Annotated in this window: 56 protein-coding genes, 1 rRNA gene and 1 riboswitch (1 of these 58 running past the window's edge); of the genes, 11 read left to right on the forward strand and 46 right to left on the reverse strand. The window is 49.2% G+C overall.

Going from position 1 to position 57,671, the window contains the following annotated elements; genetic code table 11:
- From F456_RS0116835 to yyaC, 20 genes are all read right to left on the reverse strand, one after another.
- A 16S ribosomal RNA gene (locus F456_RS0116835) occupies positions 1-137 on the reverse strand; the annotation flags it as partial.
- 523 nt (positions 138-660) lie between these two features.
- On the reverse strand, positions 661-1,530 hold the full coding sequence (locus F456_RS0116840) for a nucleotidyltransferase-like protein (protein WP_018978223.1): 870 nt from the start codon (positions 1,528-1,530) through the stop codon (positions 661-663).
- Between the two features lie 154 nt (positions 1,531-1,684).
- Positions 1,685-3,397, reverse strand: a complete 1,713-nt coding sequence (locus tag F456_RS0116845) for a glycosyl hydrolase family 18 protein (protein WP_018978224.1) — start codon at positions 3,395-3,397, stop codon at positions 1,685-1,687.
- Between the two features lie 100 nt (positions 3,398-3,497).
- The gene (gene perR, locus F456_RS0116850; protein ID WP_018978225.1) at positions 3,498-3,923 is read right to left on the reverse strand and encodes a peroxide-responsive transcriptional repressor PerR; all 426 of its coding nucleotides are present in this window, start codon (positions 3,921-3,923) and stop codon (positions 3,498-3,500) included.
- A gap of 89 nt (positions 3,924-4,012) precedes the next feature.
- Positions 4,013-5,278, reverse strand: coding sequence for a DUF4097 family beta strand repeat-containing protein (locus F456_RS22895; RefSeq protein ID WP_018978226.1), 1,266 nt, complete (start codon positions 5,276-5,278; stop codon positions 4,013-4,015).
- Complete coding sequence (locus tag F456_RS22900) at positions 5,268-5,855, reverse strand: hypothetical protein (RefSeq protein WP_018978227.1); 588 nt, start codon at positions 5,853-5,855, stop codon at positions 5,268-5,270. Before F456_RS22900 ends, F456_RS22895 begins: the two co-directional genes overlap by 11 nt.
- Positions 5,856-5,938: 83 nt before the next feature.
- Complete coding sequence (locus F456_RS0116865; RefSeq protein ID WP_018978228.1) at positions 5,939-6,652, reverse strand: MgtC/SapB family protein; 714 nt, start codon at positions 6,650-6,652, stop codon at positions 5,939-5,941.
- Between the two features lie 36 nt (positions 6,653-6,688).
- The gene (locus F456_RS0116870) at positions 6,689-7,165 is read right to left on the reverse strand and encodes a GNAT family N-acetyltransferase (protein ID WP_018978229.1); all 477 of its coding nucleotides are present in this window, start codon (positions 7,163-7,165) and stop codon (positions 6,689-6,691) included.
- Positions 7,166-7,331: 166 nt separating this feature from the next.
- Positions 7,332-8,768 (reverse strand): Asp-tRNA(Asn)/Glu-tRNA(Gln) amidotransferase subunit GatB, encoded by a 1,437-nt coding sequence (gene gatB, locus F456_RS0116875; protein ID WP_018978230.1) that lies wholly within the window; start codon positions 8,766-8,768, stop codon positions 7,332-7,334.
- A 32-nt stretch (positions 8,769-8,800) separates the two neighbouring features.
- Positions 8,801-10,258, reverse strand: a complete 1,458-nt coding sequence (gene gatA, locus F456_RS0116880; RefSeq protein WP_018978231.1) for an Asp-tRNA(Asn)/Glu-tRNA(Gln) amidotransferase subunit GatA — start codon at positions 10,256-10,258, stop codon at positions 8,801-8,803.
- 44 nt (positions 10,259-10,302) lie between these two features.
- On the reverse strand, positions 10,303-10,590 hold the full coding sequence (gene gatC, locus F456_RS0116885) for an Asp-tRNA(Asn)/Glu-tRNA(Gln) amidotransferase subunit GatC (RefSeq protein ID WP_018978232.1): 288 nt from the start codon (positions 10,588-10,590) through the stop codon (positions 10,303-10,305).
- Positions 10,591-10,777: 187 nt separating this feature from the next.
- Complete coding sequence (locus tag F456_RS0116890) at positions 10,778-11,167, reverse strand: hypothetical protein (protein ID WP_018978233.1); 390 nt, start codon at positions 11,165-11,167, stop codon at positions 10,778-10,780.
- A 229-nt stretch (positions 11,168-11,396) separates the two neighbouring features.
- Positions 11,397-11,654 (reverse strand): hypothetical protein, encoded by a 258-nt coding sequence (locus tag F456_RS0116895; RefSeq protein WP_018978234.1) that lies wholly within the window; start codon positions 11,652-11,654, stop codon positions 11,397-11,399.
- A gap of 384 nt (positions 11,655-12,038) precedes the next feature.
- Positions 12,039-12,671: an MBL fold metallo-hydrolase gene (locus F456_RS0116900; RefSeq protein WP_018978235.1), complete on the reverse strand. Its 633-nt coding sequence runs from the start codon at positions 12,669-12,671 to the stop codon at positions 12,039-12,041.
- 1 nt (position 12,672) lies between these two features.
- The gene (locus tag F456_RS0116905; RefSeq protein WP_018978236.1) at positions 12,673-13,242 is read right to left on the reverse strand and encodes a thioredoxin family protein; all 570 of its coding nucleotides are present in this window, start codon (positions 13,240-13,242) and stop codon (positions 12,673-12,675) included.
- Between the two features lie 52 nt (positions 13,243-13,294).
- Complete coding sequence (uptA, locus tag F456_RS0116910) at positions 13,295-13,909, reverse strand: undecaprenyl phosphate transporter UptA (RefSeq protein ID WP_018978237.1); 615 nt, start codon at positions 13,907-13,909, stop codon at positions 13,295-13,297.
- 45 nt (positions 13,910-13,954) lie between these two features.
- Entirely contained in the window at positions 13,955-15,133 is a 1,179-nt protein-coding gene (locus tag F456_RS0116915; RefSeq protein WP_018978238.1) for a class I SAM-dependent methyltransferase, read from the reverse strand.
- A gap of 38 nt (positions 15,134-15,171) precedes the next feature.
- Positions 15,172-15,828 (reverse strand): DUF6483 family protein, encoded by a 657-nt coding sequence (locus tag F456_RS0116920; RefSeq protein ID WP_018978239.1) that lies wholly within the window; start codon positions 15,826-15,828, stop codon positions 15,172-15,174.
- Between the two features lie 28 nt (positions 15,829-15,856).
- Positions 15,857-16,642: an alpha/beta fold hydrolase gene (locus tag F456_RS0116925; RefSeq protein WP_018978240.1), complete on the reverse strand. Its 786-nt coding sequence runs from the start codon at positions 16,640-16,642 to the stop codon at positions 15,857-15,859.
- Between the two features lie 35 nt (positions 16,643-16,677).
- A complete protein-coding gene (gene yyaC, locus F456_RS0116930; protein WP_018978241.1) occupies positions 16,678-17,232 on the reverse strand; it encodes a spore protease YyaC in 555 nt (184 codons plus the stop codon).
- Positions 17,233-17,493: 261 nt separating this feature from the next.
- Here yyaC and F456_RS0116935 point away from each other — a divergent pair, with 261 nt between their 5' ends.
- The 4 genes from F456_RS0116935 (at position 17,494) to F456_RS22910 (ending at position 19,513) form a co-directional block, all read left to right on the forward strand.
- Positions 17,494-17,718 (forward strand): DUF1128 domain-containing protein, encoded by a 225-nt coding sequence (locus tag F456_RS0116935; RefSeq protein ID WP_018978242.1) that lies wholly within the window; start codon positions 17,494-17,496, stop codon positions 17,716-17,718.
- Positions 17,719-17,984: 266 nt separating this feature from the next.
- Positions 17,985-18,242, forward strand: a complete 258-nt coding sequence (locus F456_RS0116940; RefSeq protein WP_018978243.1) for a GlsB/YeaQ/YmgE family stress response membrane protein — start codon at positions 17,985-17,987, stop codon at positions 18,240-18,242.
- Between the two features lie 88 nt (positions 18,243-18,330).
- Positions 18,331-18,981, forward strand: coding sequence for a YtxH domain-containing protein (locus F456_RS22905; protein ID WP_018978244.1), 651 nt, complete (start codon positions 18,331-18,333; stop codon positions 18,979-18,981).
- Between the two features lie 97 nt (positions 18,982-19,078).
- On the forward strand, positions 19,079-19,513 hold the full coding sequence (locus F456_RS22910) for a DUF5665 domain-containing protein (protein ID WP_018978245.1): 435 nt from the start codon (positions 19,079-19,081) through the stop codon (positions 19,511-19,513).
- A 193-nt stretch (positions 19,514-19,706) separates the two neighbouring features.
- Here the strand turns inward: F456_RS22910 and F456_RS0116955 are convergent, their stop codons facing one another.
- From F456_RS0116955 to F456_RS0116995, 9 genes are all read right to left on the reverse strand, one after another.
- On the reverse strand, positions 19,707-20,483 hold the full coding sequence (locus tag F456_RS0116955) for a sigma-70 family RNA polymerase sigma factor (protein ID WP_018978246.1): 777 nt from the start codon (positions 20,481-20,483) through the stop codon (positions 19,707-19,709).
- Entirely contained in the window at positions 20,480-20,929 is a 450-nt protein-coding gene (gene rsbW / locus F456_RS0116960) for an anti-sigma B factor RsbW (RefSeq protein WP_018978247.1), read from the reverse strand. Before rsbW ends, F456_RS0116955 begins: the two co-directional genes overlap by 4 nt.
- 18 nt (positions 20,930-20,947) lie before the next feature.
- Positions 20,948-21,286, reverse strand: coding sequence for an STAS domain-containing protein (locus F456_RS0116965; protein WP_018978248.1), 339 nt, complete (start codon positions 21,284-21,286; stop codon positions 20,948-20,950).
- A 116-nt stretch (positions 21,287-21,402) separates the two neighbouring features.
- Entirely contained in the window at positions 21,403-23,064 is a 1,662-nt protein-coding gene (locus F456_RS0116970) for a response regulator (protein WP_018978249.1), read from the reverse strand.
- An 18-nt stretch (positions 23,065-23,082) separates the two neighbouring features.
- Entirely contained in the window at positions 23,083-23,952 is an 870-nt protein-coding gene (locus F456_RS0116975; protein WP_018978250.1) for a CheR family methyltransferase, read from the reverse strand.
- A gap of 63 nt (positions 23,953-24,015) precedes the next feature.
- The gene (locus tag F456_RS0116980) at positions 24,016-27,693 is read right to left on the reverse strand and encodes a response regulator (RefSeq protein ID WP_018978251.1); all 3,678 of its coding nucleotides are present in this window, start codon (positions 27,691-27,693) and stop codon (positions 24,016-24,018) included.
- Positions 27,694-28,860, reverse strand: coding sequence for a SpoIIE family protein phosphatase (locus tag F456_RS0116985; RefSeq protein WP_018978252.1), 1,167 nt, complete (start codon positions 28,858-28,860; stop codon positions 27,694-27,696).
- 574 nt (positions 28,861-29,434) lie between these two features.
- Positions 29,435-29,983, reverse strand: coding sequence for a hypothetical protein (locus F456_RS0116990; RefSeq protein WP_018978253.1), 549 nt, complete (start codon positions 29,981-29,983; stop codon positions 29,435-29,437).
- A gap of 155 nt (positions 29,984-30,138) precedes the next feature.
- Positions 30,139-30,657 (reverse strand): DUF948 domain-containing protein, encoded by a 519-nt coding sequence (locus tag F456_RS0116995; protein ID WP_018978254.1) that lies wholly within the window; start codon positions 30,655-30,657, stop codon positions 30,139-30,141.
- Between the two features lie 330 nt (positions 30,658-30,987).
- Between F456_RS0116995 and F456_RS24065 the strand changes: the two genes are divergently transcribed.
- The 3 genes from F456_RS24065 (at position 30,988) to F456_RS0117010 (ending at position 32,634) form a co-directional block, all read left to right on the forward strand.
- Positions 30,988-31,155, forward strand: a complete 168-nt coding sequence (locus F456_RS24065) for a DUF1328 domain-containing protein (RefSeq protein WP_018978255.1) — start codon at positions 30,988-30,990, stop codon at positions 31,153-31,155.
- Positions 31,156-31,469: 314 nt separating this feature from the next.
- A complete protein-coding gene (locus F456_RS24400; RefSeq protein ID WP_018978256.1) occupies positions 31,470-32,240 on the forward strand; it encodes a hypothetical protein in 771 nt (256 codons plus the stop codon).
- Positions 32,241-32,451: 211 nt separating this feature from the next.
- Entirely contained in the window at positions 32,452-32,634 is a 183-nt protein-coding gene (locus tag F456_RS0117010; protein ID WP_018978257.1) for a hypothetical protein, read from the forward strand.
- A 161-nt stretch (positions 32,635-32,795) separates the two neighbouring features.
- Here the strand turns inward: F456_RS0117010 and F456_RS0117015 are convergent, their stop codons facing one another.
- Positions 32,796-34,421, reverse strand: coding sequence for an ABC-F family ATP-binding cassette domain-containing protein (locus tag F456_RS0117015; protein WP_018978258.1), 1,626 nt, complete (start codon positions 34,419-34,421; stop codon positions 32,796-32,798).
- A 205-nt stretch (positions 34,422-34,626) separates the two neighbouring features.
- Positions 34,627-35,733, reverse strand: a complete 1,107-nt coding sequence (locus F456_RS0117020; RefSeq protein WP_018978259.1) for an MBL fold metallo-hydrolase — start codon at positions 35,731-35,733, stop codon at positions 34,627-34,629.
- A 160-nt stretch (positions 35,734-35,893) separates the two neighbouring features.
- Here F456_RS0117020 and F456_RS0117025 point away from each other — a divergent pair, with 160 nt between their 5' ends.
- Both F456_RS0117025 and F456_RS0117030 read left to right on the forward strand, forming a co-directional pair.
- A complete protein-coding gene (locus tag F456_RS0117025; protein ID WP_018978260.1) occupies positions 35,894-37,042 on the forward strand; it encodes a virulence factor in 1,149 nt (382 codons plus the stop codon).
- Positions 37,043-37,196: 154 nt separating this feature from the next.
- Positions 37,197-37,384: riboswitch (Lysine riboswitch) on the forward strand.
- A gap of 116 nt (positions 37,385-37,500) precedes the next feature.
- The gene (locus F456_RS0117030; RefSeq protein ID WP_018978261.1) at positions 37,501-38,958 is read left to right on the forward strand and encodes an amino acid permease; all 1,458 of its coding nucleotides are present in this window, start codon (positions 37,501-37,503) and stop codon (positions 38,956-38,958) included.
- Positions 38,959-39,123: 165 nt separating this feature from the next.
- Here F456_RS0117030 and F456_RS0117035 read toward each other — a convergent pair whose 3' ends face one another.
- The 3 genes from F456_RS0117035 to xylA all read right to left on the reverse strand — a co-directional run bounded on the left by F456_RS0117035 (position 39,124) and on the right by xylA (position 43,685).
- The gene (locus F456_RS0117035) at positions 39,124-40,236 is read right to left on the reverse strand and encodes a transglutaminase domain-containing protein (RefSeq protein ID WP_018978262.1); all 1,113 of its coding nucleotides are present in this window, start codon (positions 40,234-40,236) and stop codon (positions 39,124-39,126) included.
- A 280-nt stretch (positions 40,237-40,516) separates the two neighbouring features.
- Positions 40,517-42,025, reverse strand: coding sequence for a xylulokinase (gene xylB, locus F456_RS0117040; RefSeq protein WP_018978263.1), 1,509 nt, complete (start codon positions 42,023-42,025; stop codon positions 40,517-40,519).
- A gap of 346 nt (positions 42,026-42,371) precedes the next feature.
- A complete protein-coding gene (gene xylA / locus F456_RS0117045; protein ID WP_018978264.1) occupies positions 42,372-43,685 on the reverse strand; it encodes a xylose isomerase in 1,314 nt (437 codons plus the stop codon).
- 239 nt (positions 43,686-43,924) lie between these two features.
- Here xylA and F456_RS0117050 point away from each other — a divergent pair, with 239 nt between their 5' ends.
- Positions 43,925-45,154, forward strand: a complete 1,230-nt coding sequence (locus F456_RS0117050) for an ROK family transcriptional regulator (protein ID WP_018978265.1) — start codon at positions 43,925-43,927, stop codon at positions 45,152-45,154.
- Between the two features lie 114 nt (positions 45,155-45,268).
- Here the strand turns inward: F456_RS0117050 and F456_RS0117055 are convergent, their stop codons facing one another.
- The 9 genes from F456_RS0117055 to F456_RS0117095 all read right to left on the reverse strand — a co-directional run bounded on the left by F456_RS0117055 (position 45,269) and on the right by F456_RS0117095 (position 53,517).
- Positions 45,269-45,499: a glutaredoxin family protein gene (locus F456_RS0117055; RefSeq protein ID WP_018978266.1), complete on the reverse strand. Its 231-nt coding sequence runs from the start codon at positions 45,497-45,499 to the stop codon at positions 45,269-45,271.
- Positions 45,500-45,585: 86 nt separating this feature from the next.
- Positions 45,586-46,539 (reverse strand): thioredoxin-disulfide reductase, encoded by a 954-nt coding sequence (trxB, locus tag F456_RS0117060; protein ID WP_018978267.1) that lies wholly within the window; start codon positions 46,537-46,539, stop codon positions 45,586-45,588.
- A gap of 402 nt (positions 46,540-46,941) precedes the next feature.
- A complete protein-coding gene (locus tag F456_RS0117065) occupies positions 46,942-47,769 on the reverse strand; it encodes an SDR family NAD(P)-dependent oxidoreductase (protein WP_018978268.1) in 828 nt (275 codons plus the stop codon).
- A gap of 78 nt (positions 47,770-47,847) precedes the next feature.
- Complete coding sequence (locus F456_RS0117070) at positions 47,848-48,708, reverse strand: sugar phosphate isomerase/epimerase family protein (protein ID WP_018978269.1); 861 nt, start codon at positions 48,706-48,708, stop codon at positions 47,848-47,850.
- A 156-nt stretch (positions 48,709-48,864) separates the two neighbouring features.
- Positions 48,865-49,617 (reverse strand): 2-dehydro-3-deoxy-D-gluconate 5-dehydrogenase KduD, encoded by a 753-nt coding sequence (gene kduD / locus F456_RS0117075; RefSeq protein ID WP_018978270.1) that lies wholly within the window; start codon positions 49,615-49,617, stop codon positions 48,865-48,867.
- A 43-nt stretch (positions 49,618-49,660) separates the two neighbouring features.
- Positions 49,661-50,440: a DeoR/GlpR family DNA-binding transcription regulator gene (locus F456_RS0117080; RefSeq protein ID WP_018978271.1), complete on the reverse strand. Its 780-nt coding sequence runs from the start codon at positions 50,438-50,440 to the stop codon at positions 49,661-49,663.
- Between the two features lie 40 nt (positions 50,441-50,480).
- Complete coding sequence (gene kduI, locus F456_RS0117085) at positions 50,481-51,314, reverse strand: 5-dehydro-4-deoxy-D-glucuronate isomerase (RefSeq protein WP_018978272.1); 834 nt, start codon at positions 51,312-51,314, stop codon at positions 50,481-50,483.
- Positions 51,315-51,526: 212 nt separating this feature from the next.
- Positions 51,527-52,582 (reverse strand): SGNH/GDSL hydrolase family protein, encoded by a 1,056-nt coding sequence (locus tag F456_RS0117090; RefSeq protein ID WP_018978273.1) that lies wholly within the window; start codon positions 52,580-52,582, stop codon positions 51,527-51,529.
- Positions 52,583-52,587: 5 nt separating this feature from the next.
- The gene (locus F456_RS0117095; protein WP_018978274.1) at positions 52,588-53,517 is read right to left on the reverse strand and encodes an ArsR/SmtB family transcription factor; all 930 of its coding nucleotides are present in this window, start codon (positions 53,515-53,517) and stop codon (positions 52,588-52,590) included.
- A 184-nt stretch (positions 53,518-53,701) separates the two neighbouring features.
- On the opposite strand from F456_RS0117095, the gene F456_RS0117100 reads away from it, so the two are divergent.
- Positions 53,702-55,195, forward strand: coding sequence for a glycoside hydrolase family 43 protein (locus tag F456_RS0117100; RefSeq protein WP_018978275.1), 1,494 nt, complete (start codon positions 53,702-53,704; stop codon positions 55,193-55,195).
- A 194-nt stretch (positions 55,196-55,389) separates the two neighbouring features.
- Here F456_RS0117100 and cyoD read toward each other — a convergent pair whose 3' ends face one another.
- The 3 genes in view from cyoD to F456_RS0117115 are tightly spaced (at most 1 nt apart) and all read right to left on the reverse strand, a layout consistent with a single transcriptional unit that may run on beyond the window.
- A complete protein-coding gene (gene cyoD, locus F456_RS0117105) occupies positions 55,390-55,734 on the reverse strand; it encodes a cytochrome o ubiquinol oxidase subunit IV (RefSeq protein WP_018978276.1) in 345 nt (114 codons plus the stop codon).
- 1 nt (position 55,735) lies between these two features.
- Complete coding sequence (locus F456_RS0117110) at positions 55,736-56,353, reverse strand: cytochrome (ubi)quinol oxidase subunit III (RefSeq protein WP_018978277.1); 618 nt, start codon at positions 56,351-56,353, stop codon at positions 55,736-55,738.
- On the reverse strand, positions 56,353-57,671 hold the 3' portion of the coding sequence (locus tag F456_RS0117115) for a cbb3-type cytochrome c oxidase subunit I (RefSeq protein WP_018978278.1). 655 nt of this gene lie beyond the right edge of the window; 1,319 of the gene's 1,974 nt are visible here — the last part of the coding sequence; its start codon lies beyond the right edge, outside the window — the gene reads right to left on this strand; its stop codon occupies positions 56,353-56,355. Before F456_RS0117115 ends, F456_RS0117110 begins: the two co-directional genes overlap by 1 nt.

Genomic DNA, 57,671 nt, shown 5'->3' on the forward strand with positions numbered 1-57,671 from the left:
GGCAGGTTGCCTACGTGTTACTCACCCGTCCGCCGCTAAGTATCAGAGAAGCAAGCTTCTCATCAACTCCGCTCGACTTGCATGTATTAGGCATGCCGCCAGCGTTCGTCCTGAGCCAGGATCAAACTCTCCATTAAGTTGCGAATACTTTCGCAACCGCGACTTCATTGCCTGACCCCTTCGGGCAAGAGCAATGAACCAAGCGATTACTTGATCTTCGCTATTAAAGAAAGCACCATGTGCTCGTTAAAACGTGGCGGGAATTTTCATTCCCTATATTCACTCGAACCGTGCAAGATCAAAGGCAAAACCTTATCGCTTGTCGCGATTCCTCAAATCACTATGCCCGGCTGGGTTAAGTGATTCTCGTTACTCACTGTTCAGTTTTCAAAGAACAAACTGTGTTGCGCTTGTTTCTTTCGTGCGTCTCTGCATCTCAGCGGCGACTTTTATATCCTATCACAGTTCCAAGCAGTTCGTCAAGCACTTTTTTTAAAAAGTTTTTTTGAACTTCGATGTGATTGGGTTGTACTTTGATTCTTCACAGCGACTTAGCACTGCTGCCTTTCGAAGGCCGAGATTTAATATATCATATACCTTTTCAAAGCGTCAACCCTTTTTTCTATTTTTGTGTTTCCGCTTTTCTACTCCGGCCTTTCTTCAATTCACACTGTAACGGATTTCCTCATTCCTAATATTGTTTTTCCCTTCGCGAGGCCACTGTAGAATCAAATTGCGGTATACAAGCTTACGTACAACCATTGGAAGTTCCCTTTTAACATATTGAAGATCTGGATGCTGCATAAGCTCTTCAATTGTCCAAGGTGCCTTCCGACTGCGCAGTACACGTATAAGAAGTTCTGAACAATCTGCCATTTTGGACATTACGGAAAATTCACATGCCAGCAGTACCAACTCTACCCTCTCTTTCAGTGTTTCCTTGCTGAAGGCTAACTGCTCATAAAATTTATATACTTGAGCGCTATAAGCTCGAACTTGATTCCAAATTGTCTTTTCTGGATATACCGACTGTTGAACAAGTTCGATGCAAGCCCAATGGTGCAGAGCTTTGAGTGTACTGTAATAAGCGTCCATCTCATGTCCTTCCGTTAAATGACGCTTGGCTTCTACATAGTTGTGCAAAAAACGTGCAAATTCAAAAAACAATCGCTGTTCCTGCAGCGGCTGCTCAAATTGTTCGACCTGTTGTCTTAACTGCAATATTTGTCCTTTCACGTCATGGATCACTTCCCCCTGCAAAAAGTAATGAACCAGCGAACGATTTTCTCCCGTGACGATCCAGCGTTTTAATTCCTCTGCCTGCAGGCTGAGAAGCTGATAGTGTACACCGTTCTCCATTTGATGATGAATCTGCATTTCTTCCTCAAGCGTCTCAAAAATCAAAAACACCAATACGTCAAAGTCTTGAAGCAGGGCGCCGTGAAACTTGCCTCCGGGTCTATGGCAGGCGACGGCGCCGAGAGGAATAGGTTCATTGTGAGCCCTTCCTCCAAAAATAAATGAATTCAATCTCGTCTCCCCCTCGCGCATAAACTGCCCGGCAATCCAATTAAGAAATAAGCGCGCCTTAGCGCGCTTGCCGTTACTTCTTATTCTACGCGGAGCTTTCCACTTCCTTCTTTATTTTATAGAGGAAGATGGAAGAGAAAATAGATTGAATTCCTTATTTTTCTCCAATTGTACGAAGCACTTCCCAAGCTTTGGCAGAAGCAAAGCTCCGCGCCCAACTCCCTACGCCGGCTAGGTCATACCGTTTTGCCAATTCGATACGCCGTTCCAGCGAGTCACTGTCCTCCAGCCAGATCCGTTTGAGCGCTCCCTCTTCTTCATATTGAATGTAATTCTGTCCGATGTCTTCAAGAAACTCCTTCTCAGCTCCGCTTTCGGCTGCAAGACGCTGAGAACTTTCCATGCCTACCGCCGCAGAAGAAACTTTCATCTTCCCCTCTTCTTCTGCTTCCGTCCATACTCGCGTATATAACGGAATGCCAAGCACTAACTTGGATGCTGGGACATCATCTTCCTCAAGAATGCGTGTCACGGACTTTTCTACCCAAGGCAGCGATGCAACCGAACCTGCATTGGGACTGCTGGCCCAATGTTCGTCGTATGCCATCACAATCATAAAATCTACCGTCTCACCCAGAGCGCGCCGATCCAGAAAAACCGACCACATTTCGCTGTTGGACTTTGGAGTCACATCGATCGATACCGTAAGCCCGGCCGCCCTTGCACCTACCGTAAACTCGCGCACAAATTCGACGAACGGCTCTTTGTCTTCGGTGTATACATTTTCAAAGTCGAGATTGATCCCATCGAGCTTGTATTCCTTCGCGTAATCCAATACTTGTCGGATCGCTCGAGCCCGTGTCTCATAGTCACTCAACATTTCACGTGTAAGATTGGCGTCAAAATCATTGCTGAACAACCCCCATACCTGCTTCCCACGATTGTGAGCACGCCCTACATAGGCCGAATCTGCTTTACTGACGACATTTCCTTCACTATCCTTCAATGCAAACCAGGTTGGACTGACGACGTTGACACCCTGCATTTCTTCAATCACATCCGGGTTTGGGCGCTGTTCATATACAGCCTCCCACGCCAGATTGATCTTTTTGTCTGCCCATTCCTGTGATGCTGCTGTCCGTACCTCTTTTACCGCAGGAAGGCTTCTTTCTTCACTCAGCTTCACTTCATCCTTCCGGATATAACCGGAGTATCCCTCATTGGTCTGTGCATACAGCCAACCATCTTCTTCTTTCCAAACCCGAAGCTCCGTTCCATCCTCCAGCTTTGCGGTAATCGGAGCTTTGGTCGTCATGCCGCTTCGGAGCTTGGGCGAACTAAAAATCCCTCCGTCCACAGCCGAAGCTGTACGGAATGTGTCACCTGCTTTGAACACCATAACGCCCTCTTCCGCTCCTACTTCCTCGATCTGAATACCATACATATGCTTAAGAGCTTCTACCGGCACATACAAAATTTCGTTTTCCTCTTCGACAGCGGATTCGAGTACATGATCCGCCCCGTTCAATACAGCCGTTTCACTGCCTATTGTCATAACTAATATCTGGTTTGCCGTCGTCAGAATCGCCGTTTCTCCATCCGGATCGCCGTAAGCATAATCATTGATCTGCTCCTTAACCAGCGGAAGCGGAAGCTTCAGCGAATCGCCGCTGCCGACAGCCGTATAACCGCTCCATTGACCCTGTACAAAAATAGGCTTGTGCTTCCCCACCCACTCCGGGTCTTCGTAAAAAAAATTCGGTAAAAGCTTCCAGGCTCCCCATGCGGCTCCCGCAATAACAACGCCCAGTAAAAGAATGCTGCCCATTCTTCTTTTTTTGCGGCCGCGCATTTTTCTGCTTTGCATCACTCTACAACAGCTGCCCTTCTGCATGCCTGCAAGAATACGCCATAAAAAAAAGCGTGGGAGCCTAATTCGGCTCCACACGCTTTATTGTAAGCAAATGTTAATGCTCGCTGCAACTCTTGCATACCCCATAAACTTCCAGACGGTGCCCTTTTACCGAAAATCCCGTCGACTTTGCCGCAGCATGCTCGACTTCCTCTAAATAAGAATAATGGAAATCTTCGATTTTGCCGCATTTCTCACAGATAATATGATAGTGGTCACTGATGTTCGCATCGAACCGGCTGGAATTGTCTCCATAAGTCAGCTCGTGGATCATCCCGGCTTCAATCAACATCTTGAGATTATTATATACGGTAGCTACACTCATGCTGGGAAATTGAGGACACAATGCGCGGTAAATCTCATCCGCAGTCGGATGACCCATGTTTTCCATGAGGTAGGTCAAAATGGCATGTCTCTGGGGAGTGATGCGCACACCGTTGATTTTCAGCTGTTCTAGAGCATGTTGTACGCGTGACGTCATCTCATTCTCCTCCTTGCCGTTATTCCTCGTGTTATTCTCCATTGTAAGGTTTTTGAATATTTCTTGTCAACGTATGAACTTTTGCCGTTTCATTCATCAATCCGAAAAACATTTAAATCTCCGTTGCCGTCTGCCTTCACGGTAAAGGTACCCTCACCGTAGGTGCCGCTCAGCGTACGATCTTGAATACCAAACGGCAGCTCGCTGTTTATATTTCCGTATCCGTTCGATCCTTCCATCCGGTAATCTCCGGAAGACGGAAGGGTGAGATCGATCCGCCCAACTGCGCTGTATACGGACCAATCACCGCGTACGACACGGGAGCTGACGGAAATGTTGCCGTTGAGCGTTTGTGCGGATAAACCGAAGTTAACGCCACCAATATCAATGCTTCCGTTACGAGTATCGACTGCAATATCGCCGATCGTTCCGTTCGCTATAATGCTGCCGAGCATGGTTGTGAATTTGACGGAACCCGCTACATTCGAACTCTCGATATCCCCCTGCTGGGTGTCGGCTTGTATACTGCCGGTAACGGTAGACACCCGTACGCCGCCTCTTAAGGTAGATGCCGTAATATTCCCGCTTACATTGGTAAAATTGAGATTGCCGCCTCCAGTTTGTACGGAAATCGAACGCAAAGCCTGAACCCCATCCAGAGTTACCGATCCTCCGTTCGTTCGAATGTTCATATCGAAGCTTCGCTCAGGCGGGAGAAGGATCTCCAGATCGATCCGAGGCTGCCGACGACCAGATGTACCGTAAGGCTGAGCCTCGGTGGTAATAGCCAATGTCTTGCCTTCTTCGATTTTGATTCCTGTTTTTTCGGCGATTCCTTTTGCCTCTTCCGCTTCAACTCGGTCGACCCAGACGGTGCTGTGGACCCGGATACGATCGGAAAATCCTCGGCGTATCACAATATCCCCGTTGATTCCTTCAACAGACAGCTCGTTCATCTCCAGCGCTGCGGCAATATCGACAGAAGGCTTGGCAAATTTATTGCCTTCCGCTTCACTAAATTCGATAGCGGAACTGGTCAGATCAAGACTGACCCGGTTCCATAAGTGCAGATAGTGATTTTGCTGGGTAACGATAAAAACGGAAGCGCTAAGCAGCAGAGCAACCAGCATACCCGAGATGTCAATACCAAATCGTCGATTTCCACCTCGTCTATGTCTGAACAGCAGCAGCATGACGACATATTCAATTCCCCAAAAGATAAAGACGGCCGGCCACCAGCGAAGCAGCTGCAGCATATCTTCGCGCCCGCGAAACTGGTCGTTCAGCAGCAGCAAACCGACAACGATAAGCAGTAGGGAGGCTGTCCAGCGACCGATACGAATTTTAGGATTCATGACGATTCCCCCGTTCCGCAGTCGATTCCAGCTGAGACGAAGTCGGTCGATAAGGTTGAAGTGCAGCTTTGCGTACATTTGCCGCTTGAATCCCCGCTAGAACAGCGCCCAGCAAAATAAGTCCAACGGCCGAAACCTCTCGGCCATACTGCTCGATCAATTGTCGAAACCAAGAAGGACGACTGTGCAGCAGCAGAAGAAGCGTCCCCTCGCCAATCAGGACCAAAGCAAACTTCATACTTTTCCGCCAATTGTAAACTTCGCTGTCCAGTACCTGTCTTCGTTCATTAACCTGATCCGTTTCCTGCAGCACATCATATACACTGTAGAAATAAATGATCGGAATTGTCAGGCCAAGCAGGATAAGCAGCGGCACATTTATCCTCATGCCCGTCGACGAAAAGTAAAGCAAAGATTCGGCTACGAGCAGAATAATTAGCATAAACGATATGCCTTTCTGAATGAGTCCCAGGTAAACATGTCCGGTCCCTGGGATGACAGCAGAGAGCAGACAGGCGATCGCTTTACGCTTTTTTTTCCTTTGTTGTCTTGTCCTTGTCTTGACGGTCTTAGCCATGATCCGGGCCTCCTTTCCTCCGGCCAGCGGTAAGCACGTCCTAAGACGTAGTACCGCTCGGTTGCTGTCCTCTACCCTATGCTCTACTCAATCGCCACGGAATAGACGCCGTCCATTCTCAGCAGTTGATGTGTCATTTCGGCCGGATCCATTCTTTTATCCGAAGTGAGGTGCATCGTAATTTCGGCAGCTGAAGAAGTTTCACCCGATTCGGACAGCGGATAGCCGCTCTTCACGTGAACTTCCAACTTGCGGATGCGTATTTCACGCTCTTTCATAAAATCGGACACTTTCTCCAGCAGTCCGCTGCCTGTTCGGCCCCGCACAGTGACGACATGGGTATGATGGCCTCGGATATAACGCTGTTCAACGCTATTAAGCACAAGAAGCGTCAAGAAAACGATCAGCGTGGTCAGAATTGCGGCAAAATAAAAACCTGCGCCTACGGCGAGTCCGATAGCGGCTACTACCCACAGCGAGGCGGCAGTCGTCAATCCGGTAATCGCCTTGCCGGTAAACAGAATCGTCCCTGCACCCAGAAAACCGATTCCCGAGATGACAGCTGTCGCCAAACGAGCCGGATCAACACGTACACTGGGTTCCTGCACAAATGCCGCAAATCCATACATGGACAGCAGCATAATCAGTGCGGAACCAAGAGAAACCAGAATATGAGTGCGGAGACCTGCCGCATGACTCGAACGTTCCCGTTCCCAGCCGATCAAGCCGCCCAACAGCACTGCACAGAGCAGCCGCAGTAAAATATACGTGTTGTCGATAACCCAGGGATTTGTCATTTGCATCCTTGCTCCTTCAGTTCGAAAATTACATAATCAGCCGGTTTCTCCCGTCTTTCTTTCTCTCTTCATGGTCATTAATTCAACACCAGGCGCAATATACTCGCTTTTGAACGGAACAAATCCAAAACGCTCGTATAAGCGCCTCGCAGGCTCGTTCTTCAAACCGGTCGATACAATGTATATCGGAAATTCCGGGTAGTTCGCAAATACATACTCAATCAACCGGCTCGCAATCCCTTGACGAAAAAAGTCCGGATGCACCATCATTCTCGTCAGCGTGAGCTCTCCCGGCCGCTCTTCCTCGACTGCGACGGCCCCGACAAGTTTACCGGACTGGACGGTATAACCGTAAAAAACATCGCGGCTTCGCTTAAGGGTATCGACCGTATCGGCCAATGGCGGAATCTCGTCGAAGCCGATCAACTTCGCCTCCAACCGATATGCCGTCGTCTGCAGCCTCAATAGTTCTTCCATTTTGAGTTCGTCCTGCGTATCGAGTTTACCAATCATCGCAATCCTCCTCGCTTCTTCTTGTTTTATTAACCGATTTTTCTTTGCTGCTTTGACTGCGAGGGGGATTGCGGTCAATAGAAACTTTACACATAAAATTAGCCGTGTTTAAAAAAAGAGGGCGCGTTCGCAAGCGAACGCGCCCTCTCGAAAGCTTCTCGGCTGATCAGCCTTTCAGCAGTTCCATGAGCAGCTTGTTGACCAATCCGGGATTGGCTTTGCCCTTGCTCTGCTTCATTACCTGACCAACCAGGAAACCAATTGCTTTATCCTTGCCGGCGCGGTAATCTTCGACAGACTGAGGATTGGCCGCGACCACCTCAACGACAATGGCTTTGATCGCGCCTTCGTCGCTGATCTGAACAAGTCCTTGCTCTTCAACAATCTGCTGCGGATTCTTGCCGCTCTGCAGCATTTCCTTGAAGACCGTCTTGGCGATCTTGCTGTTGACTGTTCCCTTGCCAATCAGACCAACCAATTCGCCGAGACCCTGTCCAGTAAGCGGAACCGCACCCAGCTCCAGACCGCTGGTATTTAAATAGCCCATCAGCTCTCCCATAATCCAGTTGGAGACGGACTTTGCATCTTCTGTATATTTCAGACTTTCCTCGAATAAATCCGCCAGCGGCTTCGAAGAGGTGATAACCTGCGCATCATAGGCAGGCAGTCCATAATCAGCACTGTACCGCGCACGCCGCGCATCCGGAAGTTCCGGGATCGTTAGGCGGATCTTTTCCTTCCAATCTGTTCCGATCTCAACGGCTACCAGGTCAGGGTCCGGGAAATAACGATAATCGTGCGCTTCTTCCTTGCCGCGCATAGAGAAAGTTTGTCCCTTGCCTTCATCCCAGCGGCGAGTCTCCTGAACGACCGTTCCGCCTTCATCCAGAATTTCAGCTTGGCGGATTTCTTCGTATTCCAGACCGCGCTGTACGCCGCGGAAGGAGTTCATATTTTTCAATTCAGCGCGGATGCCGAATTCCTTTTGTCCCTGCGGACGAATACTGATGTTGGCATCGCAGCGAAGCGAACCTTCTTCCATCTTCACGTCGGATACTTCACAGTACTGCATAATGGCCCGCATCTTCTCAAGGTAAGCGCGAGCTTCTTCGGGTGAGGAAATCTCCGGCTCGGAGACGATCTCAATGAGCGGTGTGCCTACACGGTTAAAATCGACCAGAGAGCCAAATGCCCCGGTATGGGTCAGCTTCCCTGCGTCTTCTTCCAGATGAAGACGAGTAATTCCGATTCGCTTTGTACGTCCATCCACTTCAATATCGATCCATCCGTGCTCGCCGATCGGACGGGCTGCCTGCGAGATTTGATACGCCTTCGGCGAATCGGGATAGAAGTAGTTTTTGCGATCAAAATGGCTGACGTCCGCAATTTCACAGTTCAGCGCCATCGCTGCCTTGATCGCATACTCGACCGCTTGACGATTGAGTACCGGCAGAACACCAGGGTGTCCGAGGCAGACCGGGCAGGTATGTGTATTGGGCGGCGCTCCAAATTCGGTGGAGCAGCCGCAGAAGATCTTGGACTTTGTGTGCAGCTCAACGTGCACCTCGAGTCCGATGACCGTTTCGTATTGTACGGTGGACATGAAAGGCAGTTCCTCCTTCTTATGCGCGGAAATTAAATCTGAGGGCGGCGCTTGTGATGATCCGTATGCTGCTCGAACGCATGCGAAACGCGCAGTACGGTCTGTTCGTCAAACGGCTTACCAATAATCTGCAAACCGACCGGCATTCCGTCTTCGAATCCGCAGGGAATACTGATTGCCGGAACACCAGCAAGACTGACAGGAATCGTCAGAATATCATTTAAGTACATCGTCAGTGGATCATCCGTCTGCGAGCCGATTGCAAATGCTGTCGTTGGCGCCGTTGGACCGACAATAACGTCGAATTTCTCGAATACATTGTCGAAGTCACGTTTGATCAGCGTACGGACTTTTTGAGCCTTCAAGTAGTAAGCGTCATAATAGCCCGAGCTGAGCGCGTAGGTACCCAGCATGATCCGGCGCTTCACCTCGTCGCCAAAACCTTCGCTTCTCGACTTAAGATATAGATCAAGCAGGTTGTCCGGGTTGTCGGCACGTGCGCCGTAACGCACACCGTCGAAACGTGCCAGGTTAGATGACGCTTCAGAAGAGGAAAGCAAGTAGTAAGCCGCCAGTGCATATTCCGTATGCGGCAGCGATACTTCCTCCCAGGTAGCGCCAAGTGCTTCAAGCTGTCGAATCGCAGTCATTACGGATTCTTTGACTTTCGGATCGACGCCTTCGCCCATGTACTCTTTCGGTACGGCAATACGCAGACCTTTGATGTCTCCTGTAAGTGCGGAAACATAATCTGGAATTTCGACATTTGCCGAAGTCGAATCACGATCGTCATGACCGGCAATTGCCTGCAGCACATAAGCAGAGTCTTCCACGGTACGTGTTACCGGACCGATCTGATCGAGCGAAGAAGCGAACGCCACCAGACCGAAGCGGGAGACAAGTCCGTAAGTTGGCTTCAACCCGACTACTCCGCAGTAAGAAGCAGGCTGTCGGATTGAACCTCCGGTATCGGAACCCAGAGTGAAATAAACTTCTCCCGCAGCAACTGCAGCAGCAGATCCGCCGCTGGAGCCGCCCGGAACGCGATCCAAATTCCAAGGATTGCGTACCGGATAGAAGCTGGAATTTTCATTTGAACCGCCCATGGCGAACTCGTCCATATTCAGTTTGCCAATCGTTACGCTATCAGCTTCACGGAGTTTCTTCACTACCGTTGCGTCGTATACGGGATCGAAGCCGCGCAGGAATTGACTGGCGCAGGTTGTGCGCAGCCCTTCTGTCACAATATTATCTTTGATCCCGGCCGGTAGACCAAATAAGAGACCGCGCTCTTCGCCAGCAGCCAACTTTTGATCAAGTTTAGCAGCCGAAGCCAGAGCACCTTCTTCATCCACCGTTAAAAATGCTTTTACCTTTTCTTCGCGTTCCCCGACTTTTTGCAGGGAATCCTTGACCAAATCGGTCACGGACAGCTCTCCGGCATGCAGCCGGTTGTGAATCTCCCGAAGTCCCAAATCGAACAATGTCACTATCGCACCTCCGCGTTGATCATTAACTCTTCACATACTTCCGGTCAGTCCAAAACCGCCGGTACCCGGAACTGGCCGTCTTCGTCTTCGGGTGCATTATGCAAAACCCGTTCGATCGGCAAACTTTCATGCACTTTATCTTCGCGCATCACGCTGTGCAGCGGCAGTACATGCGTGGTAGGCTCTACGCCTTCCGTATCCAGCTCGTTCAGCTTTTCGGCATACTGCAAAATAGCGCTAAGCTGTTCGGCGAACATTTCTTTTTCGTCGTCTTTTACGTTCAGCCGTGCCAGCTTGGCCACATGCTCGACCTGTTCCACCGTAATTTTCATGACATACTCTCCTGTCGTTTAAAGGATTAAAGTACCGAAACTCCTCAACGTCCCCATTATAGGTTAGCAACCCGCAAAAATCCAGAGGATCGCGAAGTTCCTGTAACGTGTCTCCTGCGTCATTGCAACTGCCTGACGCTTCATATACCGCAGTTCTAATAAAGAAAAAAGCCGGCGTATGCCGGCTTCAGATCCATGCCCGTAAATTGATTTTCTTAATGAACTCGGCTTGCGACATCGGCTCGGAAACCGTCTCTGCTTCCGATTCCGATTCAGACGTCTCTTCTTCGCCGTTCATAACTTGATAGAACAGCTTCTCATTGTGTGTCGCCAGCGCATAATCGATCAGCGCGGCTCGCTCGACCTGTTCGGCCTCGAAGCGCAGCACATTTTCCTCCGGCTCAACATCTTTTTCCGTTACGAAAAAGTTGCGATTGGCCTGTGGGACTCGAACGATATAATCGAAAGCATTATCCGGATTACGATCGTAAGCAATCAAATACCCATACTCCCCCACAGGGAGGTTCTGCTCGAACACATCCGCGACGATCACAATTTTCTCTCCCAGATGAAGCATTGTTTCTCCCCCTCGGTCGTTATCTATAAAGCCCGGCCCGCCCGGACACTATCGGCTTCATGGTTCCACTTTTCATGAAAATGAATGTAATTACAAATGCTTAGCTTATATCGTACTAAAAAAAGGTTTTGCTGTCCACGCTATTGATTCCCCTTACGCAGGTTTTGTAAAAAAAATGAGATAAAGCCACCTGACAAGCACCTACAGCGTTCTTGGAATCGCCTTTTGACTAAATTCGCGGATCTCTGCCGCTGCGTATTCGGCTCAAGCGTTCATGCCAAGGCTGCTGAATTCGGTCTTCCCTCAGCTTGGTCGATTCCCAAGAACATACGAAAATCGCTTTTCTCCTGCTTTCATAAGAAGACACTTCTTCATGAACCTCTTGCTGCTTGATTTCGATTTTAACGTCCTTATTTAGTTCCAACCGCTGCTGCATAAGTTTCAGTTGTCCATTGTTCTTTTTATCAAAAGGTTCCATTCCGTCCAATTTTCTATCTCCTCCTTGAATGTTTGAATAAATGTACGAGTAACTTTCACTTGAATATGTAAGGGGTTATTCAATTGCCATCCTAGTCAATAGTCTCTTCAAAAGAACAAAAAAGCACACAAACCGAGAATAGTTCCTCAGCTTGCGTGCTTCGCAGGCATTATGCACCGTATATCAATTATTCAGGCGCGTATTCAATTTCGCTTTTCGATACACGAGAATCCTCATACTTCTATATCCGATTGCAGGCATACTGGTCCGGTTCTTTATAAAGTTTCACTTGAATACAGGCTCTTGAAAATAAGTTTGCGACAGCTGTATCTTACTATCCGAATCGAATATTGTCCAGCCGCTTGGCATCTGCATTCTATATTCCGGAAAACTCTATAATCCGGGAACGAATGGATTGTTCGCTTTCTCGTGGCCGATTTTGGTACGCGGACCATGACCGGGATATACAACCGTTTCATCCGGCAGCTTGTACAGCTTCATCCGAATGGAATCCACCAAGTCTCCCTGACGCCCTCCATACAGATCGGTACGTCCTACTCCTTCGCGGAACAGTACATCCCCTGCGAACAAATCCTTGCCGCATAGGAAGCTTACGCTGCCTGGAGAATGACCAGGTGTATGCAGTACTTTGAATTCATTTCCGATCAGGCTTAGTGTCTGGCCCTCGGCTAGGGCGAATTCCGCTGGTGACGCGGTAATCGGTCCGCCCAGTTCGGTCCACTTGGCCGAACCGTTATGCTTGGGCTCAGTCAGCCAGTCCGCTTCCAGATCGTGCAAATACACCGGACATCCTTTTAGACGACGCAGTTCTTCTACGCCCCCTATGTGATCGAAATGTGCGTGGGTCAGCAGAATGGCTTCAATATGCAGATGCTCAACCCGGCGGAGCAGCGCAGCAGGGTTCATTCCGGGATCGATAACGACCGCTTTCAAATCATCTTCGCCCCGAAGCAGATAAGCATTGGTCTGCAGCGGACCAAGATTGAATGTCTCAACTCTCAGCATCTTACACCCCCGACAGAAGCGTACGCAGTTCGTGCACGATCACTTCATGGATCGACGTGCCTTCGCCGTAACGCTCCATCATTTGTTCGCGAACGACCTTCATATTGTCGGCATAATCGGGTGCCTCGCGGTCCGGATTTTCTGTCTTAAACTTACGCATCAGTTCCTGTACCTTCTCGGGACGCGGTCCCCATTGAAGCAGTGGTTCGCCTTCCGCATCTGCAAAAATAACGATAGGTACGGAACGGCCGCCCATAGTCAGATATTCATCCATTAAGTCAAAATTTTCTTCCAAAATCATCACGTCGACCGGGATTTCTGCCGCTTCCAATACCCGAAATACGACAGGGACGTTGCGCACGACATCGCCGCACCAGTCGGCAGCCAGAATCACAGCTCTCAGATCTTCACGCGAACGCAATCCTTCAAAAAACAACCGATCCTCTTCCTTCTTCCAGGTAAAGTCTCGATAACCGGTCTCGAACGTTTCTTTATTTTTCTGCATGGAATCGATGAACCCCTGCGGACTCAATCCGGTTCCAAAACGAGATCTTAAATTGGATTTGCTCATTGTGTCTCCTCTTTTCTCAGTAAGTGAAGCAGCCGGTATCCGTAGGACCCGATTAAGCTCTGCTTTTTTTGCGACGTGTCAGCACTGTCTTCACAACCAGATAAACGATCAGAAGACCCGCGGCAGTCAGAACGATCGGTATAATGTAAGGTGCTGCCACCTCGTCGATCCGCTCCCATTGACTGCCCAATTGATAGCCGAGGGAAATGAACAGAATCGACCATGGAATAACAGCGAGTGTCGTCAGCCAGGTAAAGCGCCACGTCGACATCTTGGCCAGACCCGCCGGAATCGATATTGCATGGCGGACGACGGGAATAAATCGGCCGCTGAAGATGATACCTGTTCCGTATTTATTAAACCATTTCTCGGCGTGATCAATATGCGATTCCTTGATGAAAATGTATTTGCCGAACTTGTTCAATACCGGACGGCCGCCGTAACGACTGATCCAGTAGATGAAAAGCTGGGCGAACACGCCGCCGATTGTACCGAACAAAACAGCTCCCCAGAAGTTGATGTCTCCCAAGTAAACCAAATATCCGCCGTACGCCAACACAATCTCGCTGGGAATTACTTCAACCATTAAACCGATCATGATTCCGAAGTAACCCAATCCTTGAATCCATTGAAACAACTGCGATACGACATCCGAAATAAAGCCCACTGTTTCCCCTCTTTCCTATACCTGTTTTATTTTATTGAAGCGCAGTTAAACCTGTGAAGAAGACGGAAGACGATCGCGAAGCGCATTTTCCAAATAGGGCGAAGCGCCCAAGAAATTGCGGAACGCTTCATATTCCTGCCATAAAGCCTTCGTATCCTGACCATTTGACTTGACCGCACGAATCAGAATGTTTTTTGGCGTATGCTCCATATCGATAAATTCGAGCAGCTGCGTTTTATAACCGACAATATCAAGCAGCTTGGCACGGATTGCATCGGTAGCCAGTGCGGAAAAACGCTCCTTCAAAATACCGTGCGAAAGCAGCGGCTCCAGTACGTCATTTTGCACCTGCGAGAACATTTCATGCTGACAGCACGGAACGGATAAAATCGCCGAAGCCCCCCAACGCACCGCTTTCTCTAATGCAGCGTCAGTCGCCGTGTCGCAGGCATGAAGAGTAATGACCATATCGACGGCACTGAATTCGTCATAGTCCGCGATATCCCCAATCCGGAAGTGCAGGCCTTTGTAATCCAGCGTACGAGCGAGCGATTCGCAATGTTCGATCACATCTGCCTTAAGATCAAGACCCACGACGTTCAGCTCAAATCCTTCTTGAACAGCTAAATAATGATACAACGCAAACGTCAAATACGACTTACCGCAGCCAAAATCAACGATCGTCAGCTTTCTCTCTTTCGGCAGCGCAGGCAAAATGTCACGTACCATCTCGAGGAAACGGTTGATCTGGCGGAACTTATCGTATTTGGCTGCGAGCACGCGTCCTTTGTCATTCATAACGCCAAGCTCCACCAAGAACGAGATCGGCTCGCCTTCTTCCAAGACATAGGTTTTCTTACGGTTATGCGAGAGATCCGGCCCTTGTTTCTTGGTTGGCGGCTTCTTTAAGATGGCTGTTTTCCCTTTTTTGCTGACCAGCACCTGATAGTCCGCTTCTAGTGTACAGAACAACCCTTGGCGCATATCGTCTTCCAGCAGCTTCGCAATTTGTGCCTGTGCTTCTTTCGGACTCAGATTGTCATGCGTAACTTTTTTTTCATAATAATAAGCAAGCTGATAATGCAGCTCATTCCTCAACATGACCGGTTTCACAGCGACTTTGCCGTAAATTTCGCTGTCTTTGCGCCGGGGCTGGCTGATGGTCGCCGTAATCAGTTGGTCTTCCTTCATTACGGCATCCAACAGTTCATTAATATTTTGCATAAGGTGGATCTCATCCTCTCGAAGTTGTCCTCTGGGTGTCATTCGTCCTGAAGCGCCTCAATGCCTTCTTCAAGATCCAATCGACTTAAGCCTCCGCTCCGCAGCTGCTCGTCATCGAGGGCTGCTAGTCGGGCATAAAACATACGGCCTTCTTCAAGCGCATTCTCGTCGTCTATCGGACTGGCATTCAGCATTCGAAACATCGCGTCTTCCGCTTGTATGTATCGTCCTTCGCGTTCTTCATACAGCATAACCAATTTCTCCGCTTCGGCGGGCAGTCGATAACGTTCGAGCTGTGCAGTCAATTCACTAATTCGCTGTGGATAATCGACCAGCTCGCGGCTGCCGCCGTTAAGCGCTGCATACAGATATAAATGAAGCGCCTTGATCCGGACTGATGCGGCTTCCTGTTCCTCGCCCATGTTCTCGCGTATTTCTCCGTTCTCCTGCAGCATGCGTGCAACAAGCTGAAGACTTTCTGCATCGACACCTCCACGCTGCTGAAATAACAGGATCAGTTCTTCAGGCGGCAGGGAGCGCAGCATCCGCTCGCTCATCCGGAAGTTTCTCTTAAGAAGGCCGTCAAGCTTCTCAAGCGCCTGTTCATTTTTATGCTCTCTGCGTAGGCCCATCATGGAACCTACGGCCTCAGTCATTTCCTCGATCATACGCATCAAGTAATCTTTTCTCAGCAATGGAATCCCGCCTTTACTGTCGGTACATTTACAGCCTTTCAACGAAAGAAGCAATATGACGGGCCAGTTCCTGCGGTGCTTCGAATAAACTCATGTGACCCGCACCTTCAATCACATGTTTCACGGTATGGGCGTTTTCCGCTGCAAATGCTTTTTGCGGCGGTGCAATTCCGTCTTCGTCGCCGGCAATCAGCAGTACGGGCAGTTCCAGTTCCCGGATAATATGGCTTCGATCCGGACGTTCGCGCATAGCTAGAGCTGCACCGGCAGCACCTTCAGGTTTTGTGGCAAAACCGATTCCCATAACCCGCTCCAGTTCCGGTTTCATCCATTTTGCATTATCCGGCGCAAACCAATTCGGTGCTGACTGCTCTACAAACGGACGGACCCCTTCGCGCATTACCCGCTCAGCCACCGCCGTTCGCTTCTCTTTACCCGCTTCATCGTCGGGCAGAGGCATCGAGTGAACAAGTCCCAACGCCAGCAGCCGCTCAGGATAACGCTCCGCAAAAGACAAAGCCGTATATCCGCCCATTGAATGCCCTAATATTACCGCACGCTCGATACCAAGCGAATCCAACAGCTGCAGCACATTATCGGCCAGCTGTTCGATCGTATAAGGTCCCGACGGTGCTTCGGATTCGCCATGACCGAGCAAATCCGGAACAATGCAGCGGAAGTGTCCTTCCAGCAGAGGCACAACCCGCTCCCAATAATCGGCACTGCCCACAAAACCATGCAGCAGCAGCAATGCCGGTCCTTCTCCTCGGTCCACATAACGAATCGGCAGGCCTTCCTGACTTCGTCTCTCCATATCTCAGCTTTCCTCCCTTATCTGTTGTCGGTATTTTATACCACTCCGCCTGGCGCTTGCATTCCAAATGCTTCTTCCACGGCGGAAATTGTTCGATCGGTCAACTGCAGGACAAGCTGCAGCGATGCGGTCTGAAGCGATTGATAAGGCTTAGGTCCATGAACATTGACCACTGCCGCTACACTATAATCGCCAACCGGGGCAAAATCACTTTTCATGGAACCAGCAGGGGTCAATGGTGCACGCCGTGCAAGAATTTTTCCTACTGAACCGGGTTTCCCCAAGCAAGCGTCGAACGCTACTATGGTCAACTTTTTGGGAATAGAGGAGACAATATGCTCCAGATTGGCAGCATCGCACGGCTCTTCCAATGTACCTGCAACATTTGGAAATCCCAACGCCTTCAGTCGACTGCCGACCAGCGGCCCAAATGCATCTCCACTGGAACGATCCGTTCCAATACATAGAAAAAACAGTTCTTCCAGACGAAAATGCAGTGCCATCTCGGCAAAAAGTGCTTCGAGGCTGGCAAAGCGATCTTCACGCCTGCCGTCATCCATCTTCGCCCATATTGATTCGCTGATACTCAATGTGTGCCTTCACCTCTCCAATCCGGCTGGACCTGCGCCAGCTTCCATCAAAGGATTACTTTTTGCATATACGCATTAGTCTTCTCGATTTTATCGTACTTATAGGGTATTCTGCAAAAAAAGGTGAGCCTGGAACCGGATCGTGATACAATAAAGACACGTGAGCCGTCGAACACCGCTCTTCGGGTCAAGCATTGGACTTGGCAGAAAGGCTGTACGTTTGCGGACGGAACTTGTTTGCCGGAAGGAGAGTACTTACACATGGATTTGTCTAACAAAACCCAAGAAAATGTCGAGCTTATGATTGAAGCAATCAAAAACAAGCTTCGAATGGCTTCCGGAGCAGCAATGCAGTCTTCCTCATTCTCAGTCGACCAATACGACGACATTCTTGATATCTATCATCTTGTGATGAGCAAGCCTACCCTTAGCATTTCTGAAGTCGAAGCGGTTGCTTCGGAGTTTGGACGTTTGCGCCGGAAGTAAGCTTGAAATTGTCGTATATTCTGGTTGGGACTTACACACCGTAGAAAAAGCATTTTCTTTACCAATTCCGGCTTTCTGTGCTCTTTACTGAGCCAAAGGCCGGTTTTTTGTTTTGCAAACTGCGAATCGCAGGGCTGCTCTTCATCTACAGCTGTCCTTCTTGTCTGTTTCAGCAGGAAAGGGGGCGTTTATATAGCAATTAAGAGTGGTTGCGCAGCCTACTGGGCCATTGCGTACTCGGAAAGCCTGGAATGGAGGTGAGCCGGATGTGGGGGCTGGTTATCAGTCTGATTATGGCGATCGTCATCGGATTTATCGGAGACGCATTGGCTGACAATATGATGCCGGGTGGGATCATAGGAGCCGCGATCGCCGGTCTTGCCGGTGCTTGGATCGGTAACCTGCTGTTTGGAAATTTTGGCCCGAACATTTCAGGATTCGCCATTATTCCGGCCGTATTAGGAACTGCAATCTTCGTCTTGATTCTTGGACTCATTGCCAGACTGTTTAGACGTACAGCCTAGAGGTTCAACTCATCCGACAGATGGAATGATCAATACAAATCGGTCTATGGCCGTACGGTACATGACTATACTTAAGGAGTGATTTCTCATGAACGAAGCAGAAAGAGAATATCCGGCACAAAGCAGTACAACTTTCACTAAAGGCCTGTTGATTGGCGGACTGATCGGTGCGGCGGCAGCTCTGCTGTTTGCTCCTAAACCGGGACGCGATCTTCGCAGCGACCTTTCCGACAAAGTTGGAGTCGCGACAGACAAGACTAAAGGCGTTGCCAGCACAATTGGTGTGAAAGCCAAAGACACGGCTTTCGTTGTAAGCGATAAAGCCAAATCCGCTGCAAGCGTAGTTGGCGGCAAAGCGACAACTTTGGCACAAGCCGTATCCGAAAAAACATCGAATGTTGTTCAATCGGTACGTAAAAACAGCGAAGATGTTACCGAGTCTGTTAAAGATTCTTCTTCGGACGTAGGAGAAACGGTTAAAAAAGCTTCGGCAGATGTTGCAACCGAAGCTGCTAAAGCGGACAAAGAATTGATGCAGGAAACAGCCGATAAGGCTAAAGAAACCGGAGCTGAAGTTAAAGATTCCAACAATTCCGATTCCAGCAATTCTAACTCCAATAACTCTAATTCTAACTCTAATAACTCCAATTCCGGAAACTCCGCTTCCAAGTCGGGTGCTCCTTCCAACTCCGGTTCAAATTCCGGCGCGCTGAACAATAACAGCAAGAGCACACTGTAAGGTATTGCTAAATTCTGAGCCGGCTTTTAAGCCGGCTTTTTTATTGGCAAACGACGATCCTATTTTTTGATTACCTTATAGAAAGTGGGGAAGCATCATGGCAAACACAGAAACACGTCCGAATCAGGAGGACCCCTTTGCAAACGGCACAATCGAACAAAATGAAAAGACTCAAGATGGAAGCGTAAGGCCTCAAGATTTAGCCAAAGACCATCCTTTTGAGCTGCGACATGAAGTAACAAGATTAAACAAACAGTTGGAAGACATTTCAGTTGCTCTGCGAAAAGGCGACTTTAAAGATTTGATCGAAAATTACACCAACTGGAAAAGAAGACTCATCACCAATTTCACTGCAGGAATGGCCCGCGGTCTGGGACTTACCGTCGGTACAGTTGCCGTTATTGCCCTGTTGACCTGGATCGCTTCAATTATGGCCAGCCTTGGTGTTCCTTATGTAAGTGGTTTTTTCGATTACATGGGCAGCTTGATCCAAGAAGGTCGTAACAACGGAACCAGCGGAAGCGGAGCCTGATCCTCGAAAGCCAAAACCGCCAAGTTTCCAGAAAATTTCGGTTTCCGGAGACTCGGCGGTTTTAGTTTTTTGTCTACACAAGCAACAAAGCAGAGAAAAAATCATATAGGTCCATAATAAAAAGGCCAGGTGCTCCTCTGATTGCAGAGACGGCCCAGCCTTTTTTGCAAAATCGTAAAATTAGGATCCTGATTCATAAAGAAGAAGAAGAATTGGACATAATCTGTTTAAGCTTCTCGGTAGCCCGTTTCTGAATTCGAGACACGCTCATCTGAGAAACACCCAGCTTCTGCGCAATCGCTCGCTGCGACTGTCCTTCCTGGAAAGCAAGGAGCAGCACCTTTTGCTCCTGCTCCTTCAACTGACTGAGTGCCTGCTGAAGGTCCATTCGCCGCTCGACAGTATCATAGTCGTTAACATCCGAGCTAATGAGTTCTCCGAGCGTTGCGGCGCTCTCTTCTTGAGAAAGCGGAGAATCGAGAGATACATAATGGTAGCATTCCCGTCCAGCCAATACTTCAACTGTTTCTTCTACGCTCAAATCCAGATATTGGGCAATTTCTTTAACGTCGGGCGAGCGCTCCAGACGAACAGTAAGCTCGTCGATCGCCTGTTGGACCAACGCTCCTTTTTCCTTAATTCGTCTTGGCACCTGTATGTACCATGATTTGTCGCGTAAAAAGTTTTTCATGTGCCCAATCATACTTTTCATCGCATAAGGCTCAAAAGGAATACCTAATTGGATGTCGTACTGCTGAAGCAGACGAATTAATGCCATTTGACCAACCTGATACAAGTCTTCGTAAAGATCGGGCCGGTTTCTGGCAATTTTGCCTGCGGCCATCTTGACCATCGGCTCGTACTTTTTGATAAGCACCGTGGCGATTTCGTTATCCTTGGTCTGTTGATACTCCCAGATCAAGGATACCGCTTCCGACATGGATTCAGGCGGGGTCACTTTATCATTCATACTTTCTCCTCACTCCTGGTGAGACGCTTGGTCAATACGACCTGCGTTCCTTTTCCGCTCTCGCTGGCGACGCGTACGTCATCCATCAGAGCCTGCATTAGATAGAAACCCAGACCGCCGATTTCTACATCATGCAGTTCTTTGTTGTGCAGGGTTGGAGCGTCAGATGCCTCTTGCGACAGGGCGAAGCTTACGCCTTCATCCTTAACGGTAATCGTAAGTTCTTCTCCGTTGACGCCGAAGACAACTTCCACCAATCCTCCTTCCTGTCCATATGCATATAGAACCGAGTTATTGCAAGCTTCAGATACGGCAACCTTCATATCCTCGATGTCCTCATAAGAAAAGCCCATCTTGGACGCGATTCCGTATAGGTTAAGCCGTACAATATCCACGTAGTCGGCAGTAGCCGGTAAGTTGAGAGTAACGGTTTGATCTGCTTTCATGCGTTGTTCGATCCTTTCCTATTGGGAATTCTCTTGGGGTTCAAAAAATTTAGCAATACCTGTCATGTCGAACAGCTTTTGAATTTGTGTCGGCACTTCTTCTACACTGAACGAAGCGTTCATCGAATGCCGTGCTTTCAAAATGGACAGTAGAATCCCAATTCCTGTGCTGTCGATATACTTCAATTCTTTCAAATTGATTGCCAAGTCGACATCAGAATCCCCTACAAGTGGCTCCATAACGAGGCGGAAGTCCGGTGCTACGGATAAATCAAGTTCTCCGCTCAGGTAGACGATGCTTCTGCCTTCTTCCGAAACCGTTCTAGCATTAAACTTGTCATTCTTATTTGTGGTCATAGACATTCTCCCTAAAAAAATGTTTTCTAAACTTATTAAACTTAAACCAAGCGATTGAAACGAAAGCTTGTCGATCACTTCGTACAGTCCATCATATTCTTGAAAAGAAAATCGGTTTAACGCACTGCCTTTTTGGTCGGATAATCACTGTAAGCAGACATATGGCGGGCGAGCACCTGCTTAACTCCAGCCATTTTGACCGGTTTGCTGATGTAATCGTCCATGCCTGCTTCTCTGCAGCGAGACTGAATATCGTTCATAACATTCGCTGTCATTGCCACAATTACCGGTCCGCTTTCACGAGAAAGCCGCGCCCGGATTCTTCTCGTCGCCTCTAAACCGTCCATAACCGGCATCTGCAGGTCCATAAACACATAATCGTACGAACGCTCGTTCAACATACGCAGTGCCTGTTCTCCGTCCTCCGCAGCATCGGCTGTGATGTCCATTTTCTGCAGCATGCTGACCATAAGCTTACGGTTAACCGGATGGTCATCCACAATCAGAACCGCTGTTGTCTGCATGCCTACATCTTCTCGCACAGATGTTAGAGACTCACCCCGAAACGGATTCGGCTCTTCTGGCCGGAAACAGCCGACTTGAATCGTAAAGACAAAGGTTGCTCCCCCTTCGTCCATCGCTTCGACGCGAATATCTCCGCCCATCATTTCGACGAGTGTTTTGCAAATTGCCAAGCCCAGACCCGTACCGCCATATTTTCTGGTCATGGAAGAATCGAGTTGAGAGAACGGTTGGAACAGCCGATTAATCTTCTCGGGTGAAATACCAATTCCGGTGTCTTTGACGGCAAATTCCAGCGTCATCCTGCCATCTTCTTCTCCGCGGCTCGAAACGACCAGATAAATGCCGCCGCGGTCGGTAAACTTAACGGCATTCGCTACCAGATTGATCAGTACCTGCCGCAGTCGAGCCATATCGCCGTACAGCAGTTCCGGCACCGAATCCTCTGTAAAGTATACCATTTCCAGATTCTTGCGTGTCGTTTCCATTGTAAATAGATTAAAAACTTCACCGATACAAGTTTTCAGTTCGAACGGATGCTCTTCCAGTTCCATTTTTCCGGATTCCATTTTGGTAAAGTCCAAGATGTCGTTGATCACGGTGACGAGCGCATCCGCACTGCCGCGAATAATCTCTGTATATTCCTTTTGTTCAGGCTTGAGTTCCGTTTCCATCAGCAGATCGATCATGCCGATAACTCCATTCATCGGCGTGCGAATTTCGTGGCTCATCATGGCCAAGAATTCCGTTTTCGCTTTAGCCGCGATCTCGGCAGCCTCTTTGGCCTTGATCAACTCCTCGTTGATCTTCTCCAGTTCCTGCGTTTTCTGATGCAGCAAAGCGGTCTGATCCTTCAAGCGCTTGTTAGCGAGATACATACTAACGAACCCTTCGATTTTGGACTTCAAAATCTGTGGGATAAATGGTTTCACCATATAGTCAATCGCGCCTGCCGAATAGCCCGCAAATAAATGCTCGGACTCTTTGCTGTTGGCAGAGATAAAGATAATGGGGATGTCTTTGGTCTTTTCTCTGGCCTTGACGAGCTTTGCGGTTTCTATTCCATCCATGCCGGGCATTTGGACATCAAGCACAATAACCGCAAATTCGTCTTTTAGAAGGCAGCGCAGTGCTTCTTCGCCCGAAGTCGCTTTTACAAGCGTATAACGCTCGCTGCCCAGAACGGCTTCCAACGCGAGCAAGTTCTCTGGACGATCGTCGACCAACAGGATATGAATCGGCTCTTGAACCACCATGGAATCCTCCTACACATTCTATTTAATCTTTCGGTAAATCTTCTCAACCCGATCTAGCGGCTCATAGCAATCACTGAAACGAGTGAAGTGGATGGACTCTTTGGAGCCGAGAACCAAAATACCAAAACGGCTTAGGCTCTCATAAAATAGTCCATGGACCTGATCCCGAAGTGTGTCATTGAAGTAAATCATAACGTTCCGGCAAAAAATAACATTGAATTCGTTGAAGGAGCGGTCTGTCGCCAAATTATGTTCAGCAAAAATGATATTTTTGCGCAAATAAGGCTGGAACATGACCGAATTATATTTGGCGGTATAGTAGTCGGAAAACGACTGCGTTCCTCCTGCATCCAAATAGTTCTTCGTATACAGCTTCATTTTCTCGATACCGTAAATGCCTTCTTTGGCCTGCTGAAGAGAGCGGTCGTTCATATCGGTTGCGTAAATACGCGCCTTATCATACAACCCTTCTTCATGCAGCAGAATAGCCATCGAGTATACTTCTTCCCCTGTAGAACAACCGGCATGCCAGATTCGAATATAGGGGTAGGTCCGCAGAATGGGTACAACTTCCCTGCGGAACGTTTTAAACAGTTCAGGATCACGAAACATTTCCGTAACCGGGATCGATAGGCTTTGCACCATACGTTCAAAGCAGGAACGGTCGTGCAGCACTTTGTCCTGCAATTGTGAAATTGTACTGAGATTTTCGGCATGAGCGTGATGCCAGATCCGCCGTACTAACGACGGCCTAGCATAATTCCGAAAATCGTATCCGTACATTCGATGCACGCCTTCAAGCAGAAGATCGCATTCGATCGTCTCAAGCTCTATGGCATCCGGTGTATTTTCCGATGAAGATTCTTCTTGAAACCTGTTGAATGTCATAAATTCAGCCCCGATTACATAAAAAATCGTCTTTAATCTTTGTTTATTACCCAAACTTTTGGTTTACGAATACAACCAGACACGCATTAACGAAAGAAGCTGTTCGGTTTGAATCGGTTTTTTGACATAATCCGATGCTCCGGCTTCAATACACTTGCTTCGATCTTCCTTCATTGCCTTTGCCGTCAGTGCGATGATTGGGATTCGCTCGAATTTCGGCATCTGCCGAATACGGCGCATCGCTTCGTATCCGTCCATCTCCGGCATCATCATATCCATTAGAATCAGATCAAATTCGCCTTGTTCTTCCAATGTCTCGATTGCTTCACGACCATTCTCAGCGAATGTGACATCCATCCGGTAGCTTTCAAGTACACTTGAAAGTGCGAATACGTTGCGAACGTCATCGTCAACGAGCAAAATTTTCTTGCCCTCGAACAGCGTTTCTTTATTATGAAGCTTCTGGAGGATCTGACGCTTGTCTTCCGGCAAATCCGCTTCGACCCGGTGCAGGAACAACGTTGTTTCGTCGAGCAGCCGCTCCGGCGACTTGACGTCTTTGACGATAATCGACTCGGCGTACTGACGAAGTTTCGTTTCCTCTTTGGAATCCAGATCTTTGCCTGTGTAGATAATGATCGGAAGATCCCGTAGACGTTCATCTTCGCGAATACGATCAAGCATTTCAAAACCGGTCATATCCGACAGCATCAGATCGAGCACCATGCAATCATACCGATGCCGCTGCAATTCTTCAAGCGCCTGTGCCCCAGTGCCGACCGCCTTAATCGCGACATCGTCGTGACCGATCAGCTCAATGATTGCACCTCGCTGTGTTTCGTCGTCTTCTACAATCAATAGATGCTTCAGACCTTTGTCCGCGTAGGAACCGATATAAGAGAAAGCTCTTTCCAGCCCCTCTTTGTTCGCAGGCTTCTTCAGATAAGCAATAGCTCCCATCATTAATCCCTGCTTAACGTCATCGACAACCGATACAACATGTACCGGAATGTGACGGGTTTCCGAGCTGCTCTTCAACTCGCTCAGAATCGTCCAACCGTCGATAACCGGCAGCTGGATATCCAGGATAATGGCATCAGGCATTTGGCTGCGCGCTGTCTCAAGACCCGTATCACCTTGAACCTCTACAATTGCCTTGTATCCGTAGCTTCTTGCCATATCACGCAAAATAACAGCAAATTTCGGATCATCCTCAATAATCAATAAAACTTTATCTTGAGCGCCAAGACTGTCACGATCGTCTTCGATTTGCGCCTGCTGCATTTTCGGCGGCAGCGCCTCAACCGCTGCAGGTTCTCTCCGGCGGAAAGACTCTCGTTCTTCGACGGAAGGATGAGCGGCGGAAGCTTCATGTTGTCCTACTTCTTCGCCTGGTGCGTAAGTCGTCAGCTTTGGAATGTAGAGAGTGAAGCGGCTTCCTTGACCCTCTTCACTTTCGAGCTCAATTCCGCCGCCAAGGAGCTTGGCCAGCTCGCGGCTGATCGACAATCCGAGCCCCGTTCCTCCATATTTCCGGCTGGTCGTACCGTCAACTTGCTGGAAGGCTTCAAAGATGATGTCCGTTTTATCGGAAGGAATACCGATTCCTGTATCGATAACGGAGAACTCGATGAACTTCCTCTTCTTCTCCAGATAATCCGGAAGCTGTTCAGGCTTCGCTTCGCGGACTCGGAAAGTAACGGAACCTTCGGAAGTAAACTTAAACGCATTGGACAATAAGTTGCGTAGAACCTGCTTAAGCCGATGACCGTCGGTCAATAAAGAATTTGGCAGATCCTTTGCATCCGCCTCAATATGAAGGTCAATTTCTTTCTTCTCTGCAACGGCAGCAAAGTTGTTGGATACGAACATTGTAATCTCTTCAAACGGCACCGGCTCGCGATTGAGTTCCATTTTGCCGGCATCGACTTTGGACAAATCAAGGATCTCATCAATCATCTTCAGCAGATCTGCGCCGGACATGTAAATCGTTTGGGCGTACTCTACTTGTTTCGGTGCCAGATTGCCATCCTTGTTCTCTGCCAGCAGCTGCGACAAAATCAGCAGGCTGTTGAGCGGCGTCCGCAGTTCATGCGACATGTTGGCCAAAAATTCCGACTTGTACTTGCTCGATACAGCAAGCTGCATCGTCTGCCGTTCCAGCTGAACCCGCGCCAGTTCGACTTCGCGATTCTTCTCTTCGGTCTCATGCACTTGTTCTTCCAACGCTCTTGTTTTGGCAATAAGTTCGGTATTAAAGTGCTCCAATTCTTCCTGCTGCCGCTGCAGCAGCTCTTCCGAACGCTTAAGCGCTTCAGTCTGCGATTCGAGATTTTCATTCGAGCGCTTGAGCTCTTCCTGCTGAGTCTGCAGTTCTTCAGATTGACACTGCAGCTCTTCGGTAAGCGCCTGCGATTCGCGAAGCAGTTCTTCAACCCGAAGCCGTCCCTTGATATTATTCAGGATCACTCCCAAGTTAGACAGCAATTGATTCAGAAGCTGCCGCTGCAGTTCACTGAACGGCGTCAGCGAGGCGATCTCGAATACTCCGATCAATTCGTCTTCGGCCATAACTGGGCAAATCATAATTTGAGTCGATGGACTGTCACCGAGCGCTGAACGAATCTCGATATACTGCTGCGAAACGTCTTCAAGCACAATCTCACGGCGGTCTGCCGCACTTTGCCCCAGCAGTCCTTCTCCGATACGGAAAGACGTTTTCGCTGTCGGCTCATTGGCAAACGCGTAGGAGCCGTACAAATGCAGTTCATTCGCATTTGTCACGTCGGTTAAATACAAGGCTCCATATTCTGCGCCCAGAACCGGGGTGAACTCGCTGACAAAGGTTTGTGACACTTTTTCCAGCGACATAATGCCTCTAAGCACATCGGTAATGCGCGCCATATTAGAATTAATCCATGACTGATTATTTTGCGCTTCCGTATATTCGCGTTCTAAAGCCTGCTTATCTTCGATATCTTCAGCCATCTTTTGAAAAACAAGCGCCACATTGCCAATTTCGTCTTTGGACTTGACCTTGATCCGCCGGATCGCCTTCAACTTCCCTTTGCCGAAGCTTGCAATCATCATCGATACGGTGTTCAGACCTCGCGTTACAGTTGGTATAACCCACATCATGATCCCAAGCCCGGTTATCAAGCCGACAACGAGAAACGCCGTAGTAATTTGTGTGGAGCGCTGATAAGCTTCTTTGACGTTTGCGACTTCTTTTTCAACTTGAAGATCTTGAAAATTCGCCAATTCGTTCAGTGCAACCAATGCCGACCGCTGTACTTCGACACCTGTCGTATCCCGATAATCCTGGGCCTCCTCCAACTCTCCGTTCTCGATCAGCCGCATTAGCGTGGTCTCATAGGTTGAAAAGTTTTGCCAACCGGTCCCAACATTCTGAACATAACGTTGTTCTTCCGCCGAACCCTGCTCTTCCGTAATCAAGTTCCAATAACTTTGCGCAAGCCCTCTGGAATTTTCAATGGACAAACGACTTTCGGATAGAGCGGAAGCTTGACCGCCCAGCAGCTGATTGGACAGCTCTGTAGCAATATTATTGACTTCGCCTCTCATTCCGCTGCTGTAACGAACCTTCATATAGCGATCTTCATAAACGCGGTCGATCTGGTCGTTCATATAGCTCATTCGATCGTAGCTCGCCAGCGACAGCGACAGCATAATGATCAGCAGCGCTGAAAAGCCTACGACCAGCTTAGTCTTTATCTTCATCTACTCAGCCGCTCCCTCTTTCAAAGAAATCCAGACCAGACACTTATCGTCGTCCTGTTCGGCATTGGCTTCGCCCTCGAAGAACACTTCCTCCATTCGCACTTTGTTAAAACCGTGCTCTCCCTGAAGATGACTGATCAGGAAACTCAGCTGTTCCTCTTGTTCGCCGTCCACCGCTTCCAGCAGGCCGTCGGTGTAGAGCACCAAGTGGCTGTCTCCGTCATAAGAGATCGTTTGCGGTTCGGCATCGATCCGGTCGAAAAGACCTACAGGATGAGAAGAACGCTGCAGACGGGCTACTTCATTGCTGCCGCGGAAAAGGAGCGCCGGAGGATGCCCTGCGTTGACGTAATCGATTCGCTTGAATCGTGTATCAACTACCATATAAATAGCCGTAAAATAGTATTGAATCAGCTGGTTTTCAATATGCAGTTGATTAAAACGACGGTTCAATTCCTGAATGACTTTTTCCGGTTCTACATAAGTCACTACCGTATCTTTGAGCACCGAAGCAATAAACATGCAGAATAGCGACGAAGAGATGCCATGTCCCATCATATCCAGCAAGATGATACCATAACGTCCATCACCGAGCGGATACCAGGCATACAAGTCACCGGCCAACTCAAATGAAGGTTTATACAAGGCATCAATCTCGATATGTCGATCATTGACAGGTAGACTCAATACCGCATTTTGCACCAAGGCTGCCAGCTTCAATTCATCCTGAATTCGCTGATCTCGTTCCTTGTGCCAGTCCTTCTCCTGCTTGAGCCGAAGCGCCAAACGAATCCGGGCCATCAGTTCAACTTTATTAATCGGTTTCGTTACATAGTCTCCAGCACCTGCATCGAGCGCTTCTGCCAGCTTTTTGGAGTCGCCCACAGCTGTAACCATAATAATAGGAATATCGCGTAAATGTTCGTAAGTCTGCACGATCCGGCATGCTTCAATTCCATCCATTTCCGGCATCATCATATCCAGCAGAATCAAATCAATGTCGGAATTTTTGGATTTGACCTGAGAATCCAGATTGGCAATACCCAGAATGGAAAACATTTCTCGGGCGGAAGAAGCGATCTCGATATTCCGATAATCTTCTTTTTTCAAAATCTCTCGAATGATAATGACATTGGTAGGATTGTCGTCGACAACTAAAATCTTCATAATCCTCTCCCTCTTGTGTGAAAACACGTGTAATACTGCTTCTGCCGTTCCCGATTCTTGTATTGTACAAAGAGTCTCGCTCTTGTATTTCGAAGATGGTTCGGCCAGCACTTACTCCTATCTTTCGCTATCAAATACCTCTATCTTTAAATATTTCTATCTTTGTCGTCAAGGACCTTTTATCCCTTATAAAAACTGTTTATCAACATCTTGTAAAAGATTCCATAAACATAGATAAGGAATGGGACACAGGGTTCCCATTCCTTATCTATACTTCGAATCCGCTAAACCGCGGCCAACATGTATAATCGATAACTAACTATTGAAAATTCGGCACTAAAGCAGCAATCAGAAAATTTCTCCGGCTCGAACTGTTTTTCATAATTAATCGACTCTTTTATAAGAATCTTAATGTTTGCAATAAGTTTTTAAAATTCACTTTCAACCAGCAAAGGTTTATTTTGAACCTAAAACGTTATTTACCCTGCCAGAAAGGGAATGAAACAAAAAAATAAAAATAAAATCAAAAATAAATTTAAAATTATAAAATTCTTTGAAATTAATTTGTATTGAATTAGACGGAAGTACTGTCGAACAATTCAACACTTCTCACTTTACCGCTGGACGAATCAACAAAGATCTTAAGCGCTTGGCCCTGATGTTCATATCCGAAACCATCATCAGCCGTAAAATCAGGCTCGCCAAGTCGTGCGCGAATCTCTCTGATTTCCATTGGCAGTTCATGGCCATTCAAATTGAATACTCCCGCTTCTGCAGGAACGGATACGTAATAAATCCAATCCTCGTATGCTCCAACACTTAGACCATCATAACGATGCTCTTCTCCAGCCATATAAGCGGGAACGCGTTCAAAGGGTTCGCCATACAGCTTGTTTGCATCTTCGATACGACTCTGGAGAGTAAGTCCGTTCAACGTTTCAAAGCCTGATTTTGCCGGATAAATAGGTGTTTGAACTTGTTCCGGCAGCGTCTGTGCATAAGCAGCGTGATAAATAGAGGATGCACCCATTACATGGGGTACGGTCGCGGCATAGGAAGGTGAATAATCCTGATTTGAAAGAGAAGATAGCATTCCTGTTAGCAGCATCATGATTGTAAGCATCGTTCTCATCCTTTCGTATTGCTCAGGGAATTGCTTAAACAGCTCCGCCTATGCCTGCAAACCGCTTACCCTACATAGTAGTAAACCGAATAATAACCCGATTCAAAACTATGTATCTTCAATTCGAAGTTGTAATAATCGAAGCAGTCATCTAATTAGCGGCGGAACTTTTGCCAAAGTGAAGCACCTGTGTCAACCCATTTTACGATTTTCTGTACGCCGCCGTTTTGACCGTTTCCGTTACCATATGTGGCATTGTAAGTACGTACGGTCTTACTCTCGCCTGACGCGGGCAGTAGCGCTGCGTCTCCGCCTTCACGCTTCTCTTGTTCTTTCTTCTCTTTATGATGTTTGGCTTTCTCAATCATCCGGTGCGAGTACTGCTGAGTCACCAGCGTCACTTCATTAAGAAGTTGTCCCAGGTTCTTTACCGATTCCATAACAGGATCAAGCTGCTTCAACTTATGGTTGGCATCCAATGTAATATCGTTGGTATGCCGCACAACCTGTTTAACTTCGTAAGTCAGCTCATCCATCGTTTTTTGAACTTCTTTCAACGTTTCCGCCGTGTTTTCCAGCGTCTTGGTACCGGCCTGCAGTGTTTTGATCAAAAATACGACAAGCACTGCAAAAGCTACAGCCACGATAAGTAAAGCCCATTGCCACAATTCCACATTCAAAACCTCTCTTTCTTCACATCCGTTTTTTTTGTTCGTTCGTGCGTTTTTTGTTCGTTCTTGCGCATTGTCTCCTGCGTTACTTCATAGTTACCCTGAGCTTTTTGACACGAAACAAAGCGAAAGTCAGTCCTATCCCAACCAAAACCGCTTTGTTTCAAGGCGAAAGTGCCCGGTTAATGTGTCTCAGCGAGACGCTTAGGTAAGAGGCCGGGGCCCATATACAACTTTGCCCTATCGGTCATATGTTTCTACTTAATTACTTTTGTTTTGCTGTACATGCTTTGCATTACACTGATATCGAATATTGAAAGGAGGGTGAAGCTCATGCTGAAATGGTCTATGATTCTGCTTGTCATTGCAATCGTGCTCGGTATTTTCGGTTTCGTCGGAATTATTGAAGCTGCTGCTGCAATCTTCAAGGTGCTGTTCTGGGTCTTCCTGGCCCTGTTCGTTATTTCTCTGTTCTTAGGCAGAGGACGATCAACTCGTTAGATAAGCTTTTCCCTTTAATCAGGGATCTTTGAACCGCTTCCCGGTCGGGAAGCGGTTTTTTATTTTCCTCCTTTATCTTTTATACTCTCCGAAATATTTCAGCCAATTGCATCCTTATGTAAAAATAAAATTCCCCGACGTACCTAATAATAATATCAACTTCACTCTTTGGGCAAAAAGTTTATTCTGCGCAGATCAAGTTACGATTCCGTAATTTTTTTTCGCAGAAATGGTTCAATTGGCCGCTATCTAGTTTATTCATATAACAGTAAGGAGCAATCAAGCTCCTAAATTACAGAGGAGGAACTCTTATTATGAAAAAATTGGTAACCCTTACAGCTTCGGCTTTGCTCATGGGCAGCATTGCAACAGGAGCTTCGGCAGCAGAAACAACTACAGGAACAGTGACTGACACTACTTACACTTCCCCTACAACAGGAACAGTTTCGACGAAGTTCGTAGGAAACAACAACGGTTTCAGCTTCACTAACCCTACTGCTTGGAACGAACGCGTAAGCAGCCAAGAATTCACAGGAAGCGCACTGTCCGAAATGGGCGAAAGCGGAGTATACCTCGTTAACTTTACATACACTCCAACCGATACAAATGCCACTCCGGTAACTTTCGCTTCGATCCGCGGCTATGATAGCGCTGTCTGGAACAGCATCGCCAACAAAGAAACACTGGGTACTCCGCTCAACACAACAGGCAGCACGATCTATGTTCTGTCTAAAGCAGCTAGCAACCCGTTCACTTCCAGTGAAGATATGAACGCGTTCAACACACTGCTGCAAAGCTTGGACAGCGGATCGCTGCAAAACTTCACAGTTAACCCAATGACAGGAACCCTTCCAGGTGCTCCAATCGTTACGGGTGACGATCCAGACAAAGTTTCCACTAACCCAACTCCTACGATTCAACTGACAAGCATGACGCCGTTCTACAAAGCTCCAGGCGGCGCAATGATGGGTTACCTCGCACCGCAAAAGCTCGATACAACGGGCAACGGTACGACAACTCCTGCAAATGGTCAGTGGATCGAAATCTACACTTGGATGGGTATGGCTTGGATCGTAGTCGAGTAATCGACTCTTTCTTCCATCCTTCACATCAAAAACACCGGCAGCCGCCGGTGTTTTTTTGCATTCCCAAACAGCAGCCGTACATCATCATTCTTCTGGAAATTTGCCGCTTGTCCCGCCGCTTGAAAGCGGCTAATATAAAGAGGAAACCCGCAGCGGGCAGGCAGCTCGTTCAGGAGCACCGGTTAAGCTGCGCAGCGAGGAGGAATTCCGTATGACCGAAGAAAAAGGAACTCGCAAAGTCGATTTGGCCGAAGCGATCCGCAACAAGCTTGAACAAAAAAAGCAGCAGGCCGGTTCAAACAAAAACAGTTTCCAAGGCAATCAGACTAAAAAGCTGACGACCCAAAACAACAAAAAGCCGAATAATCAGCGCCGCCGTACCGGAGGATCTTAAATTTCTATTTGTATGGCTGTCGATGCAAAAGCCCCTTTCCAAGCCTATGGCTCGGAAAGGGGCTTTTTCTAATCGAAGGTGGAAAGTGCTTCTGTTCAGAAACGCCGAGCTGCACAGGCAGCTCGGCGTTTCTCTTTCTATACTTCTATACTTCTATACCTTTAAACTTGGACCGTATACATCCGCTGACGCAGTTCCTTGACTTCATCGCTTTCAAGGTACTCATCGTAAGTCATTACACGGTCGATTACGCCGTTAGGTGTAATTTCGACAATACGGTTGGCGATCGTCTGGATAAACTGATGGTCATGGGAAACAAACAGCAGTGTACCGTCGAAGTCGATCAGGCCGTTATTGAGGGCCGTAATGGATTCGAGATCCAAGTGGTTGGTCGGCTCGTCCATGATCAGAACATTTGCACCATTCAGCATCATTTTAGCCAACATGCAGCGAACTTTTTCGCCACCCGACAATACGCTCGCCTTTTTCAAGCCTTCTTCGCCTGCAAACAGCATCCGGCCAAGGAATCCGCGCAGGAATGTTTCATCCTGTTCGTTGGAATACTGGCGCAGCCATTCCACCAGCGTCAGATCTACGCCATCAAAGTAAGCGGAGTTGTCTTTTGGGAAATACGCCTGGGTTGTCGTAACGCCCCATGTGTATTCGCCTCCGTCCGCCTCTACTTCACCCATTACGATATCGAATAGCGTCGATTTCGGTGTGCCGTAAGGGCCGACAAATGCAATCTTATCGCCTTTGTTGACAACCAGGTTAAGATTGTCGAGGATCTTCTCGCCTTCAATCGACTTGCTCAGGTTCTCAACCGTCAGCAGCTGCTTGCCCGCTTCACGTTCAGGCTTAAAGTTGATAAATGGATATTTACGGTTGGAAGGACGAATGTCGTCCAGCGAAATTTTTTCGAGCTGCTTTTTCCGCGAAGTCGCCTGCTTCGATTTGGAAGCATTTGCCGAGAAACGCTGAACGAAGGCTTGAAGCTCTTTGATCTTTTCTTCTTTTTTCTTGTTCTGGTCACGCACAAGTCGCAAAGCCAACTGACTCGACTCATACCAGAAGTCATAGTTGCCGACATACAGCTGAATTTTGCCGAAGTCGATATCCGCGATATGCGTACATACTTTGTTCAGGAAGTGACGGTCGTGAGAAACGACAATGACAGTGCCTTCATAGCTCATCAGGAAGTTCTCAAGCCAGTTGATCGATTCGATGTCCAAGTGGTTGGTAGGCTCATCCAGCAGCAGGATCTGCGGATTACCGAACAACGCTTGCGCAAGCAGGACACGGACTTTTTCATTGCCGCTCAGCTCGTCCATTTTTTTGTCATGCAGATCGCGATGAATACCGAGACCAATCAGAAGCGCAGCCGCGTCAGCTTCTGCATCCCAACCGTTCAATTCGGCAAATTCGCCTTCGAGTTCGCCGGCACGAATGCCGTCTTCTTCAGAGAAGTCGCTCTTTGCATACAGTGCATCTTTCTCTTTCATGATCGAATACAGCCGGTTGTGACCCATAATAACGGTCTCCAGTACCGGATATTCATCGTATTCGAAATGGTTCTGCTTCAGAACGGCCAGACGTTCGCCCGGCGTGATGGATACTTCGCCCTGGTTCGGTTCGATTTCTCCCGAAAGGATCTTCAAGAATGTCGATTTGCCGGCGCCGTTGGCGCCGATCAGGCCATAACAGTTGCCTGGGTTAAATTGAATGTTGACGTCTTCAAAAAGTGGCCGCTTGCCGTAGCGAAGCGTAACGCCGCTTGTACTAATCATATGCATTCCCATCCTTTATTATAAACTTTTCATTAAGCTCCGGTTTCCTCATGCAGCTTATCGTTGACTAAGGTGCTTTTCAAAAGCTTATTATAGCATAAAATGGCCGCTCGTAAGGCATTCATGGCCTGTTTTCCAGTAAAATTTCGCCCAGTATGCATCCAATGCATCAAAAACCGCCCCGGTTTAGGCCGGAGCGGTATTTTTATGAATCGATCGTTTTCTGCTGTGCGTGTACAATCATCGTTTCGCCGTGGACCATAAGTTTAATACAATCCCGCGACGTTCCGGTTCGTTGACGCTCCGCTTCCAAACGTGCCAGCGCTTCTTCTGCCGTGTCGTCAGACAGCTTAAACGTACCGTAATGCATTGGAATCATGATTTCGGCCCCGACATCCCGAAAGGCCTGCAGCGCCTGCTCAGGATTCATATGCTGAGGTCCCATAAACCACTCGGGCTCGTAGGCGCCGATCGGCATCATCGTAATATGAATGCGGTAGCGCTCGCCAATCTCCCGGAATCCAGCAAAGTAGCCGCTGTCTCCCGCAAAATAAATGGTTGGCGGCAGCGGAGTGCCATCGGCGGAAACATTAGCGTTCAGCGTCTCATCCCAGCGGCCGCACTTTTGATCGTTCACCGAACGGATGGATGAAGGGTCGGAGTGGCGCTCATAAGGCGATGTTTCCGACGCATTCATCACCTTCCCCAGCTTTACCTTGACGGAATCTGCCGGCTCCAGCACAAATCCGCCCCAGTGTGACGTATTGGCATCAAACAATGTTCGGCGTGTCCAGTGCTGAGTCGGCACGAAACTGATCTTAACGCCTTCGATCACGATGTCTTCCCACCAGGACAGCTCAATGCAGCGGCCGATCTGCTTGCGGGCCAACTTCTTCTTAAGCCCTACGGGTACGATTATTTGCGTTTTCGGATTCTGCAATCTCCGGATCGAAGCGATATGCATATGGTCGTAATGGGAGTGAGAGATCAAGATCAGATCGATAGGCGGCACTTTTTCAATAGGGATGCCCGGTTCACTAAGCCGTTTACCAACTCCCATACGTTTGGCCCAGATAGGGTCCGTAAGGATATTCAGTCCCGCGTATTGAACAAGAAACGTGGCATGACCCACCCAAGTAATAGTCACATCCTCTCGATTATCCGTCAAATAATCCAGTTTCGCGGGCTGGCTCGGAATAATATAGGAATAATCGCGTTTTTTGCGTCTGCGATGCAGATGCCGGTCGCGATGTTCTTTTAATGTTTTCCTCATGGGTGTATTGTTTGCATTGAGATATTTAACCTTGGGCATACCCGTTCCTCCTTCTCTAGATTGCCTCTCTACCCATTACCCTCTGGCTGCTTGTATGGACTAGAAAAGTACAATTTTTTGTCGTACGAATCTTATGCTATTGTGACATTTGTCAGGGTGACGTGTAAAATAGACATTATAGAAGGAGGCCTGATCGCTTATGAAAATTAAATTAATCGAACCTACTCCCAGCCCAAACTCGATGAAGCTTCATCTGGACGAAACGCTGGAAGCAGGCATTCGGAAAACATACACACTCGACAACGAACGTTCCGCCCCGCCGATTATCGCACAGCTGCTGCATATTGAAGGCGTTAAGAGTGTCTTTCACACTACAGATTTCATGGCCATCGATCGTAAACCGGGAGCGGATTGGTCCGCCATTCTGTCGAACGTGCAGCAGGTATTCGGCAGCAGTTCCGATCAGCCGGTCGTCGCCGACATTGAAGATGCCGCCGGTCACTTCGGCGAAGCACAGGTATTCGTTCAGTTCTTCCGGGGCATCCCCATGCAAATTCGCGTTAAATCAGGCATGTCGGAAGAACGGATTGGTCTGTCGCAGCGCTTTGTCGAGGCCGTAACGGAAGTGGCAGGCGCGACAATGATCAAGGAACGCAAACTGACCGACTACGGCGTGCGCTACGGCGACCTGCCGGATATCGCCCGAGAAGTGGAACAGGAACTGGAAGCTGCTTTTCCTCCGGAACGCTTGGAGCGCGTCGTGAAGCAGGCGATCGCCCATGGTGCAAAAGCCGAAGAATTCGTCGAAGAACGTCGCGAATGGTCGCAGGCCGAGATCGAAGAAGGCTTGAACAGCGAAGATTGGCGCCGACGCTACTCCGCACTTGAAGCGATGGAAGCCAGCGAAGAAAATCTTCCATTGATCGAACGTGCACTTGGAGACGATAAGATGCAGATTAGGCGTCTGGCCGTTGTTTACCTGGGCGATTTGAAAACGCCGGAAGCTATGCAGCTGCTGTTCCGGGCCATGAAAGACGGATCGCCGGCTGTGCGCCGTACCGCTGGCGATACACTGTCGGACATTGGTGACCCTTCGGCCACTCAAGTCATGCTTGAGTCACTCAAGGATGTCAGTAAGATTGTTCGCTGGCGTGCAGCGCGTTTCCTCTATGAAGTCGGTACAGCCGAGGCCAGAGAAGCGCTTGAAGAAGCGTCGAACGATCCGGAATTCGAAGTCGGCCTGCAGGCGCGCATGGCGCTGGAACGGATCGATTCCGGCGAAGAAGCCGCCGGAACCGTATGGCAGCAAATGGCCAAAAGCCGCCAGAAACCGGACGAACCTGTATAAATGGACTCCCTAAAAGATTGTGTGAAATAGGGTTGCCTCAAGAGAGACAATCCCGTATACTGTGAAAGTTGTTCGCCCTGCGAATGCAGGGCTTTTTCTTGTTTCACACTAAACCGAATAAGCTATTCCCTCATCGTATCCGAGTTCGAACCGGTGATGAGGTAGAGGTTGCGGTGGCGATCAGTACACCGGCGGAGGCGCAGCAGAGCGCTTATAATGCCGGCTTGGAAAGGCGCACCCGCCGAAGTACGAACTTCTTCTGCCTGAAGTTTGTGCTGGGGCCGTCTCCGAAAGGAACGGAACTGTCATCCGCCGCAAAGCGGATGTTGAGCTATCTTCACGAAACGAAGCGTTTACGATGCGGATTTTGCCCTACCGGCGGACCCGTGTCCTCCGGTTTTTGTCGTACGCTTCTTTTCGTGGTCGATCAAAATTACACGAGGAGAGTTGAATTACACATGAAAGCTGCACAAGGAAAGAACCCCCAGACATCGGGGTTGAAAAAGGGGCTTCAAGCCCGTCATATGACGATGATCGCACTGGGCGGCGCAATTGGTACAGGATTGTTTCTGGCAAGCGGCGGCGCGATCGCCAGCGCCGGTCCCGGCGGTGCCCTGCTGGCCTACGCGGCAGTCGGCATTATGGTTTACTTCCTAATGACCAGTCTCGGTGAACTGGCGACCTACTCGCCGGAACCAGGCTCCTTCAGCGCTTATGCCGGCCGTTATGTCGACCCGGCTTTCGGCTTCGCTATGGGCTGGAATTATTGGTACAACTGGGCGGTAACCATCGCAGCGGAACTTGCAGCGGCAACGCTCATTATTAAATATTGGTTTCCGGACAGTTCCTCGTTCTTATGGAGCGTCTTGTTTCTCGCCATGTTGTTCCTGTTGAACGTCATGTCCGTCCGCGCTTATGGCGAAGCGGAATATTGGTTTGCCTTGATCAAGATCGTCACGGTCATTATCTTCCTGGTTATTGGCGTTGCCATGATCTTCGGTGTGTTGGGCGGCGAGGCAGTGGGATTCACCAACTTCGCAACCGGTACGTTTAATGGCGGATTCTTCGCCTTCTTGGGCGTATTCATGGCTGCCGGCTTCTCGTTCCAAGGAACCGAGCTGATTGGTGTCGCCGCCGGCGAAAGCGAAAATCCACGCCGCAACGTGCCGCGTGCGATTCGCCAAGTGTTCTGGCGGATCTTGATCTTCTATATTTTGGCTATCTTCGTCATCGGCCTGCTGATTCCATATACCAATCCAAATCTGTTGAACGGCGATCTTGACCAGATCGGCGTCAGTCCGTTCACGCTTGTCTTTGAACGTGCCGGCTTTGCTTTTGCGGCCGCTGTCATGAACGCTATTATCCTGACATCGGTTCTGTCGGCCGGCAACTCGGGCATGTACGCTTCCACACGTATGCTGTACGCGCTGGCTCTTGAGGGCAAAGCGCCGAAAGCCCTGGCCAAACTCTCCCGCGGCGGCGTGCCGATCAACGCCCTGATCGTAACGGCAGCAGTCGGAATGTTGGCTTTCCTGGCTTCATTTTTCGGAGATGGCGTCGTCTACAGCTGGCTGCTTAATGCTTCCGGTATGTGCGGCTTCATTACTTGGGTAGGTATTGCAATCAGTCATTACCGGTTCCGCCGTGCTTTCATCAAGCAGGGGCACAGCCTCGACGAACTGCCATATCGCGCACGCTGGTTCCCGTTTGGTCCACTGTTCGCCTTTGCGCTCTGTCTGTTCGTCATTGTTGGCCAAAGTCTGTCCTCCATCGAGAACGGCACGGTAGACTGGCTGGGCCTGATTGCGACGTACTTGAGCGTGCCGCTGTTCCTTATTCTTTGGCTTGGCTACAAACAAATCAATCATACCAAAGTGATTCCATTGGAAGAATGCGATGTGGAAGGACACAGCTGACGACGACGAAGCCTCGTCACCGCAGCTGTGCACTGTTTTTTTCGCAGCCGCTGCAATATGCATTTCCGACAAGAAAAGCCTTCGTTTCCGGATAACCGGAAGCGAAGGCTTTTTTGCATACTCATATTCATACAGAACTCTAATAGCAATCCAAGAAAACAGCGATTATTTCCAGTACAGCGTAATCTGCAGATTGTTGGTACTGCCGAGCGATCTGCTTGTATATCCGATCGGCGAAAGGCCGTGATTGTACAGAGTGAGCAGGTCTTTCTTCAGTTTGGTCTTGCTGCCCTGATAGCGGAACGTCAGACTGTTCTCGCCGCTGCGATCTGCCGTCTTCACGATCTTCTGCAGTACGGCTGCTGTTGACACTACACGGTTTGAGACTGCCGAATAGCCGAGCGTCGTACGCAGCTCTTTCGCTCCGGTTACACCTTTGGCGACCAACACGTTCAGCGTCTCGCTGTACGTTGTCACCGCCTGCGGATAATTGGCTGTTTTCCAAGTATGATCTTTCTTCAACTGCTCATCCGTCAACAGATAATAGGAAGTCGAGACCCGATCAGCGCGATCAGGTACGGGGTCATCCCACGTCGTATCGATCTGATACCACTTGCCGTCCAGCTTGACCATATTCCAGGCATGCGCTTCGCTCTCCACGTATCCTTCAACAATATTGGTCTCAAATCCCGCCTGTTTCAGCATATCGTAAGTGAGGAGAGCGTATCCCTGACAGACCGTACTTCCCGTCTTCAATCCTTCGTACGCCGTAAATTTCGACAGCGTTGTATCGTATTTCAAATTGCGGACCACCCAATCATGAATCGCTTTAACTTTCAAGTGATCATTCATGTCCGGAGTAATAATTTCTTTGAGCACGGACGCAACTTTCTGATGCACATAAGCGCTCTGCTCTGCCGACTCCCGGTAGGTCAGCTTGATCGATGCGGTAGAAGACGAATTGCTGCCTCGCAGCGAGTAGGCGTAGCCCTTCATTGTGTAATGAATATATGGATCCTGCGCAATTGCTGCTTCCAGCGCAGGCTCGATCGCTTTCTTCAGTTCATTGATTCCCCCGGCGTAGGTCAGATTCACATTGTCCTTACGCGCTGACAAAGCTTGAAACAGCTGGTTTTGCAGCTGGCTCTGTGGCGATACGCTCGCTGCGCTTGCCGTCTGCAGCGCTGACAGCGGTTGGAATCCTCCTAGAGTGCCTCCCGTCACCAGTGCGAGTGCGGCGCTTATCTTCAACAGCTGTCTTTTTGCATTCCCCTTCATGTGGCTGCCTTCTCTCCTTTACTGACGAAAGTTATTCGTTTATATCGGTATATATCGGCATTACGACGGAAAAATTGCACTTTTTTTGTACATTTCAAACAAAAAAATCCCCCACTCCATTATGAACGTCTCCCCTCAAAAATCAACTTTAGCGCTTTTTCCCGTCATTCAGCTTGTGCACGACAAAAGCCGCTTCCTCTTTATACAAGAGAAAGCGGCTTTTTCATCGAATCGGGTGACTGATCCTTACTCTGCTTGCTGTGCGCATCGACCTATTGGATTACTCGTTATTGCCTTTGCGGAATTTCGCCAGCTTGCGGTTCAATTCGGCTGTCTGCGTATAGACATCCTGATAGACCGCAAACAGTCGGCTGTAAATTTCGGCACGCTGCGCATCGGGCGTATACGTCTTGGCTTCGCGAATAAACTCGCGGGCACAGTCCTGAAGCGTCTCGAACCAACCGCTGCCGAAGGCCGCCAGCATCGCCGCGCCCATAGCCGGGCCCTGCTCGCTCTCGAGCTTGACGACGCTTGCTCCAAATACATCCGCCTGCATTTGCAGCCATTCTTTGTTTTTCGCGCCTCCACCTATTGAGATTACTTTGTCGACCGTTTTGCCGGCAGCTCGCAAAATATCGATCGATTCGCGCAGAGAAAACGTGATGCCTTCCATCACAGCGCGGGCAAAATGCGGAAGCTTGTGGCTGGCATCAATCCCGACAAAGCTGCCGCGAATGTCCGAATCCGGATGCGGAGTACGTTCCCCGACAATATACGGTGTAAACAGCAGGCCGTTCGCACCCGGCGAAATTTCGCCGATACCGGCAAGCAGGTCTTCGAACGATAGACCTCCGCCAAACGTTTCACGGAACCACTGCATACTGTATCCGGCTGCCAGGGTTACGCCCATGATATAGAATGCATCTTTTTCACTGTGGTTGAAGAAATGGACTTTGCCTTCAAAATCCAGGTCGCGTCGGGTTTCATACGACAGTACTACACCGGATGTTCCGATGCTGCACATGGTCTGCCCTTCGTCTAGAATACCTGCTCCAATTGCTCCGCAGGCATTGTCCGCTCCGCCCGCGTACACACGCGTTCGGTCTGTCAGACCGGTTCGGGCCTGCATTTCCGGCAGCAGCGATCCCGTGTCGTCGAACGATTCGACAAGCTCCGGGAACAAGGAAGGTTTCAGACCAAACGCTTCGCCGATCTCTTTGCTCCAGCGCTTGCCGCCCACGTCCAGCAGCAGCGTGCCGGCGGCATCCGAATAGTCCATTGCAGCATTGCCGGTCAGGCGCAGGCGGACATAGTCTTTCGGCAGCAGGAAAAATGCAGTCTGCTCAAGAATTTCCGGTTCATGTTCCTGCACCCACAGGATTTTCGGCAGTGTAAAACCTTCGAGCGCGCGGTTGCGCGCCACCTTCAACAGCTTGTCGCCCAATACCTGTTCAATTCTGCGGCACTGCGGTGTAGTGCGTGTATCGTTCCACAGAATAGCCCGGCGCAGCGCACGTCCGTCCTGACCCACCAGTACCAGCCCGTGCATTTGTCCGGAGAAGCTGATTCCTTCAATCTCTTCCGGCTTCACACCAGATGCCGACAGCAATTTATTCAGCGACAGAACGGTCTTCTCGACCCAATCTTCCGCTTCCTGCTCGCTGTAGCCGGGCTTGGGCTGATACAGCGGATATTCTTCCGACTCCTCACAGATAACGGTTCCTTTGCGGTCTACCAGCACGGATTTGACGGCGCTGGTACCAAGGTCGATTCCGATTACGTAACTCATGGATTTCCTCCTTGTGTAAAAACGAATAAAAAGACAAACGAACGGCTTCCCTTCCCCGAAGGGAGCTTACGGGAAGCCGTCCGATTATGATGCGGTGATCGCTTATGCGATTCTGTATAGGTGTTTCAACCCTGACTTGGAGTGAAGTGAATGAAACTTTTAAAGATTAAAGATTAAAGATTATCGCTTGTCGCGGGAACTCATTCATACCCTGAACTCATTCATACCCTGAACTCATTCACCTCCCTTTGAAGGGGAGGCGAATGAAGTTTTAAAAGATTAAAGACTATCGCTTATCGCGGGAACTCCAATTCACCTTGCCCAGAGGGGTCGGTGAATTTCGTTCCTAACCATAAATGTACTGGTTAAGAATCGCTTGAAGCATTTCCTGACGACCCGACTTGTTCGGACGAGGATTCTCGTTATTCATCGCGTACTCGGCCAGGGAAGACAGAGTCGTCTTACCTGCTACGATGTCAGCGCCGATACCTTCGGAGAAGCTGCTGTAACGTTCTTCGATGACTTTGTCGAACGCGCCGTCTTCGATCAGCTTGGCAGCGACTTTAAGGCCTTTAGCGTACGTATCCATGCCAGCGATATGAGCCAGGAACAGATCATCCGCTTCGAAGGAATCGCGGCGTACTTTGGCGTCGAAGTTGATGCCGCCTTTGCCAAGACCGTCGTTCTTCAGTACTTCGTACAAAGTAAGTGTCGCATCGTAGACGTTAACCGGGAACTCATCGGTATCCCAGCCCAGCAGCATATCGCCCTGATTGGCGTCAAGCGATCCCAGCATGCCGTTGATACGTGCTACGCGCAGCTCGTGCTCGAATGTATGGCCGGCCAATGTCGCATGGTTGGCTTCCAGGTTGAGCTTGAAGTGCTTGTCGAGATTGTATTTCTGCAGGAATGCAATCGAAGTCGCAGCGTCGAAGTCGTATTGGTGCTTCGTCGGCTCTTTCGGTTTTGGTTCGATCAGGAATTGAGCGTCAAATCCGATTTCTTTAGCATAATCGATCGCCATATGGAACATGCGGGCAATGTTGTCCTGCTCCAGCTTCATGTCTGTGTTCAGCAGGGACATGTAGCCTTCGCGGCCGCCCCAGAAGACATAGTTCTCACCGCCGAGACGTTTGCCGACTTCAAGGCCTTTTTTGATTTGAGCCGCTGCATGAGCGTAAACGTCCGCATTGTTGGTCGATGCGGCGCCGTGTACGAAGCGCGGATTCGTGAACATGTTGGCTGTGTTCCACAGCAGTTTTTTGCCGCTGGACTTCATGTTCGACTCAATCAGATCAACGATAGTGTCGATGTTTGCGAAAAACTCTTTGAGTGTCGATCCCTCAGGCGTGATATCGATATCGTGGAAGCAGAAGTAATCCAACCCCATCTTCTCCATGAATTCGAAACCTGCTTCAACGCGGGCTTTGGCCAGGTCCATGCCTTTGTAGGAATGCCAAGGACGGGTTGCCGTTGTATCACCGAAAGGATCGTTTCCTTCAGCTGTCAGCGTATGCCAATACGCCATCGAGAATTTCAGGTGCTCGGACATTTTTTTGCCGGCCACTACTTCGTCTGCATTATAGAATTTAAAAGCGAATGGGTTTTGCGACTGACTGCCTTCGTAAGCCACTTTACCGACGTTTTCAAAATAAGCCATGTAAGAAAAGCCTCCTCGTTATTTCGCAGAAATCGTTTACATCGCTATCCTAGCACATCGAAAAAACTTTGTCTATCGAGTAAACTAAGTCTTTCGAAAATTTTTCTTTCTGGTTACAATAAACACGGAACACATAAACAGGACGTTAGACAAAAAGGATTGAGCGCAGCAAAACATCTTCATTTTGATGTTGGGTTAGCTTATGATAGAAGTTCACAGGCATGGATGGAGGAATCGGAATGAGAGTAACTGGGGATCAGGCTCTGGTCAAGAAATTAAACAAATCGATCGTACTCGATACAATTCGCAGAAAAGGACCGCTGTCAAGAACAGATGTGTCGGAACGAACCGGACTCAACAAAGCAACAGTATCGAATCTGACATTTGAGCTGTTGGAGCAGAAGCTTGTCGAAGAAACGGGACTCGGGGTATCCAGCGGAGGACGCAAACCGCTAATGCTGCTGTTTAACGGCGGTGCAGGCTGTGCAATCGGAATCGAACTGGGCGTCACACTGGTTAAGGCTGCGCTGACGGATCTGAAGGGCGGTATTCTGCTTGAAACAAGCGCCCCGCTGGGAAAGCACAATCCCGATACAGCGTTTGCCGTCATTTGCGAAATCGTAAGACCGCTGCTGGAAGCTGCGCCGGAAGCACCTCACGGAGTGGTCGGCATAGGAATCGGTGTACCGGGTATGGTCGACGAATCGGGTCTGATCCTTTACGCACCCAACTTGGGCTGGGAAGGCGTTGATCTGAAAGGACGGCTTGAATCGGAGTTCGGCGTACCTGTAGTGATCGACAACGAAGCCAATGCCGGTGCGGCAGGCGAGCGTGAATACGGAGCCGGCCGGCATGTCCGTCATCTGGTCTATGTCAGTGCAGGTATGGGTATCGGCTCGGGCATGATTATCGATGGACAGCTCTACAAGGGCGCCTGGGGCTATGCGGGCGAGACCGGGCATATGTCGATCGAAAGCGATGGCCGGCTGTGCAGCTGCGGCAGCCGCGGCTGTTGGGAGCTGTACGCATCGGAACGCGCCTACGCCTATTTTGAATCGCAAGAAGAGGAAGGTCAGATATCCACCCAAGAATCCGGCAGCCGGTCGACAGAATTTGATAAACCTATCGACCTCCCATCTCTTACTACGCCCGAATTAACGGAATATGCGCGCCAAGGACACGATAATACGCTGCGGATGTACGAAGAGATCGGCCGGCGTCTCGGTATCGGCATAACCAATCTGGTTAACGGGTTCAATCCGGAAAAAATCGTCGTCGGTGGACCGCTGACTGAAGCGAAAGAGTGGATCGAACCTGCCATGCTTGCTGTAATTGCCGAACGAGCCCTGCCTTATCATCGGCGTGAGCTGGCTGTGTCCTTCTCGGAGCTGGGCAGCCGCTCAGCCGTGCTGGGAGCAGCGCATCTGGCGGTATCACAGTTTCTCGGAAGAGTTCGCGTATCGCTGTAATACTGAAAAAGGCGGAGCCGTTGCGGCTCCGCCTTTTCATATGCAAATTTTTATGCCTAACGCATTTCTATGCTTAAAGCTCGGCAGTGCCGAAAAAGTGATCCAAAGCAGAATTTAAGCGTTCAATGCTTTTTCCAATTGCAGCTTGTTCATGCCTACAATTTTCGCTTCACCGATTACCGTTACTGGAACGGCACGCAGACCCATATCCCAAACTTGTTGAGCGAAATCGTCGCTTTGTTCGATATTGCGCTCCTCATAAGCTACGCCTTTGCCGTCGAGGTAAGTTTTAACCTGTTTGCAGTGCGGGCAGTTGGTGCTTGTGTATACGATTGCTGTCGTCATGTTCTCTCTCCACCTTTGCAGTACTTTTTTGATATCAGCTTTATTTATTATAACGTTCTCTTAAAACAATACCAATTTGTACGTCTTTAAACAACGGCTTCCGCAGCTGCCTCAGCAAATTCCAGGCTCTCGATAAAACGTTCTGCGTCCATTGCTGCCGCACATCCGCTGCCTGCAGCTGTAATCGCCTGGCGATAACGCGTATCCTGCACATCGCCGCAGGCAAATACGCCCGGAATGTTCGTTTCGCTTGTACCTGGAGTTACAACGATGTAGCCGTTCTCGTCGGTCGTAATCTGGCCGTTCAGGAATCCTGTGTTCGGATGGTGGCCGATCGCTACGAATACGCCGCTTGCTTCGATCAGCGTTTCTTCTCCGGTCTCATTGTTACGAACTCGCAGACCTTCCAAACCGTTAGCGCCTTTGACAACTTCAAGCGGTGTACGGTCAAGTGCCCATTCAATTTTCGGATTTTGACGTGCGCGATCCTGCATAATTTTCGAAGCACGCAGCTCCGATCTGCGATGTACCAATGTCACTTTTGTAGCAAAGCGGGTCAGGAAGTTCGCTTCTTCAAGCGCCGAGTCTCCGCCGCCCACTACAATAATTTCTTTGCCGCGGAAGAAGAATCCGTCGCATGTCGCACATGTGCTGACGCCCATACCCACGTTCTCTTCCTCACCTGGGATACCCAAGTATTTGGCACTCGCACCGGTCGAAATAATTAGTGTATCGGTCACCAATTGACCCATGCCGTCTACCGTCAATTTAAATGGACGCTCCGACAGATCAACGTTCTCTACCCAGCCGGTACGGAATTCTGCTCCGAAACGTTCCGCCTGCTTGCGCATGTTGTCCATCAGCTCGGGACCCATGATGCCTTCCGGGAAGCCCGGGAAATTCTCGACTTCAGTCGTTGTTGTCAATTGTCCTCCCGGCTGCGGGCCTTCGATAACCAGTGGACTCATGTTGGCGCGCGCCAGATAGATAGCGGCGGTCAGTCCGGCAGGTCCCGTACCGACGATGATCGATTTATACATAGATGATCCTCCTCTTTCTCAGTCATTTCTATTCTATAATAATTACAATGTAGTGCTTATTATGCTGCTTGCTATTGATTGTGTCAAGTTGAATGTCTTACCATTAAAATGAAGATTTCATGAACCAAATCCGCATTTGCAGCACTCCCTTCCCACATAAAACAAGCTCCGCATTTCCGCTGCACCCTTCTTCCAATTGCGGATCAAAAAAGGCCCGATTCGTCTGTGGCGAAATCGGGCCTTTTGCATTTACTTGTCAAACCAGCGGGTTATGCGCTGCTTTGTACAAGGCTAATTTCCACCTGAATCCGCGATCTCCTGTTCTCCGTGAACGGCGAGCGTCTCGAAAGTAAGCTTTCTTCCTTACATATCCGATTCTTCCCTTTGGCTTATACCTGCAGCTCAGTTTTCTTTCGGATATACGACGCCCCAGCCGTAACCAGCTTCTTCCGAAGTATCTTCCGGCATACCTGGCAGAATCAATCCGCCGTCGATCCGGAGGTTGATGCCGGTAATATAAGAGGCTTTATCCGAAGCCAACCAAGCGATCGCCTCACCAATATCCGAAGGCGTACCCAGTCTGCCGAGCGGGATTTTGCGCCCCAACGGTTCCGTATGCGCATCCTGATCCAGATCGTGAACTGTCGCACCCGGCGCGATACAATTGGTTCGAATGCCGTGCGGCGCCCATTCCAGAGCCAACGAAGCGCAGGAACGGATCAGTGCCGCTTTCATACCGCCATAGATGCTGTCTCCGGGATAAGCGCGCTCCCCCCGGGACGATGTAATGAAGTGAACATGACCTTTGATGCCTCGCTCAATCATGGACCGGACCGCATATTTGGACAGTACGATAGGTGCCGTATAGTCTAAAGTGACCATCCAGGAAATATCTTCTTCTTCAAGTTCCGTCAGCGGCTTCATCGTGCTCTGTCCCGCATTGTTAACGACTAGGTCAATCCGTCCAAAGTGCTCCAGCACCGCTTCGATGACCCGCTTGGGCTCGCCGGGCTGCGTCAGATCGCTCTGCATTGCGAACGGCTCCGCCCCGTAAATATGTTTCAGCTCTTGGGTCACGCTGTTCATGTCTTCCGAATCCGAATGATAAGTCAGCGCAATCCGATAGCCCTTTTGCGCCAGAACATGCGATATTCCACGGCCAATCCCTTTCGCGCCGCCGGTTACCAGAGCAACGAGAAACTGTTCCGAAGAATGCGTATCTTGGGTCATCCAATCTCTCTCCTTTTTATTGGGGTTATCGATTTACGCCCCATTACCCCGCTTCAGCAGAGTATAACCGGCTGCAATCTAAGCTTGGGCATAAATTTGCCGCAGCGTGTCTGCCGAACGTTTTGCCTGTTCCGCCGTAACCCCTTCGATCGAAATATCAATATGCGGCTTATGTTCCTTCAGCAGGCGATACAGCAGCTCTTTGTTAAGCAGTCCGTCTCCGATCGGCCGATCGAGCCGAGGCTGACCGCCGCCGGCCCAATGGCCGCCTTCGCCGAAATCCAGATCTTTGGCATGGATCAGCACCATTCGATCTCCCAATGTCTCAAAAGCATCGCGGATCATCTCGTCCTGCACAGGCAGTCTTTCTTCATTCAGCAGATTGCATGCGTCGAACAGCAGTCCAATTGAAGAAGAAGGGACCTCCGCAAGCAGACGCCGGAAATGATCCAGCGAATGCAGCGTATGACCGGCAACCGGCTCCAGTGCAAGCTTCACTCCCCATTTCTCCGCTTCTTCGGCAAGTTCGCTCATCGTCTCGCGCAGTACACTCCAGCCATGCTCTTCATAATTGGACGGATGCGATTCGCTGTAAGTTCGAATCGATCCGGTCTCCGTTCCGACCATGCCGCAGCCGAAATCCCTTGCCAGACGGAGATGTTCTTTGAACCGTTGGATCTCCGCACGGCGAGCTTCTTTATCTGGATGAACCGGATCGATATAACAGCCGAGTATCGCAATCCTTACGCCTTCACGTCCGAAAGTCTCTGCGATATGATTAGCCAGTCCCGGACTTAATTTGCCCGGCGAGCAGTCGATATCCCCAATCGCTTTCAGCAGAGCAAGCTGGACGGAAGTGAATCCTTCCTCCGCCACTTTTCGCGCCAATTCGGCTGTAGGCAGCTTGCCGTAAGTATGCGCCAGAATGCCAAGTTTCATTCAAAAATCCTCCTTTTTGTTCGAAAAATCGATTCAAAAAGGACCGCGGCGCGCGGCGCTGCACGATTCGCCTTCGCTTCCACGGTCCGGATTGGAATTGCCCTTGCCTGAATTCCGATCAGATTGCTGCTCCTCCAGAGAGCCTGCTGCAGTCGATCAGCGATTCATCCAGCCTCCGTCAACACACAAAATATGACCGTTCACGTAATCTGAAGCGGAGGAGGACAGGAAGACTGCAGGACCTCCCATATCTTCGCCCGTTCCCCATCTGCCGGCTGGAATGCGCGCAATAATCGAATCCGCCCGTTCCTTGTCTTCCCGAATCGGAGCCGTATTGTCGGTCGTCATGTAGCCCGGCGCGATTGCATTGACCTGTACGCCTTTAGAAGCCCATTCGTTGGCAAATGCTTTGGTCAGCCCTGCTACGCCATGTTTGCTCGCCGTATATCCCGGTACGTTGATCCCTCCCTGGAACGACAGCATGGAAGCAACATTGATAATCTTGCCGCTGCCGCGTTCAATCATATGATTGCCAATCAACTGCGTCAGATAAAAGACGGTCTTGAGATTGATATCCAGCACGTCTTCGAAATCTTTCCAGCTGTGTTCGGAAATCGGTGTACGCCGAATGATCCCTGCGTTGTTAATCAGAATGTCGATGTTTCCCGTAAATTCCAGACACTTTTTCACGATATCTTCCAGGTCTTCGGCTTTGCTAAGGTCTGCCTGTAATTCATATGCCTGACGCCCAAGCGCTTTTACCTTCTCCACCGTATCCGAGCATGGCGAGAACGAGACTGCAATGATATCCGCACCGGCCTCCGCCAGCGCCAGCGCCATCCCTTGTCCGAGTCCGCTGCGTGCTCCCGTGACCAGTGCTACTTTTCCACTGAGATCGAACATGCTCATTTTTCTTTTCCTCCCAAAATATCGCCGGACCGACCGGTTCCTGTTATGTCTGATTCGGTTTTTCGCCGCTTCCATCGTCCAGCACTATGTTTTTTTGCTCAAAAATTTTCTTCTGCTCCGGCTCCAGCCCGCTGTCGGTGATAATCACATCCATGTCTTCACACGCTGCAAATGTCCATAGAGCAAACTTGGCGAATTTTTGATGCTCAATTACCCCATATACATGCCTAGCCGTTTGGACCAGCGCTTTCTTGTAAGGCACCAGGTCGCCCGTATAAATCGAAGCGCCAAGTTCCGGGTGGAGTGCCGTTGCCGACAAAAAAGCTTTGCTGATATTCAGTCCTTCAACGAATGCCGCGCTGCCCGGACCGATCAGGACATTGCGCACCCGTTCACCGCCCGGCACGACAAGCCGAATTTTGTCCTTCCGCGCCAGCTCACTGAGGATAAAGAGATCGTTCGTTACGACCGTCAGCGGCACATTTTCGAGCTGTCGGGCGATCTCGAGCGTCGTGCTTCCTCCGTCCAATGCGATAATATCGCCGGGTTCAATATAACATAGAGCACGGGCAGCAATTTCCGCTTTCTCCGCCGCGTGCATATCTCCTGTTCCTTTTGCCGACAAGATACCGAATTGATCGTTCTGAGCCAGCATCGCACCGCCATGTACCCGCACAAGCAGACCTTTTTCCTCAAGTCTCGCCAGATCTTCCCGAATGGTCTTCCCGGTAACTTCAAGCAGAGCGCTTAATTCGCTTACTTCGATTTCCTTGCGTTCGATCAGAATTTCCATAATTTTTTCATGCCGTTTGAGTGCGTTCATCTGTTGAAATAGCCCCTATCCGCAAAAAGTCAATTAGGATCTATTTTAAGTCCTTCATGGCTACCGCGTCCATATCGTCGAAGACTTGATTTTCCCCGGCCATTGCCCAGCAGAAGGTATAGTTGTTGGTACCGACACCGCTGTGGATCGACCAACTTGGAGAAATAACCGCCTGCTCGTTGCGTACAACCAAATGACGAGTCTCCTGCGGTTCGCCCATGAAATGGAACACGGCGGCATCTTCCGGCATATTGAAGTACAGATAGACTTCCGAACGGCGATTATGCGTATGGCAGGGCATCGTATTCCACATATTGCCCGGTTCCAGTTCCGTAATGCCCATAACCAACTGACAGCTCTCGATACCGCCCGGCAGAATGTATTTGTTGATGGTGCGCTCGTTAGAACTGTCGATGCTGCCCAGATGCGCTTTGATCGCTTCCCCTTGTCCGGCTTTCTTTGTTGGATAAGCTTTGTGCGCTGGCGTCGAGACGAGATAGAATTTGGCCGGGCTTGCACTGTCCGAACTTTTGAACACAACGTCTTTGACACCAAGGCCGATATACAGACATTCGTTTACTCCAAGTTCGAAACTTTCGCTGTCAGCCGTTACACTGCCCGCTCCACCCACATTGATAATGCCCACCTCACGCCGCTCCAGGAAAAAGTCTGCGCCAATCTGCTTCAAATCCACTTCCAACTTGATATCCTGCGATACAGGTACGGCTGAACCTACAATATAGCGGTCCACATGCGAGTAAACGGTTACAAGTTGATCCGGCGTAAAGAGACTTTCGATCAGGAACTCCTCCCGCAGGCGGGTCGTATCAAATTTCTTTACGTCATTCGGATGCGAAACATAGCGGTTTTCCACAAAATTCATCCTCTCGAATTGGAATTGAAAGCAAACTCTTTTAGTAAATGAACGTTTATATAGGTTCATTTTAGTTCATTAAGTTCTATTTGTACACCTTTCCTTCAAAAAAAGAAGCTTACCGTCAAAAACTCAAACGGTAAGCTCAATCAAATTTAAGTATTTCAGATTGCAGTAACGAGAAGGAATTAGTATAACCCTCCGTATATTGCTTAGACGAGAATTTGCTTAATCTGTCGTACCAACTTTTCCGCCGCTTTGGCATGTGTCAGCTTTGACGGATGAAAGTCAGCTCCATAGCCATCTTCATCCCGCTGTACTTCAAATTTCATGACAGAGATACCGTCTTCGCCCGTGTCTTCGATATAACGGCTTACCGCCTGTTCGACAAAAGGATACAGGCGATCGCCCATAATCCCCAGTGTACAAAGAATCGGAACATGAGCATTTTGTCGTCTGACCTGCTTAAGAAACTCCGTATACTTTTGAGAAAACTCGGTTTGTCTGTTCACTCGATCGCCTGTGTAAGAATTGTCGTTGGTACCGAGATTGACAACAATCAGATCAGGTACGAATCTTGTAAAGTCCCATTCGATATTCAAAGGGTCCAGTGTACCGTCCAACCTGCCTTCAGACTTTGCAAACTTCTCGTAGTAATCCGGGATAAGATGAGTGAGCAGCTTGGTATCGTTCTCCGTATATCCAGAAATGATGCCGTAGCCGCTGTACGACACCATACTGTAATCAGCATTCAGCGCTTGAGCAGTCAAATAAGCGTAGGCTTGTGTGACGTCTTCCATAGCAGTTGTAAAAGAATCCGTTCCCCGATTGTTGTCTACTCCGTACCCGCACGTAATGGAATCGCCGATGAATTCAATCCGAGGCCGCTTATTGGGAGTCGGCACGATGCCTCCCTCGGTGTCGACTCGGAGGTCCAGAATGCCTACTGTCGACATTGCGGCTTCCGACAGCTTAACGATAGTGACCACAACATTCTGTTCGATGTCGCTTTCGAAAACTGTATAGGATTTGAGCGCTTGATCGATTTGATCGTCAATCACCCGAATTCCGTTCACATAAATCCCGATTCGAGCAAGGTTTACACTGCCGACTGCTATATTGTCGCCTTTGAATACAATTTCCGCTTTTTTTCCGTAAAACGAAAATTCGGCTCCGCTGCCCGATAGCGCCAGCCACAAAGCCTCATTGTATTCGTATGTTCTGCCCAACTTTTTTACATGTTTATCGGCTGCTTTGAAAGATTTCATTCCGCTCACTCTTCTCCTTTTGTTGGACTCCCGCTGATATAGACCCGAATCCTGATATCTTGATCATGATTGCCGAAGCCTGCTCCATAAAGCGTAAGCCCCCCTACATTGGCCGCCTCTTCTTTAACATGGAAGCGCAATGTCCAAAATGGTTCTTCAAGGCGTATGTCTGAGACCGCAACGTCCGACATTCGCTCTCCGTCGATAAATGTTCCCGCTGCGTCGATCCGGATTGTTTTCAGCAAACCGTACTGATTTACGTTCCGGTGCCACCACGACGGTGTATATTTGCCGCGCGCTGCTCGACCGAAGTCAGCCGGACTGGTCCAGGTCCCGAGAATCCTGCCGTTGAATGCAAACTCGATATCTGAAGGCCAATCGTCCTGCAGGCCGGGCGCTTCGGAAGCCAGTTCCATCGAAATTTCGACAGCTTCTACCCTTTGCTCCGCCAGCAGATAGTTGGGCGTTTTGTATTCGACGAATCCCCGACCGAACCATAGAATGGCAGCGTGAACACGCTCGGGATCAAGAAAGTACCGAGGATCGTCCCATACACCGATTTCTTTTTCAAGCGTGCCAAGTCCGCAGGTAGGATGAACGTCGAAAGCAGTATAGTGGCCAATTGCAATTGTTTGTTCCCGAACCTTCGATTCCTCGCAGGCGGACGGCAGTTCGATTTCAATCTTTTTTTCCTTAAGAAAACACAGTTTGTGCGTTCCTCCGTTGAGCCGCACTCGACGGCTCCCGATCAGACCGGCCTGCTCCAGCTTGCGAATGTGCATGGTGACGATAGACGGACTGAGCTTGAGTTCAGCTGCTAAGTCCTTGACATTGATTTCACCTTCGGCAAGCAGGCTCATCATTTTCCACCTGACGTCACTTGCCAGAGCCTCGTAAAGCGGCATGAATTTGTCTTTACTATTTGCTTTGATCATAGTTTGCTCCTATGCACGCTTATTCTTTGCATTTTATTTGAAATCACATTAATATTCATTCAATCAATTTTGATAACTAATTAAACTTTATCATATTGTAACATCCCTGAGTATATTGTTTAATCTCCTTAGCTTCCATAAAATCCGTAATTCGCAAAAACGTGAATTCAAAAAGAGGTGCTGGATGAAATATAACAACCCTGTTCTGAAAGGCTTTTATCCCGATCCTAGCGTATGTAAAGCTGGCGACTCCTATTACCTTGTTTGCAGCTCCTTTCAATACTTCCCTGGCGTTCCGCTCTTTGAAAGTAAAGACTTGATCAACTGGACACAGATTGGTCACTGCCTGACTCGAAAAAGTCAGATTGAATTGAGGACCGTAACCAGCTCCGGAGGTGTCTTTGCTCCGACAATCCGTTATTACGATGGCCGCTTTTATATGACGACGACCAATGACACTACGCATCAGAACTTCTATGTATGGACCGATGACATTTATGGCGAATGGTCCGAGCCGATATATGTTGATCAAGGAGGCATCGATCCTGATTTGTATTTTGAGGATAACAGAGCGTACTTTATAAGCAATGGGCTTGACGATAACGGTATTAGCGGTGTTGTGCAATGCGAGATTGATATCCAGACGGGAACTAAGCGTTCCCGAAGCCGTTCGATCTGGCAGGGGACCGGCGGACGATATTTGGAAAGTCCCCATATGTACAAAATCAACGGCCGTTATTACCTGATGGCAGCCGAAGGCGGCACAGAGTACGGTCATATGGTTATTTACGCACGAGGAGAATCGCTTTCCGGTCCTTTTGAATCCTATGCAAATAACCCTGTGCTGACCAATCGCAATTTGGGGGGTTATGAACTGCAAGGAGTCGGCCATGGCGACTTGATACAGGATAATAATGAAAACTGGTGGATGCTGCATCTCGGCTTTCGTCAAATCGGTCGGTGGCTGACCTATCATCACTTGGGTCGCGAAGTATTTCTGACTCCGGTAACATTCGACGAAAATGGCTGGTTTACTGCCGGACAAGATGGTACCACACTGACCGCCTTCAATACCGACCGAATTCCCGAGACAGTCGTGCAGCAGGAGAAAAAGCTGGATACGTTCGAAAACACGAATTGGACGCTGGATTGGTGCTATCTGCGCCATCCACTAACAGCCAATTATCGGCTGGAAGCCAATAAAGCCGTTCTGTCGGGAACAGACATTACGCTGGATATGCCGGCTTCTCCAACGTTTATCGGTATTCGGCAAAAAGATTTCAAGGCTGCGATCACCTGCGAAATCGTTTTGAACGGAATCGGCGAAGCAGGCATAACTCTATATATGGATGAAAATCATCATTACGACTTGGCCATCCGAAAAAACGACTCCGGCTTTGAAGCAATCGAGCGCTTAAACATTGGAGATATTAAGTCTGTCGAATTTAAAGTCGATCTTATCGACGATAGTCGTGCAGTATTGATTATCCGCTCCGATCCTGAACGTTACCAATTTTTTGCTCTGGTAGACGGGCGCGAGATTCCGCTGGGAACTGCTCAGACCCGTTACTTGTCTTCTGAAGTCGCCGGAGGGTTTACGGGTGTACTGATCGGGCTTTATGTCTACGGGCAGGGAACCAAAGCGGAATTCACAAATTTCAAATGTGAGTATTTGTAAATCGCTGATCGATGAATTATAGCTGATCAATCCGAAACCCTATCTAAGTTTCTTCGATAGGGTCTCTTTTGTGTGTCTGTATGCACAGATTCTTGAAATTCACTTTTTATTCTTATTCAATAAAAAAAGAGCCCGCAAATGCGGACTCTTTTCATGACAGACATTCCTTCAATAGGAAAGTGATATCAGGTTTCTTACATTCTCGTACCGATCTGGTTGTTACCCATGATCCAGATCGAACCGATTACGACCGTCAGCAGAACCAAAATGCCGAAGACAAGCGTAATCAAATTCCAACGAGGCTGTTCGCCATCACGGACGTGCATGAAGAAGATCAGCTGCACTAGGAATTGCAGGGCCGCTGTTACCATGATGACTGCAATCGTTGCCGTGCGGCCCATCATGTCGTTCAAAACGACAACGAGCGGAATGATCGTCAGTACGATCGAAATGATATAGCCGATGATGTAGGACTTGATCGAACCGTGTTCGTGACGTTCCCCACCGTGGCTGTTATGCGTGTTGTTGTGATCCGCCATCTTACATCACCTCCATCAGGTACACGATCGAGAGCAGGAAGATCCAGACCGCGTCCAGGAAGTGCCAGTACAAGCTGAATACCGTAACTTTGCCCCTGGTGTCCGAATTCAATCCACGGCGGACGATTTGAATAATGATCGCAATCATCCAGAAGAGACCGACAGCAACGTGCACACCGTGTGTCCCGACAAGAGTAAAGAATGCCGACCAATATGCGCTTGTCTGCAGCGTTGCGCCTTCATGTACCAAGTGAATGAACTCAGTCACTTCGAGACCCAAGAATGCTGCGCCGAGCAGACCGGTAATGACCAACCAGATAATCATCTGCTTGACCTTGTTCTGATTCATGGCGAGAACAGCTACCCCGCTCGTGAAGCTGCTTGTTAGGAGCAGGAATGTCGAGATAATAATCCCGTTCATTTCCAATACTTCTGCTCCTGTTATACTACCGTCCGTATTGCCTCGCAGTACCATAAAGGTTGCGAACAATGTTCCGAACATAATAACGTCGGTAACGAGGAACATCCAGAAACCGAGCAGTTTAAGATCCTGCGGGTCGTGATGACCCGCAGCGTGATGATCATGATGATCCGTGCCATGTGCCGGAGATTGTGCCATTACACCGACCCTCCTCTTAACTTCGCTTCGGTTCTTTCAATTTCCTCAACCGGAATATAATATTCCGCTTTGTGGGCACTGAACGACCGAGCGAACATACAAATGAATACGCCGATGAGACCCGGAATGGCCATCCACAACCAGTGGAAGACAAGACCGAAACCGAGAACGAACCAGCAGGCGGACATAATTGCCGGGATTGCCGAGTTTTTCGGCATATGAATCGGTTCAATTGGTCCAAGCTGCCAAGGCTTCTCGCCGCGTCTGCGGCGTTCTTTCTCTTCCCACCACTCGTCACGGCTGTGAACTTGCGGAATAACTGCAAAGTTGTACTCGGGCGCCGGCGATGGAGTTGACCATTCCAAAGTACGGCCATCCCAGATATCCCCTGTCGTATCTTTTTCATGACGGAAGATACTATAGCCAATCTGAGCGACCTGGAACAAGAATGCGATACCCATCAGGTAAGCACCGATTGTCGAAACGATATTCAGTCCTATCCAATCCGGATTGCTGAATACACTGATCCGACGCGTCATACCGTCGAGACCAACCAGGTACTGCGGCATGAAGCAGACATAGAATCCGATATTCCAGAACCAGAATGCCCATTTGCCGAGGTATTCGTTCAGCTTGAAGCCAAACATCTTCGGCCACCAGTAGTAGAGACCTGCGAAGTAACCGAATACGGTACCGCCGATCAGCACCTGGTGGAAGTGGGCGATCAGGAAGTAACTGTTGTGGAACTGGAAGTCCGCTGGTGCAACGGACAGCATAACCCCCGTCATCCCGCCAACAACGAATGCTGGTATGAATGCAATCGTCCACATCATTGGCGTCGGGAAGGTGATCCTACCTTTGTACATCGTAAACAGCCAGTTGAATATCTTGACCCCTGTCGGAATCGCAATAATCATCGTTGAAATTGCGAAGAAAGAGTTAACGTTCGCACCGGAACCCATTGTGAAGAAGTGGTGAGCCCATGTGAAGAACGAGATGATACTGATGATAACCATGGCGAATACCATCGACGCATAGCCGAACAGTCGTTTTCTCGCGAAGGTAGCAACCGTCTCGGAGAAGACACCAAAGGCTGGCAGGACGACGATATACACTTCCGGGTGACCCCACATCCAGATGAGGTTGATATACATCATCGGGTTACCGCCGCCGTCAAGCGTGAAGAAATGGGCGCCGAAGAAGCGGTCCAAGAACAGCAGTAGCAGGGTAATGGTCAAGATTGGGAACGCGAAGATGATCGTCGTAGAAGCGGCGAATACCGACCAAGTAAACATCGGCAGTTTCATCATCGTCATAC

This window comes from Saccharibacillus kuerlensis DSM 22868, assembly GCF_000378145.1.
Classification (GTDB): domain Bacteria; phylum Bacillota; class Bacilli; order Paenibacillales; family Paenibacillaceae; genus Saccharibacillus; species Saccharibacillus kuerlensis.

Coding starts and splice junctions, on each gene's coding strand:
- F456_RS0116845 (WP_018978224.1), bottom strand. CDS start 3,397: ATGCAAAGCAGAAAAATGCGCGGCCGCAAAAAAAGAAGAATGGGCAGC.
- perR (WP_018978225.1), bottom strand. CDS start 3,923: ATGACGTCACGCGTACAACATGCTCTAGAACAGCTGAAAATCAACGGT.
- F456_RS22895 (WP_018978226.1), bottom strand. CDS start 5,278: ATGAATCCTAAAATTCGTATCGGTCGCTGGACAGCCTCCCTACTGCTT.
- F456_RS22900 (WP_018978227.1), bottom strand. CDS start 5,855: ATGGCTAAGACCGTCAAGACAAGGACAAGACAACAAAGGAAAAAAAAG.
- F456_RS0116865 (WP_018978228.1), bottom strand. CDS start 6,652: ATGACAAATCCCTGGGTTATCGACAACACGTATATTTTACTGCGGCTG.
- F456_RS0116870 (WP_018978229.1), bottom strand. CDS start 7,165: ATGATTGGTAAACTCGATACGCAGGACGAACTCAAAATGGAAGAACTA.
- gatB (WP_018978230.1), bottom strand. CDS start 8,768: ATGTCCACCGTACAATACGAAACGGTCATCGGACTCGAGGTGCACGTT.
- gatC (WP_018978232.1), bottom strand. CDS start 10,590: ATGAAAATTACGGTGGAACAGGTCGAGCATGTGGCCAAGCTGGCACGG.
- F456_RS0116890 (WP_018978233.1), bottom strand. CDS start 11,167: ATGCTTCATCTGGGAGAGAAAATTGTGATCGTCGCGGATGTGTTCGAG.
- F456_RS0116900 (WP_018978235.1), bottom strand. CDS start 12,671: ATGCTGAGAGTTGAGACATTCAATCTTGGTCCGCTGCAGACCAATGCT.
- F456_RS0116905 (WP_018978236.1), bottom strand. CDS start 13,242: ATGAGCAAATCCAATTTAAGATCTCGTTTTGGAACCGGATTGAGTCCG.
- F456_RS0116915 (WP_018978238.1), bottom strand. CDS start 15,133: ATGCAAAATATTAATGAACTGTTGGATGCCGTAATGAAGGAAGACCAA.
- F456_RS0116925 (WP_018978240.1), bottom strand. CDS start 16,642: ATGGAGAGACGAAGTCAGGAAGGCCTGCCGATTCGTTATGTGGACCGA.
- F456_RS0116935 (WP_018978242.1), top strand. CDS start 17,494: ATGGATTTGTCTAACAAAACCCAAGAAAATGTCGAGCTTATGATTGAA.
- F456_RS0116940 (WP_018978243.1), top strand. CDS start 17,985: ATGTGGGGGCTGGTTATCAGTCTGATTATGGCGATCGTCATCGGATTT.
- F456_RS22905 (WP_018978244.1), top strand. CDS start 18,331: ATGAACGAAGCAGAAAGAGAATATCCGGCACAAAGCAGTACAACTTTC.
- F456_RS22910 (WP_018978245.1), top strand. CDS start 19,079: ATGGCAAACACAGAAACACGTCCGAATCAGGAGGACCCCTTTGCAAAC.
- F456_RS0116955 (WP_018978246.1), bottom strand. CDS start 20,483: ATGAATGATAAAGTGACCCCGCCTGAATCCATGTCGGAAGCGGTATCC.
- rsbW (WP_018978247.1), bottom strand. CDS start 20,929: ATGAAAGCAGATCAAACCGTTACTCTCAACTTACCGGCTACTGCCGAC.
- F456_RS0116965 (WP_018978248.1), bottom strand. CDS start 21,286: ATGACCACAAATAAGAATGACAAGTTTAATGCTAGAACGGTTTCGGAA.
- F456_RS0116970 (WP_018978249.1), bottom strand. CDS start 23,064: ATGGTGGTTCAAGAGCCGATTCATATCCTGTTGGTCGACGATCGTCCA.
- F456_RS0116975 (WP_018978250.1), bottom strand. CDS start 23,952: ATGACATTCAACAGGTTTCAAGAAGAATCTTCATCGGAAAATACACCG.
- F456_RS0116980 (WP_018978251.1), bottom strand. CDS start 27,693: ATGAAGATAAAGACTAAGCTGGTCGTAGGCTTTTCAGCGCTGCTGATC.
- F456_RS0116985 (WP_018978252.1), bottom strand. CDS start 28,860: ATGAAGATTTTAGTTGTCGACGACAATCCTACCAATGTCATTATCATT.
- F456_RS0116990 (WP_018978253.1), bottom strand. CDS start 29,983: ATGCTTACAATCATGATGCTGCTAACAGGAATGCTATCTTCTCTTTCA.
- F456_RS24065 (WP_018978255.1), top strand. CDS start 30,988: ATGCTGAAATGGTCTATGATTCTGCTTGTCATTGCAATCGTGCTCGGT.
- F456_RS24400 (WP_018978256.1), top strand. CDS start 31,470: ATGAAAAAATTGGTAACCCTTACAGCTTCGGCTTTGCTCATGGGCAGC.
- F456_RS0117010 (WP_018978257.1), top strand. CDS start 32,452: ATGACCGAAGAAAAAGGAACTCGCAAAGTCGATTTGGCCGAAGCGATC.
- F456_RS0117015 (WP_018978258.1), bottom strand. CDS start 34,421: ATGATTAGTACAAGCGGCGTTACGCTTCGCTACGGCAAGCGGCCACTT.
- F456_RS0117020 (WP_018978259.1), bottom strand. CDS start 35,733: ATGCCCAAGGTTAAATATCTCAATGCAAACAATACACCCATGAGGAAA.
- F456_RS0117025 (WP_018978260.1), top strand. CDS start 35,894: ATGAAAATTAAATTAATCGAACCTACTCCCAGCCCAAACTCGATGAAG.
- F456_RS0117030 (WP_018978261.1), top strand. CDS start 37,501: ATGAAAGCTGCACAAGGAAAGAACCCCCAGACATCGGGGTTGAAAAAG.
- F456_RS0117035 (WP_018978262.1), bottom strand. CDS start 40,236: ATGAAGGGGAATGCAAAAAGACAGCTGTTGAAGATAAGCGCCGCACTC.
- xylB (WP_018978263.1), bottom strand. CDS start 42,025: ATGAGTTACGTAATCGGAATCGACCTTGGTACCAGCGCCGTCAAATCC.
- xylA (WP_018978264.1), bottom strand. CDS start 43,685: ATGGCTTATTTTGAAAACGTCGGTAAAGTGGCTTACGAAGGCAGTCAG.
- F456_RS0117050 (WP_018978265.1), top strand. CDS start 43,925: ATGAGAGTAACTGGGGATCAGGCTCTGGTCAAGAAATTAAACAAATCG.
- F456_RS0117055 (WP_018978266.1), bottom strand. CDS start 45,499: ATGACGACAGCAATCGTATACACAAGCACCAACTGCCCGCACTGCAAA.
- trxB (WP_018978267.1), bottom strand. CDS start 46,539: ATGTATAAATCGATCATCGTCGGTACGGGACCTGCCGGACTGACCGCC.
- F456_RS0117065 (WP_018978268.1), bottom strand. CDS start 47,769: ATGACCCAAGATACGCATTCTTCGGAACAGTTTCTCGTTGCTCTGGTA.
- F456_RS0117070 (WP_018978269.1), bottom strand. CDS start 48,708: ATGAAACTTGGCATTCTGGCGCATACTTACGGCAAGCTGCCTACAGCC.
- kduD (WP_018978270.1), bottom strand. CDS start 49,617: ATGAGCATGTTCGATCTCAGTGGAAAAGTAGCACTGGTCACGGGAGCA.
- F456_RS0117080 (WP_018978271.1), bottom strand. CDS start 50,440: ATGAACGCACTCAAACGGCATGAAAAAATTATGGAAATTCTGATCGAA.
- F456_RS0117090 (WP_018978273.1), bottom strand. CDS start 52,582: ATGAAATCTTTCAAAGCAGCCGATAAACATGTAAAAAAGTTGGGCAGA.
- F456_RS0117095 (WP_018978274.1), bottom strand. CDS start 53,517: ATGATCAAAGCAAATAGTAAAGACAAATTCATGCCGCTTTACGAGGCT.
- F456_RS0117100 (WP_018978275.1), top strand. CDS start 53,702: ATGAAATATAACAACCCTGTTCTGAAAGGCTTTTATCCCGATCCTAGC.
- cyoD (WP_018978276.1), bottom strand. CDS start 55,734: ATGGCGGATCACAACAACACGCATAACAGCCACGGTGGGGAACGTCAC.
- F456_RS0117110 (WP_018978277.1), bottom strand. CDS start 56,353: ATGGCACAATCTCCGGCACATGGCACGGATCATCATGATCATCACGCT.